Annotated in this window: 40 protein-coding genes and 1 pseudogene (1 of these 41 running past the window's edge); 23 read left to right on the top strand and 18 right to left on the bottom strand. The window is 72.8% G+C overall.

Annotated elements, in window-relative coordinates; translation table 11 throughout:
* From ACIQOE_RS23250 to ACIQOE_RS23225, 6 genes are all read left to right on the top strand, one after another.
* Positions 1-573 (top strand): alpha-glucosidase C-terminal domain-containing protein (locus ACIQOE_RS23250; RefSeq protein ID WP_401413378.1); only part of this gene is annotated, 573 nt, incomplete at its 5' end.
* Between the two features lie 31 nt (positions 574-604).
* Positions 605-1963 carry a maltokinase gene (locus tag ACIQOE_RS23245; RefSeq protein ID WP_401413376.1) on the top strand — a complete coding sequence of 453 codons (1359 nt, stop codon included), beginning with the start codon at positions 605-607 and terminating at the stop codon, positions 1961-1963.
* A 4-nt stretch (positions 1964-1967) separates the two neighbouring features.
* Positions 1968-4181, top strand: coding sequence for a 1,4-alpha-glucan branching enzyme (gene glgB, locus ACIQOE_RS23240; RefSeq protein ID WP_401413374.1), 2214 nt, complete (start codon positions 1968-1970; stop codon positions 4179-4181).
* Between the two features lie 106 nt (positions 4182-4287).
* A complete protein-coding gene (locus ACIQOE_RS23235; RefSeq protein ID WP_362648039.1) occupies positions 4288-5376 on the top strand; it encodes a glutamate--cysteine ligase in 1089 nt (362 codons plus the stop codon).
* Positions 5377-5505: 129 nt separating this feature from the next.
* A complete protein-coding gene (locus ACIQOE_RS23230; protein WP_401413372.1) occupies positions 5506-7410 on the top strand; it encodes an AMP-dependent synthetase/ligase in 1905 nt (634 codons plus the stop codon).
* A 97-nt stretch (positions 7411-7507) separates the two neighbouring features.
* Positions 7508-7942: an ATP-binding protein gene (locus ACIQOE_RS23225; protein ID WP_351324333.1), complete on the top strand. Its 435-nt coding sequence runs from the start codon at positions 7508-7510 to the stop codon at positions 7940-7942.
* Between the two features lie 13 nt (positions 7943-7955).
* Here the strand turns inward: ACIQOE_RS23225 and ACIQOE_RS23220 are convergent, their stop codons facing one another.
* Positions 7956-8765, bottom strand: a complete 810-nt coding sequence (locus tag ACIQOE_RS23220) for a methyltransferase domain-containing protein (RefSeq protein WP_351324331.1) — start codon at positions 8763-8765, stop codon at positions 7956-7958.
* Positions 8766-9011: 246 nt separating this feature from the next.
* Here ACIQOE_RS23220 and ACIQOE_RS23215 point away from each other — a divergent pair, with 246 nt between their 5' ends.
* Together ACIQOE_RS23215 and ACIQOE_RS23210 are read left to right on the top strand one after the other, a co-directional pair.
* Entirely contained in the window at positions 9012-10388 is a 1377-nt protein-coding gene (locus ACIQOE_RS23215) for an NAD(P)/FAD-dependent oxidoreductase (protein WP_351324329.1), read from the top strand.
* Positions 10389-10404: 16 nt separating this feature from the next.
* Positions 10405-12654 carry an FUSC family protein gene (locus ACIQOE_RS23210; RefSeq protein WP_365560197.1) on the top strand — a complete coding sequence of 750 codons (2250 nt, stop codon included), beginning with the start codon at positions 10405-10407 and terminating at the stop codon, positions 12652-12654.
* A gap of 10 nt (positions 12655-12664) precedes the next feature.
* Here the strand turns inward: ACIQOE_RS23210 and ACIQOE_RS23205 are convergent.
* Together ACIQOE_RS23205 and ACIQOE_RS23200 are read right to left on the bottom strand one after the other, a co-directional pair.
* Positions 12665-13521: pseudogene (locus ACIQOE_RS23205) on the bottom strand (SigB/SigF/SigG family RNA polymerase sigma factor).
* Positions 13522-13751: 230 nt separating this feature from the next.
* Positions 13752-14171 carry an ATP-binding protein gene (locus ACIQOE_RS23200; RefSeq protein ID WP_362647898.1) on the bottom strand — a complete coding sequence of 140 codons (420 nt, stop codon included), beginning with the start codon at positions 14169-14171 and terminating at the stop codon, positions 13752-13754.
* Between the two features lie 397 nt (positions 14172-14568).
* Here ACIQOE_RS23200 and ACIQOE_RS23195 point away from each other — a divergent pair, with 397 nt between their 5' ends.
* Positions 14569-15018, top strand: coding sequence for a cyclic nucleotide-binding domain-containing protein (locus ACIQOE_RS23195; RefSeq protein ID WP_351324322.1), 450 nt, complete (start codon positions 14569-14571; stop codon positions 15016-15018).
* A gap of 302 nt (positions 15019-15320) precedes the next feature.
* Here the strand turns inward: ACIQOE_RS23195 and ACIQOE_RS23190 are convergent, their stop codons facing one another.
* Positions 15321-16631, bottom strand: a complete 1311-nt coding sequence (locus tag ACIQOE_RS23190) for an MFS transporter (RefSeq protein ID WP_401413368.1) — start codon at positions 16629-16631, stop codon at positions 15321-15323.
* Positions 16632-16727: 96 nt separating this feature from the next.
* On the bottom strand, positions 16728-17345 hold the full coding sequence (locus ACIQOE_RS23185; RefSeq protein WP_351324318.1) for a LysE/ArgO family amino acid transporter: 618 nt from the start codon (positions 17343-17345) through the stop codon (positions 16728-16730).
* Between the two features lie 85 nt (positions 17346-17430).
* On the opposite strand from ACIQOE_RS23185, the gene ACIQOE_RS23180 reads away from it, so the two are divergent.
* Positions 17431-18315: a LysR family transcriptional regulator ArgP gene (locus ACIQOE_RS23180; RefSeq protein ID WP_399010692.1), complete on the top strand. Its 885-nt coding sequence runs from the start codon at positions 17431-17433 to the stop codon at positions 18313-18315.
* Between the two features lie 7 nt (positions 18316-18322).
* On the opposite strand, the gene ACIQOE_RS23175 is transcribed toward ACIQOE_RS23180, so the two are convergent.
* Positions 18323-19027, bottom strand: coding sequence for a helix-turn-helix domain-containing protein (locus ACIQOE_RS23175; RefSeq protein ID WP_351324315.1), 705 nt, complete (start codon positions 19025-19027; stop codon positions 18323-18325).
* Between the two features lie 139 nt (positions 19028-19166).
* Here ACIQOE_RS23175 and ACIQOE_RS23170 point away from each other — a divergent pair, with 139 nt between their 5' ends.
* Positions 19167-20381, top strand: coding sequence for a saccharopine dehydrogenase C-terminal domain-containing protein (locus ACIQOE_RS23170; RefSeq protein WP_351324313.1), 1215 nt, complete (start codon positions 19167-19169; stop codon positions 20379-20381).
* Positions 20382-20491: 110 nt separating this feature from the next.
* Positions 20492-20746 carry a WhiB family transcriptional regulator gene (locus ACIQOE_RS23165; RefSeq protein ID WP_351324311.1) on the top strand — a complete coding sequence of 85 codons (255 nt, stop codon included), beginning with the start codon at positions 20492-20494 and terminating at the stop codon, positions 20744-20746.
* On the opposite strand, the gene ACIQOE_RS23160 is transcribed toward ACIQOE_RS23165, so the two are convergent.
* The 4 genes from ACIQOE_RS23160 to ACIQOE_RS23145 form a co-directional block, all read right to left on the bottom strand.
* On the bottom strand, positions 20739-22604 hold the full coding sequence (locus ACIQOE_RS23160; protein WP_399010693.1) for a sensor histidine kinase: 1866 nt from the start codon (positions 22602-22604) through the stop codon (positions 20739-20741). The genes ACIQOE_RS23165 and ACIQOE_RS23160 overlap by 8 nt on opposite strands.
* Positions 22601-23299, bottom strand: a complete 699-nt coding sequence (locus ACIQOE_RS23155; protein WP_351324308.1) for a response regulator transcription factor — start codon at positions 23297-23299, stop codon at positions 22601-22603. Before ACIQOE_RS23155 ends, ACIQOE_RS23160 begins: the two co-directional genes overlap by 4 nt.
* Positions 23300-23331: 32 nt before the next feature.
* Complete coding sequence (locus ACIQOE_RS23150) at positions 23332-24072, bottom strand: L,D-transpeptidase family protein (protein ID WP_351324307.1); 741 nt, start codon at positions 24070-24072, stop codon at positions 23332-23334.
* A 95-nt stretch (positions 24073-24167) separates the two neighbouring features.
* Positions 24168-25577 (bottom strand): M1 family metallopeptidase, encoded by a 1410-nt coding sequence (locus ACIQOE_RS23145; RefSeq protein WP_401413364.1) that lies wholly within the window; start codon positions 25575-25577, stop codon positions 24168-24170.
* A gap of 166 nt (positions 25578-25743) precedes the next feature.
* Here ACIQOE_RS23145 and ACIQOE_RS23140 point away from each other — a divergent pair, with 166 nt between their 5' ends.
* Positions 25744-26091 carry a DUF488 domain-containing protein gene (locus ACIQOE_RS23140; RefSeq protein WP_401413362.1) on the top strand — a complete coding sequence of 116 codons (348 nt, stop codon included), beginning with the start codon at positions 25744-25746 and terminating at the stop codon, positions 26089-26091.
* On the opposite strand, the gene ACIQOE_RS23135 is transcribed toward ACIQOE_RS23140, so the two are convergent.
* Positions 26088-27761, bottom strand: coding sequence for an FAD-binding dehydrogenase (locus ACIQOE_RS23135; RefSeq protein ID WP_351324301.1), 1674 nt, complete (start codon positions 27759-27761; stop codon positions 26088-26090). The two genes, ACIQOE_RS23140 and ACIQOE_RS23135, sit on opposite strands and share 4 nt — an antisense overlap.
* Before the next feature lie 30 nt (positions 27762-27791).
* The gene (locus ACIQOE_RS23130; RefSeq protein WP_362647930.1) at positions 27792-28418 is read right to left on the bottom strand and encodes a TetR/AcrR family transcriptional regulator; all 627 of its coding nucleotides are present in this window, start codon (positions 28416-28418) and stop codon (positions 27792-27794) included.
* A gap of 139 nt (positions 28419-28557) precedes the next feature.
* On the opposite strand from ACIQOE_RS23130, the gene ACIQOE_RS23125 reads away from it, so the two are divergent.
* The 3 genes from ACIQOE_RS23125 to ACIQOE_RS23115 all read left to right on the top strand — a co-directional run bounded on the left by ACIQOE_RS23125 (position 28558) and on the right by ACIQOE_RS23115 (position 31266).
* Positions 28558-29184 carry an alpha-ketoglutarate-dependent dioxygenase AlkB gene (locus tag ACIQOE_RS23125; protein ID WP_351324297.1) on the top strand — a complete coding sequence of 209 codons (627 nt, stop codon included), beginning with the start codon at positions 28558-28560 and terminating at the stop codon, positions 29182-29184.
* Positions 29185-29271: 87 nt separating this feature from the next.
* Positions 29272-30021, top strand: a complete 750-nt coding sequence (locus ACIQOE_RS23120) for an MBL fold metallo-hydrolase (RefSeq protein WP_351324296.1) — start codon at positions 29272-29274, stop codon at positions 30019-30021.
* 9 nt (positions 30022-30030) lie between these two features.
* Positions 30031-31266, top strand: coding sequence for a DUF4032 domain-containing protein (locus tag ACIQOE_RS23115; protein WP_362647936.1), 1236 nt, complete (start codon positions 30031-30033; stop codon positions 31264-31266).
* On the opposite strand, the gene ACIQOE_RS23110 is transcribed toward ACIQOE_RS23115, so the two are convergent.
* The gene (locus ACIQOE_RS23110) at positions 31253-32137 is read right to left on the bottom strand and encodes a universal stress protein (protein ID WP_365560167.1); all 885 of its coding nucleotides are present in this window, start codon (positions 32135-32137) and stop codon (positions 31253-31255) included. The genes ACIQOE_RS23115 and ACIQOE_RS23110 overlap by 14 nt on opposite strands.
* A gap of 186 nt (positions 32138-32323) precedes the next feature.
* On the opposite strand from ACIQOE_RS23110, the gene ACIQOE_RS23105 reads away from it, so the two are divergent.
* The 3 genes from ACIQOE_RS23105 to ACIQOE_RS23095 are packed head-to-tail and all read left to right on the top strand — an operon-like array spanning position 32324 to position 35825.
* The gene (locus ACIQOE_RS23105; protein ID WP_365560164.1) at positions 32324-34000 is read left to right on the top strand and encodes an FAD-dependent oxidoreductase; all 1677 of its coding nucleotides are present in this window, start codon (positions 32324-32326) and stop codon (positions 33998-34000) included.
* Entirely contained in the window at positions 33997-35475 is a 1479-nt protein-coding gene (locus ACIQOE_RS23100) for an ATP-binding protein (protein ID WP_351324288.1), read from the top strand. Before ACIQOE_RS23105 ends, ACIQOE_RS23100 begins: the two co-directional genes overlap by 4 nt.
* Positions 35472-35825, top strand: coding sequence for a UBP-type zinc finger domain-containing protein (locus ACIQOE_RS23095; protein WP_365560161.1), 354 nt, complete (start codon positions 35472-35474; stop codon positions 35823-35825). The genes ACIQOE_RS23100 and ACIQOE_RS23095 overlap by 4 nt, the downstream gene beginning before the upstream one ends.
* Before the next feature lie 105 nt (positions 35826-35930).
* Here the strand turns inward: ACIQOE_RS23095 and ACIQOE_RS23090 are convergent, their stop codons facing one another.
* From ACIQOE_RS23090 to ACIQOE_RS23070, 5 genes are all read right to left on the bottom strand, one after another.
* Positions 35931-37142, bottom strand: coding sequence for an SGNH/GDSL hydrolase family protein (locus tag ACIQOE_RS23090; RefSeq protein WP_365575923.1), 1212 nt, complete (start codon positions 37140-37142; stop codon positions 35931-35933).
* Complete coding sequence (locus ACIQOE_RS23085) at positions 37139-39484, bottom strand: glycosyl hydrolase family 95 catalytic domain-containing protein (RefSeq protein WP_401413356.1); 2346 nt, start codon at positions 39482-39484, stop codon at positions 37139-37141. Before ACIQOE_RS23085 ends, ACIQOE_RS23090 begins: the two co-directional genes overlap by 4 nt.
* Before the next feature lie 125 nt (positions 39485-39609).
* Positions 39610-41418, bottom strand: coding sequence for an alpha-galactosidase D (locus ACIQOE_RS23080; RefSeq protein WP_401413354.1), 1809 nt, complete (start codon positions 41416-41418; stop codon positions 39610-39612).
* 31 nt (positions 41419-41449) lie between these two features.
* Positions 41450-42640 (bottom strand): ROK family transcriptional regulator, encoded by a 1191-nt coding sequence (locus ACIQOE_RS23075; RefSeq protein WP_351324282.1) that lies wholly within the window; start codon positions 42638-42640, stop codon positions 41450-41452.
* Between the two features lie 217 nt (positions 42641-42857).
* A complete protein-coding gene (locus ACIQOE_RS23070; protein ID WP_401413351.1) occupies positions 42858-44633 on the bottom strand; it encodes a M4 family metallopeptidase in 1776 nt (591 codons plus the stop codon).
* Between the two features lie 313 nt (positions 44634-44946).
* Here ACIQOE_RS23070 and ACIQOE_RS23065 point away from each other — a divergent pair, with 313 nt between their 5' ends.
* The 4 genes from ACIQOE_RS23065 to ACIQOE_RS23050 all read left to right on the top strand — a co-directional run.
* Positions 44947-46182, top strand: a complete 1236-nt coding sequence (locus ACIQOE_RS23065; protein ID WP_401413349.1) for a serine hydrolase domain-containing protein — start codon at positions 44947-44949, stop codon at positions 46180-46182.
* Positions 46183-46412: 230 nt separating this feature from the next.
* A complete protein-coding gene (locus ACIQOE_RS23060; RefSeq protein WP_401413347.1) occupies positions 46413-47756 on the top strand; it encodes a CAP domain-containing protein in 1344 nt (447 codons plus the stop codon).
* 56 nt (positions 47757-47812) lie between these two features.
* Positions 47813-48490 (top strand): AIM24 family protein, encoded by a 678-nt coding sequence (locus tag ACIQOE_RS23055; RefSeq protein WP_351324276.1) that lies wholly within the window; start codon positions 47813-47815, stop codon positions 48488-48490.
* A gap of 179 nt (positions 48491-48669) precedes the next feature.
* Positions 48670-49428 carry the 5' portion of a tetratricopeptide repeat protein gene (locus tag ACIQOE_RS23050; protein WP_401413345.1) on the top strand. 282 nt of this gene lie beyond the right edge of the window, so 759 of the gene's 1041 nt are visible here — the first part of the coding sequence; it begins with the start codon at positions 48670-48672; its stop codon lies beyond the right edge, outside the window.

The following is a 49428-nucleotide window of genomic DNA, read 5'->3' as shown; positions in this document are numbered from 1 at the left end:
CTGCTGTCCCTGCCCGGCTCGCCGATCCTCTACTACGGCGACGAGATCGGCATGGGCGACAACATCTGGCTCGGCGACCGCGACGCGGTGCGCACGCCCATGCAGTGGACCCCCGACCGCAACGCCGGCTTCTCCACCTGCGACCCCGGACGGCTCTACCTGCCCGCCATCATGGACCCCGTCTACGGCTACCAGGTCACCAACGTCGAGGCGTCCATGTCGTCGCCGTCCTCGCTGCTGCACTGGACGCGCCGGATGATCGAGATCCGCAAGCAGAACCCCGCGTTCGGACTGGGCACCTTCACGGAGCTGCCGTCCTCGAACCCGGCGGTCCTCGCCTTCCTGCGGGAGTACGAGGACGACCTGGTCCTGTGCGTGCACAACTTCTCCCGGTTCGCCCAGCCCACCGAACTCGATCTGCGGGTCTACGACGGCCGGCACCCGGTCGAACTGATCGGCGGGGTCCGGTTCCCGGCCATCGGCGAGCTGCCGTACCTGCTGACCCTGGCCGGACACGGCTTCTACTGGTTCCGGCTCCCCCGAGTCGCCTCCTCCATCGGCCGTCGGCGTTGAGCGTGCGGAGCCGAGGAAAGGACGCGTCACCATGACGAAGACCGCCGCCCTCCCCCGGTCCACGGCGATCACCGGTCTCGACCGGCCGCTCGCCTCGCTCGGCGGGCTGCTGCGCGACTGGCTGCCCCGGCAGCGCTGGTTCGCGGGCAAGGACCGGCCCGTCACGGATCTGTCCGTACTCTCCCTGACCGAACTCTTCCCCGGCTGTCTGCACCTGCTCGTGCACGCCGACCACTCCCCCGGCGGGGACGGCGCCCCTTCCGGCGACTGCTACCAGCTGCTGCTGGGCGTGCGCGAACAGCGCATGCCACGGCTGGAGCGGGCGTACATCGGCCGTGCCGAGGAGGGTCCGCTCGCCGGACTCGCCGTGTACGACGCGCTGCACGACCCGCACGCCGCCGAACTGCTGCTGGAGCGGCTGCGGATGCCCGGCACGGTCGGCCCGCTCCGCTTCGAGACCGCCCCGGGGGCCCGGATACCCGGTGGCCTCACGCCCCGGCTGCTGGCCGCCGAGCAGTCCAACTCCTCACTCGTGTACGGCGATTCCTACATCCTCAAGGTGTTCCGGCGGATCCAGCCCGGTGTCAACCCGGACCTGGAGGTGCCCGAAGCGCTGGCCGCGCAGGGCTGTGCCCGGGTGCCCGCGCCGGTGGCCTGGTTCCGGACCACCGAGCCGAGCCCGGCGACCCTCGGGGTGCTGCAGCCCTTCCTGCCGGACGCCGCCGACGGCTGGACCCTCGCCCTGCGCGCGCTCGCGGCCGGGGAGGACTTCGCCACCGAGGCGCACGAGCTGGGCCGGGCCACCGCGGACGTGCATCTCGCGCTCGCCACCGCCTTCCCGTCCGCCGTCCGCGACGAGCACGGCAGGACCGCACAGGCGATGTCGGTACGGCTGGAGGAGGCCGCGCACGCGGTGCCGGCCCTGCGGCCGTACGTGCCGGGGCTGCGCGGCGCGTTCGACGCGCTCGCCCGCTGCGACGCGGGTCCGCGCGCCCAGCGCATCCACGGCGACCTGCACCTCGGGCAGGTGCTGCGGGCGGACCGCGAGTGGTTCGTCATCGACTTCGAGGGCGAGCCGTCCCGGCCGCTCGCGGAGCGGCGCAGCATCCAGTCGCCGGTGCGGGACGTGGCCGGCATGCTGCGGTCCTTCGACTACGCGGCCCGGCAGCGCCACCCCTGGCGTCCCGAGTGGGCCCTGCGCTGCCGGGAGGCCTACTGCGCGGGTTACGCTGCGCGGGCCGGCTGGGATCCGCGCAAGAAGCACGCACTGCTGCGCGCCCACGAGACGGACCGCGCGGTGTACGAGGTGGTGTACGAAGCCCGGCACCGGCCGGCCTGGCTTCCGGTTCCGATGGCCGCGATCGAGCGGCTCGCCCGCTGGGGAGGCTGACCTCATGGCCCTGCGCGACTCCTTGCTTCCCGAACCCTCGGGACCGTCCCGTCCCACGGCCCCGCCGCTGGACGCCGACGCCCGCGGACGCCTGCTGGCGGGCGCCCACCACGATCCGCACGCGCTGCTGGGCGCCCACCCGGTGGACGGCGGCACCCTGGTCCGCGCGCTGCGCCCGCACGCCCGTGCGGTGAGCGTGCTCGTCGACGGGGAACGGATCCCGCTGACGCCGGAGGGCGACGGGCTCTTCGCGGCCGTGCTCCCGAACGCCGAGGCCCCCGCCTACCGGCTGCTCGTCACGTACGAGGACGGCGACGGCGCCGAGCTGGAGGTGGAGGACCCGTACCGTTTCCCGCCCGCGCTCGGCGAGTTCGACCTGCATCTGATCCGTGAGGGACGGCACGAGCAGCTGTGGAAGGCGCTCGGCGCCGAGCCGATGACCCATGACGGGGTGACCGGCACCCGGTTCACGGTGTGGGCGCCGAACGCCCAGGGCGTGCGGGTGGCCGGGGACTTCACCTGCTGGGACGGCACGCAGTACCCGATGCGCTCGCTGGGCGCGGCCGGGGTGTGGGAGCTGTTCCTGCCGGGCGTCGGCGAGGGCGACCGGTACAAGTTCGAGATCACCTCGCGGTACGGCGGCAGGTTCCTGAAGTCCGATCCGATGGCCCGCCGTACCGAGGTGCCGCCCGCGACCGCGTCGATCGTGGCGGTCTCCCGGCACGAGTGGAGCGACGCGGAGTGGATGGCGCACCGGGGCGACACGCCGGTGCACGAGGCGCCGTTCTCGGTGTACGAGGTGCACCTGCCGTCCTGGCGCCCCGGCCTGACCTACCGCGAACTGGCCGAGCAACTCCCGCGCTACGTCGGCGACCTGGGCTTCACGCACGTCGAGTTCATGCCGGTCGCCGAGCATCCCTTCGGCGGCTCCTGGGGCTACCAGGTCACCGGCTTCTACGCGCCGACGGCCCGGCTCGGCACCCCGGACGACTTCAAGTACCTGATCGACGCGCTGCACCGGGCCGGCATCGGCGTGATCATGGACTGGGTGCCGGCCCACTTCCCCAAGGACGACTGGGCGCTGGCCCGCTTCGACGGCGACCCGCTGTACGAGCCCGGGGACGACCGGCGGGCCGAGCATCCGGACTGGGGGACCTACGAGTTCGACCTGGGCCGGGTGGAGGTGCGCAACTTCCTCGTCGCCAACGCGGTGTACTGGTGCGAGGAGTTCCACATCGACGGGCTGCGGGTGGACGCGGTCGCCTCGATGCTCTACCTCGACTACTCGCGGGACTCCGGGCAGTGGACGCCGAACGTGTTCGGCGGGCGCGAGGACCTGGCCTCGGTGGCGTTCCTCCAGGAGATGAACGCGACCGTGTACCGGCGGGCGCCGGGGGTGGTGACCATCGCCGAGGAGTCCACCGCGTGGGACGGCGTGACCCGGCCGACCGACAGCGGCGGTCTCGGGTTCGGCCTGAAGTGGAACATGGGCTGGATGCACGACTCGCTCGAGTACATCCAGCACAAGCCCGTGCACCGCAAGTACCACCACGACGAGATGACCTTCTCGATGGTCTACGCGTACAGCGAGAACTACGTGCTGCCCATCTCCCACGACGAAGTGGTGCACGGGAAACAGGCCCTGGTGTCCAAGATGCCCGGGGACTGGTGGCAGCAACGCGCCAATCACCGCGCCTATCTGGGCTTCATGTGGGCCCATCCCGGCAAACAACTGCTCTTCATGGGGCAGGAGTTCGCCCAGGGCGGCGAGTGGTCGGAGGCCCACGGCCCCGACTGGTGGCTGCTGGACCCGGCCTACGGCGCCGAAGCCGATCACCGGGGTGTCCGGGATCTGGTCCGCGATCTCAATTCCGTGTACCGCACACGCCCCGCGCTGTGGCAGCGGGACACCGATCCGGCGGGGTTCCAGTGGGTCGTGGGCGACGCGGCCGAGGACAACGTCTTCGCCTTCCTGAGGTTCGATGCCGAGGCCCGGCCCCTGCTGGCGGTCTCCAACCTCTCCCCCGTGGTCCGTCCCGACTACCGGCTGAGCGTGCCCGGCCGGGCCGTCGTGTGGCGCGAGATCCTGAACACCGACAGCGCGCGGTACGGCGGCGGGGACGTCGTCAGCCGCGGGCCGCTGCTGGCCGACGAGGGCGCCGTACGGCTGACGCTGCCGCCGCTCGGCACGGTGTGGCTGGAGCCCGTCGTCCCGTAGGCCGCCGGAAGGGCCGGCACGTGTCCGGGCGGCCGGGCCTGGGCAGTTCGGGGTGAAAGACCCCGCCGCGCCCGGTCGCGGCCCGGCCGGAGGGCGGTCCTCGGTGCTGCGTACCGTCGGAGTGGAGGAAGAACTTCTGCTGGTGCACCCGGACAGCGGGGAGCCGATGTCCCGGTCGGCGGCCCTCCTGGACCGGGCCGCGCTGGACGATCCCGGGCAGGCCGTGTTCCAGAAGGAACTGTTCGGGCAGATGCTGGAGCTGGCCACCAGCCCGCAGCGGCACATGGCGGACCTCGGCGCGGAGATCGCCCGCTGCCGCAAGGAGGCGGCCCGGCTCGCCGGGGAGATCGGCTGCGCGGTGGCGGCGCTCGCCACCTGCCCGCTGCCGGTCACGCCCGCGCTCAGCGCGCACGAGCGGTACCGGTGGATGGCCGGGCGGTTCGGCAGCGCCACGCTGGACCAGTTCGTGTGCGGCTGCCACGTCCACGTGTCGGTGGAGTCCGACGAGGAGGGCGTCGCGGTCCTCGACCGGCTGCGGCCGTGGCTTCCGGTGCTGCGCGCGCTGAGCGCCAACTCGCCGTTCTGGCAGGGCCGGGACACCGGTTACGCCAGCTTCCGCAGCCGGCTGTGGTCGCGCGGCCCGTCGGCCGGCCCCACCGAGCTGTTCGGTTCGGCGGCGGCCTACCGGCGCCGGGTCGCGGACATGGTGGCCAGCGAAGTCATCCTCGACGCGGGGATGGTCTACTTCGACGCCCGGCTGGCCGTGCACTACCCGACGGTGGAGATCCGGGTGTCCGACGTCTGCCTGCGGGCCGACACCACCGTCCTGATCGCCACCCTCGCGCGGGCCCTGGTGGAGACGGCCGCCCGCGACTGGCGGGCGGGCCGGCCGCCGCCGGACCACAGTGTGAGCATGCTGCGGCTGGCCTCCTGGCAGGCCGCCCGCTCCGGGCTGGAGCAGGAACTGCTCGATCCGGTGGCCATGCGGCCCCGGCCGGCCGCCGAGGTGGTGGACGCGCTGCTGGCGTACACCGCGGACGCGCTCGCCGGCAGCGGCGACACCAGCGGGGTGGAGGAGGCCGTCGCACAGCTGCTGTCCAGGGGAACCGGAGCCGGTGAGCAGCGCGCGCTGCTGGAGCGCACGGGCAGTCTGCGGGAGGTCGTCCTCGACTGCGTCCGCCGCACGCAGGGGTGACCACTGGTCACTGCGAGGAACCGAGTTGACCGTTCCTGACACGGACCGCGTTCTGCTGGGCTAGATTCGACCAGCGTCGACAACAGTACCGATCGGGAGGGTCACCCTCCGTACAACCTGGAGCAGCGCATGCGCGACTACGCCCTCGCTCCGACTACCGCTTCGACCCTGACCGGCGGGCTCGCCGACAGCATCTTCGAGACGGCGGACCGGAACCCCACCCTGCCGGTGCTGGCGCGCCGGCCCGACACCGCCGCCGCGGGCTGGGAGGAGATCACCGCGGTCGAACTGCGCGACGAAGTGGTCGATCTGGCCAAGGGTCTGATCGCGTCGGGTATCTCGCCCGGTCACCGGGTCGCCATGATGGCGCGGACCCGGTACGAGTGGACGGTGTTCTGCCTGGCGCTGTGGTCGGTGGGCGCCGAGGTGGTGCCGATCCATCCGACCGCCGCCCGGGACCAGGTGGAGTGGATCCTGCGGGACGCCCGCTGCGTGGCCGTGGTCGTCGAGGACGAGCCGGCGGTGATGACCGTCGGTACGGTCTGCCAGGGGCTGCCGGGCCTCAAGCACGTCTGGCAGCTGGACGCGGGAGCGGTGCCCGCGCTGGTGCAGCAGGGCGCCCTCGTCCCGCTGACCACGGTGGAGTCGCTGCGGCGGATCGTGATGCCGGACTCGACGGCGGCCATCACCTACACCTCCGGCACCTCGGGCCGTCCGCTGGGCTGCGCGCTGAGCCACCGCGGCCTGGCGTACCCGTGCGACACCCTGCTGGCGGGCTGGGGGCACACCGCCGCGCTCCCCGGCGAACAGGCCTCCGTCCTCGCGTACCTGCCGTTCTCGCACGTGTACGGCCTGATGGTGATGGTGATCTGCCTGCGCGGCGGGATCCTGATGGGCCACGAGCCGGAGATGACGGAGAACGCGCTGGCGTCGGCGCTGCGCAGCTTCCGGCCGACCTACCTGTACGCCGTGCCCTCGGTGCTGGAGAAGCTCTACAAGACGTTCCTGCGCACCGCGCACCAGCACGGCCGGGGCGCCCTGTTCGAGCGGGCCGTGGACACCGCGCGGGAATTCGCCTCCGCCCAGGAACGGCAGCGGCTGGGCACCGGCGCCGGGCCGGGTCTCGAACTGCGGCTCCAGCACGCCCTGTACGAGCGGACGGTGTACCGCAAGTTGCGGTCCGTGCTCGGCGGGCGGGTGCTGCGGGCCACGTCCGGCGGGTCCTCGCTCAGCCGCGAACTCACCCTGTTCTTCGAGGGCATCGGCATTCTCGTGCACGACGGCTACGGACTGACCGAGTCCAGCGGCGGGATCACCATGCAGCCGCTGGGCCGCGAGAAGTCCGGGACGGTCGGCCGGGCCCTGCCCGGCATCCAGATCCAGGTCGCCGACGACGGCGAGATCCTGGTGCGCGGACCGTCCGTGTTCCAGGGGTACGTCGGTGACAACTACGCGACCCGTGCCGCGCTGCGCGGCGGCTGGCTGGCCACCGGGGACATCGGACGGCTCGACCCCGAGGGCTATCTGACCATCACGGGCCGCAAGAAGGACGTCATCATCACCAGCAGCGGCAAGAGCGTGGCGCCGGCCCCGCTGGAGCAGCGGCTGCGGATGCATCCGCTGGTGCACCAGGCGGTGGTGGTCGGCGACGACCGGCCCTGCGTGGGCGCGCTGCTCACCCTGGACCCGGACTTCCTCGCGCACTGGCGCGGCGCCCTGTCGCTGCCGGGCGACGCGCCGGGCCGGGAGGCGCGTGAGGAGAACGCGCTGCGGGAGGAGATCGCGCGGGCCATCGCGTCCGCCAACAGCACGGTCTCCCGTTCCGAGTCGATCCGGGTCTACCGGGTGCTCCAGGAGCCGTTCGCCCCGGACAACGGCATGCTCACACCGTCGATGAAGCTGCGCCGGGACGCGATAGCGCGGCACTACGCGGCCGAGATCGACGCCATGTACCAGGCCCGTTCACGGGCCGCCCACCGGCCGGGCGCGGCGGAGCCGGCGGACTGGGACGAGGCGGACGACGTGTTCCGCTGAACCCCGCACGCGTATCCGGGGCGGCAGGGGGAACTCGCCGCGAGGGGAGTTCCGACACAGATGACGGCCCTGATCCCCGAGGGCCGGGAGAGACGACATGGCGACCGGGCCACGGCGCGACCCCAGATCCTCCCCGGAGGAGACCCTCGAACGGACGGTCTCCTTCCCCGGGGAGCTGCGCAACGTCACCGGTGCCCGGCTGGCCGCGGACGGCTATCTGGCCGACCTGTGCCGGACCTCGCCGCCGACCGCCCCGGAGTGCTGGGACGACATCCTGCTGGTGGTGACGGAACTGGCCGCGAACGTCGTCCAGTACGCGCCGGGCCCCTTCGAACTGCGGATGCGGCGCACGTACGACGGGGTCCACTTCACCATGCACGACACCAGCCAGGTGCAGCCCGAGCCGCGGCCCTTCCATCCGCGGCACGGCGGCGGCGGTGTCGGCTGGCACCTGCTGCACACCCTGTGCGACCAGGTCAGCGTGGTCGTCACCGACACCGGCAAGGACATCCACGTCTTCCTGCCCTGGTGAGCCGCGGGCGCGGTCACCCGGGGCGGTGGGCGACCACCCCGAACATCGTCACGGACATGTGCAGCGCTCCGCGCTCGCCGGCCTCCGCGAGGTCGGCGTACAGGGTGTCGCGCTGCTGCTCGGTGAGGGCTCCGGTGCGCACGGCGGACTCGCCGAGCATCCGGATCAGCGGCCAGGCGACCGTGCGGTGGTCCTGCAGCAGCGCCTGCGAGCCGCGGTCGTCCACCACGAACCCGGCCGCGCTGAGCTGGCCGACCAGGCGGCGCCCGGAGTAGGGGTTGGCGCCCTGCAGGGCGGCGCCGGTCAGGGCGTGCACGACCGCCGGGTCGCCGGGGTGCAGCACCGTGGTCCCCCAGTCGGTGTCCAGCAACGCCACCCGGCCGCCCGGCCGCAGGACCCGCGCCATCTCGGCGACGGCCAGGTCGGGGTCGGCCAGGTGCTGGAGGACCCGTTCGCACCACACCAGGTCCATCGAGGCGTCGGGCACCGGCAGCGCGGCCGCCTCGCCGTGCACGAAACGGACCCGGCTGCCCGGTGAGCGCTCCTCGGCGACCGCCCGCAGGCTCGGGTTCGGCTCGACGCCGATCGCGACGCCTTCCGGGCCGAGCGCCGCGGCCAGCGTCCGGGTCTGCGAGCCGGTGCCGGAACCGACGTCGAGCAGGCGCTCACCGAGCCGTACCGCCAGCGCCTCCTCGGCCCAGGCGCGCAGCCGCCGTACGCCCGGGTTGGCGTCCTGGGAGTCCAGGGCGCCGACCAGCGGGGCCACGCGGTCGGGGTCGATGTGCCGCTGCTGGAAGCCCGTTCCGGGCTGGGTCTGCGCCATGGCGGGCACTCTACTGGCGTACGTGATCGCCGCGGGCGGCCTTGGACCGGACAGAAGTCCGGCGCATATCCGTGCGACAGCCGGTTACTCCTCTTGATCGAGGGGCATGCTGGAGCCCATGCGTTCGTCTGCCTGCGCCGCCCGGCTGGCGGAACGGCGCCGGGCACGGTGGGATCGGACTGGTGCGAGGCAAGCGTTCCAGGGCATGCGAACGGCGTGACCCGGCCCCTGGAGCAACGGAAAGGGATGGACACCGTGACACGACCCAGGATCCTGGTGGTGGGAGCCGGCTTCGCCGGAGTGGGCTGCGTCCGCCGCCTCGAACGCAAACTCGCCCCCGACGAGGCCGACGTCACCCTGGTGTCGCCGACCTCCTACCAGCTGTATCTGCCCCTGCTGCCGCAGGTCGCCTCGGGCGTGCTGACGCCCCAGTCGATCGCCGTGTCGCTGCGCCGCAGCAAGCGGTACCGCACCCGGATCCTGCCGGGCGGCGCCATCGGCGTGGACCTCAAGTCCAAGGTGTGCGTGGTGCGCACCATCACCGACCAGGTGGTGAACGAGCGGTACGACTACATCGTGCTGGCGCCGGGCAGCGTCACCCGGACCTTCGACATCCCGGGTCTGACCGAGCACGCCTTCGGCATGAAGACGCTGGCCGAGGCCGCCTACGTCCGTGACCACGTCATCTCCCAGCTCGACCTGGCGGACGCCAGCGACGACCCGGCCGAGCGGGCCGCGCGGCTCCAGTTCGTGGTGGTGGGCGGCGGCTACGCGGGCACCGAGACCGCGGCCTGCCTGCAGCGGCTCACGCACGCCGCGCTGCACCGCTACCCGAACCTCGACCCGAAGCTGATCAAGTGGCATCTGATCGACATCGCGCCGAAGCTGATGCCGGAGCTGGGCGACAAGCTCGGCCGCAGCGCCCAGGAGATCCTGAGCCGCCGGGGCATCGAGATCTCCCTCGGGGTGTCCATCGCGAAGGCGGGCGCCGAGGAGGTCACCTTCACCGACGGCCGGGTGGTGCCCACCCACACGCTGATCTGGACGGCCGGCGTGGTGGCCAGCCCGCTGATCGCCACCCTGGGCGCCGAGACGGTCCGGGGCCGGCTCGCCGTCGACGCCGAGATGACCCTGCCGGGCCACGACGGGGTGTTCGCGCTCGGTGACGCGGCCGCCGTCCCGGACAAGGCCAAGCACGAGCCCGGCGCGGTCTGCCCGCCGACCGCGCAGCACGCCATGCGGCAGGGCAAGGTGGTCGCCGACAACGTCATCGCGACCCTGCGCAACAAGCCGCTCCAGCCGTACGTGCACAAGGACCTGGGGCTCGTGGTGGACCTCGGCGGCAAGGACGCGGTCTCCAAGCCGCTGGGCATCGAACTGCGCGGCCTGCCCGCCCAGGCGGTGGCCCGCGGCTACCACTGGTCGGCGCTGCGCACCAACGTGGCCAAGACCCGGGTGGCGACCAACTGGCTGCTGAACGCGCTGGCCGGCGACGACTTCGTCCGTACCGGCTTCCAGTCCCGCACGCCGGCCCGGCTCAAGGACTTCGAGTACACCAACACCTATCTCACCCCGGAGCAGGTCAGGGCCCGTGTCGAGGGCTCCGGCGACACGACGGTCTGACGCGGGGAGCGGCCCGGTGAGCACGACGGGGCGGTCGGTGCGGGCGGAGGTCCGTGGGCGGCTCGCGGCGGCCGACCCCGGCCTGCTCCGGTTCACCGCCGGGCTGCGCACGGTCCTCGCCATCGCGGCCACCCTCGCCGTGCTGGCCGCCCTGCGGTTCGACGTGTCCCATCTGGTGGCGGGCGCCATCGCGGCGATGGTCGCCACCTTCGCGATCCGGGAGAAGGGGCGGTCCCAGCAGGCCGTCACGCTCGCCCTGGGCCTGCCGGTGGCGCTGGTCTCGATGTCCCTGGGCGCGCTGCTCAACCAGCGGGTCGTCGTCGGCGACCTGTTCTTCGTGGCGCTCATCTACTGCGCCGTCTACAGCCGCCGGTTCGGCGACCGGGGCACGGCGCTGGGGCTGATCGGCTTCCAGATCTACTTCGCGTCGCTGTTCGTGCACGCGACCGCGCCCGCGCTGCCCGGCCTGTACGTGGTGATCGCGGTCGCCTTCGGCAGCGCGGCGCTGGCCCGGTTCGTGCTGGTGCCGCAGACGCCCGCGGGCATCCTGGACCGGCTGCGGCGGGCCTTCCGCGGGCGGTTCGCGCAGTTGGTCGCGGCGCAGGCGGAGTTGCTCGACGCCGGACCCGACGAGCTGGACAAGGTGGTGGAGGAGGTCCGGGTCAGGACGGCCCGGCTGCACGAGACGGCCCTGCTGATCCAGGGCCGGCTGCCGGACGGCACCGACGACGAGGCGGTGGCCCGGCTGCTGCAGCGCCGGATCGCGGACGCCGAGATCGCCGCCGAACGGCTCGGGCTGATGCTGCTCACCGCGCGCAGCGCCCGCCGGGCGGACACCCTCACCCTGCATCTGCCCGGTGTCCACCTGGCCTCCCCGCCTCCGCTGCCCGCCCGGGACGAGGCGCTGGACCGGCTGCGCCTGGATCTGGAGGCGCTGCGGCTGCTGGTGCTGCGGCCGGTGGGCCCGCGGCCGGGGGCCGCGCTGTCCGTGCTGCGCAACCGGCTGCTCGGCTACCGCGAGGAGGAGAACCTACCGGCCGCCGATCCCGCCGTGCAGGACGTCTTCCGGGGCGTCGGCGAGGCCGCGCGGGCGGTCCTCGGGCTGCGGATCGCGCTGGACGGGCCGCAGGACGAGTCCGACGACACCCCGGCCACGTCCCGGTCGCGCGAGGAACTGGACGCCGAGGACGCGGCCATCGAGGTGGCCGAGGAGAAGGAGACGGGAACCGAGGAGCCCACCGGGCTGCGCCGGCCCACCACGCGGGCCGCGGTGCAGGTGGCCGTCGGGTCGTCGCTGGCCATCGTGGGCGGCGAGTTCCTGTCCGCGCAGCGCTGGTACTGGGCGGTGCTGACCTGCTGGATCGTGTTCCTCAACACCGCGTCCACCGGCGAGATCCTGGTGAAGGGCTACCGGCGGCTGCTGGGCACGGTCCTCGGCGTGGTGGCCGGCATCGGGCTGGCGGGACTGGTCGGGCACCACACCTGGACGGCCTTCGGGCTGGTCCTGCTGTTCGTCTTCGCGATGTTCTACTCGGCGCCGCTGTCGTACACCCTGATGTCGTTCTTCGTGACGGCGATGCTGGGCCTGCTGTACACGCTGCTCAACACGTACAGCCTGGACGTCCTGGTGCTGCGGATCGGGGAGACGGCGCTGGGCGCGGTGTGCGGGGTGATCGCGGCGGCCGTGGTGCTGCCGGTGCACACCGACCGCCGTACCGACGAGCTGCTGGTGACCACGCTGGACCGGCTGGCCGACGTGACCCGCGCCGCCACCGACCAGTTGAGCGGGGCGCCGCCGGCCGACCTGGTGGAGAAGGCCCGTGACCTCGACCAGGCGCTGGCCGACCTGCGGGCGGCGGTGCAGCCGCTGACGCATCCGATCACCCCGTTGCGGTCCCGCCGGGACACCGCGCGGTACCTGGTGGCGCTCCTGGAGACGTGCGCCTATCACGCGCGGTCCCTGGCGGCCACGGCCGAGCTGCTGCCGACGCATCCGGCGATCGCGGCGGATCCGCGGCTGCGCGGGGCCGGGCGGCGGATCGTGCACAACATCGAGGCGATCGCCGCCCAGGTCGACGGCGGGCGGCCCGCCGCCGAGATCGAGACGGGCCCCAGCATCGCGGCGATGCTGGAGCCGGGTACGCTGCGCGCGCCGCGCTACGGCCGGGTGACCGACCGGGTGCTGCGGCACCTGCAGCGCCTCGACGAGGCGGTGGCGGGCCTGGGCCGGCCCCTGAAGGTGCCGGTGCGGACGCCCGCCGCCTGACGGCGGGCGGTCACGGCCGGCCGAGGGCCTCGGCGCGGACCCGGGCGCAGCTGCGGGTGATGAGGCGGGAGACGTGCATCTGGGAGATGCCGAGGCTCTCCGCGATGCTGCTCTGGGTCATGTCCTCGAAGAAGCGCATGTATGGGTCATGTCCTCGAAGAAGCGCATGTAGAGGATGGCGCGTTCCCGTTCGGGCAGCCGGCGCAGGCCTTCCCTGGCCGCCTCCCGGTCCACGACGGTGTCGTAGGACCCGTCGGAGTCCCCGAGGGTGTCGGCGAGGCTGTATCCGTCCTCGCCGGCGGCGAGTTCGGCGTCCAGGGACAGCGTGCTGAAGCTCTCCAGCGCCTCCATCCCCGCGTTGACCTCGTCCTCGGTCAGGCCGGTGTGGGCGGCGACGTCGGCGACGGAGGGTTCGGGGCTGCCGGGGTTCTCGGTGAGTTCGCGGCGGGCGACCCGGACCCGGTTGCGCAGTTCCTGGACCCGGCGGGGGACCCGAAGCGCCCACATGCGGTCGCGGAAGTGCCGCTTGACCTCGCCGGTGATGGTGGGCACCGCGTAGCTCTCGAAGGCGCCGCGGGAGGGGTCGTAGCGGTCGACGGCCTTGACCAGGCCGAGCGCGGCGACCTGGCGCAGGTCCTCGATGTTCTCGCCGCGGTCGCGGAAGCGCCCGGCGATGCGGTGCGCCATCGGCAGCCAGGCGGCGACCAGTTCGTCGCGCAGGGCGTCCCGTTCGGGGCCGTCGCCGAGGTCGGCGAGCCGGGCGAAGGGGGCGGCGGTGTCGGGGGCGTCGTCGTGGGAGTGGCGGGACGGGGTGTGCGTGCTGCGGCCGGGCGTGCGGGGGCGGCTGTTCGACAAGTCGGTGAGCATGCGGAATCGCTCCTGAACTGTGGGTTCCAGGGCATCACCGGAACGTGGTTCCGGGACTCGACCCGAACTGCTGTGTCAGAGTCGCCGCGGGAACTCCGCCCGGACCACGTCGCGGGCCCGGGGCGGTCGGTCCGCTCCCACTGGCGCGCGCCTCCGGTCCGAAGCACGACAGTCCGCCTGCCCCTGGTCTCCCGGCGCAAACACCGCCGGGAGAAATCCGGTCCGCCGGTTCAACTCAGCGACAGGACCGCCGTGATGCGCTTGCCGCCGCGGGGCAGCCCGGCGACCTCCACGTCCCGGGCCAGCCGGCAGACGATGGGCCAGCCCCGGCCGCCGGGCCGGTCGTCGTCTGCTTCGCCGGGAATCCGCTCGGTCACCGGCATGGCGTCACTGCGGTCGCTGACCGAGACGCGCAGCGCGCATCCCTCGACGTCCACGTCGAAGCCGGTGATCCCGCCGCCGTGCACGATGGCGTTGGTGGTCAGTTCCGAGGTGACGAGCAGGGCGTCGTCCAGGGCCGTGGCGGCGCACGGCGGGGCCTGCCGGGCGAGCGCGCCGCGGACCGCTCTGCGGGCGTCGGAGGGCCGTAGTGACGGCCGGTGGGGGTCGGTGGGTATCACCACTGATTCGGTCCGGAACTTCTTGCGCATCCCTTCGCTCCCTGCGTGGTGGACCGGTTGGATGGAAGGGCCCGTCCGCACGGGTCTCTCCTCTTCGCCTCACCCGTCGAGGCGGCGGCCAAACACATTCGCGGGGCACGAGGGCTTCCCCGAGTGAAACAGGTCACGTAGCCTGTTCCCAGGTACCCGAGATCGCCCCCGATGGTTTAGCGTTCATCCATCAGTGGCGGAGGAGTCGACGTCAGGTCCTCCCCGCGCCACCGCTTGACGGCCCTGGCTGGCCTCCCCCGTCCAGCCAGGGCTTTTTAACGTCCGGACGGCGCCCTGAGGCGATTCTCATGCCCTCCGAGGTGCCCGGCGCGGCGGCGGCGGCTCAAATGGGTGTAGGGAATGCCCCCGTACCCTCGCCGGCGAGGAGCCCCGCGCCATGACCAAAGCCATCAAACTCCTGACCGCGCTGCCGCAGGCACAGCGCGAGCGCCTCATGGAACTGGCCGAGGAGGTCTCCTTCGCCGAGGACACCCGCATCTTCGAGGCCGGCGGCACCGCGGACCGCTTCTGGGTGATCCGCTCGGGAGCGGTCAACCTGGACCAGGAGGTGACGTCCCGCAAGCGGGTCACCGTCGCCACCCTGGGCGCCGGCGACCTGCTCGGCTGGTCATGGCTGTTCCCGCCGTACGCCTGGGACTTCGGGGCGATGGCCTTCAGCCAGGTGCGGGCCTACGAGTACGACGCCGCGGCCGTGCTCGCGCTGTGCGTGGAGGATCCGCTGCTGGGACTCTCCCTGGTGCGGACCGTCGCCGAGATCCTCGCCAGCCGCCTGGAGGTCACCCGCGGCAAGCTGCTGGACGCGTACGTGGGGCGCCGGCCCGCCTAGGGCCTGTCTGACAATTCCCGTCTGCCACGCGACGCCATGCACGCTCCCCCACTGCCTGAAGGGCGTGGGAGGTGCCCCCACTCGCCGCACCGGGCGCAGACCCGAGTACGTCCAGTACGAGGGTCCACGCCCGGCACTCCCCCAGCCTTCGGCCGGGGGACCCCCAGAGCACGCACCTGACGCCGCGCGGCCGCCCTCCGGGCGACGACGGGAATTGTCAGACAGGCCCTAGGACGCGGGGCGAACGTCCCACCCGCCGCGCTCCGGGCGGACGACGGGACGTGCGCGACCCGCCCCGGGGGTCAGATGCGGTAGCGGCGCAGGGCGGGCACCGCGGCGGCCAGGAACAGCATCACCGCCACGACCAGCAGTCCGCCGCCCGCGACGGCGGCACGCGGCCCGAACACGGACCCCATGGTGCCGTGCAGCACGTCGGCGAGGCGCGGGCCGCCCGCGACCACCACCGTGAACACGCCCTGCATCCGGCCGCGCATCTCGTCGGTCGCGGCGGACAGCAGGATCGCGCCCCGGAAGACCATCGAGACCATGTCGGCGACCCCCGCGGCGGCCAGGAACGCGACCGCCACCCAGAGATTGCGGCTCAGCCCGAACCCGGCGACCGCCGCTCCCCAGCCGACCACCGCGCCGATCACCATCCAGCCGTGCCTGCGGGCCCGCGAGAACGTGCCGGAGAAGAGCCCGCCGAGCACCGCGCCGACCGGGATCGCCGCGAACAGCAGGCCGAGCGCCAGCCCTTCGCCCCAGGAGCCGTAGGTCTCGGCGGCCAGCTGCGGGAACAGGGCGCGGGGCATGCCGAAGACCATGGCGATGATGTCGGCCACGAACGACAGCAGCAGCACCTTGTGCATCGAGATGTACCGGAACCCCGCGACGATCTCCCGCACGCCGGCCCTCCGCGCCGCCGCACCGGCCAGCGGCGGCAGGGCGGGCAGCCGGTAGACCGCCCACACCGTGACGCACAGCGCCAGCGCGTCGATCAGGTACAGCTCGGGCAGGCCGATGACCGGGATCAGGGCACCGGCCAGCAGCGGCCCGATCACCTGCCCGGTCTGCATGACCGTCGAGCCGAGGGCGTTGGCCGCGGGCAGCTGCCCCTCGGGGACCAGGCGCGCTATGGAGGCCGTCCGGGCCGGCGCGTTCAGCCCCCAGAACGCCTGCTGCATGGCCAGCAGGACCATGAGGGCGGCCACCGACTCCAGGCCGGTGACGGCCTGGAGCCAGAACAGCAGCGAGGTGACGGCGATGCCGCAGTTGGTGATCAGCAGCAGCTTGCGGCGGTCCATCGCGTCGGCGACCGCGCCGCCCCACAGGGCGAAGACGATGAGCGGCAGCAGGCCGGCGAGGCTCGCGGCGCCGACCCAGGCCGAGGACCCGGTGATGTCGTAGATCTGCTTGGGCACGGCCACCGCGGTGAGCTGGCTGCCGACCGAGGTGACGATCGTCGAGGTCCACAGCCGCCGGTAGGCCGGGATGGCCAGGGGGCGGGTGTCCATCGCCCAGCGCCGCCAGCCCCGCCGCGGCGGAGGCGGGGACGCCGCGGTGTCCTCGGGGGGCTGTATGCCGGACTGGGTGCCGCTCTCGCTGGTGTCCACGGAGTTCCTGGTGTCCTGGTCCTCTTGGTGCTCACTACATCTTTCGACTGCGGGATCACTATCCCAGGAACTCCGACGACCGCCGAACCCGCTGTCTCAGGATCCGGCCAGCAGCATCAGGCCGAGCCCGGTCATGGTCGCGGCCACCAGCCCGTCCAGCACCCGCCAGGCGGCCGGTCCCGCGAGGTACCGGCCGAGCAGCCGGGCGCCGAATCCGAGTGCGGCGAACCAGCACAGGCTGGCCAGCGCCGCCCCCAGGCCGAAGGTCCAGCGCAGGTCGCCGTGGCCGGCGGCGAGCGAGCCGAGCAGGAACACCGTGTCCAGGTAGACGTGCGGGTTCAGCCAGGTCATGGCGAGGCAGGTGAGCACCGCCCGGCGCCGGGAACCGGCCGCCTCGCCCTCGGCACGCAGGCCGCCGCCGCCCGGACGCAGCACCCGGCGGGCGGCCAGGACGCCGTAGCAGAGCAGGAAGACACCGCCGACCACGCCGACCGCCCGCACCGCGCCCGGCCAGGCCGCCACCAGCGCGCCCACCCCGCCGACGCCGAGTGCGATGAGGGCTGCGTCGGACAGGGCGCAGATGCCGACGACCGCGAGGACGGCGTCCCGGCGGACGCCCTGGCGCAGGACGAAGGCGTTCTGGGCGCCGATGGCGACGATGAGCGAGAGGCCGCTGCCGAACCCGGCGGCAGCGGCGGCGAGAGTGCTGGACATGTCCTTGACGGTAAGGAAGCGATCTCCGTACGTACAGCTAAAGATTCTTACGTACCCTTAGCACAACTGCAGACGGGAGCGGACCGTGGACCTTCCTCTCGACCAGGTGCGGACGCTGCTGGCGGTGGTGGACGAGGGCACCTTCGAGGCGGCGGCCGCTGCCCTGCACGTGACGCCGTCGGCGGTCAGCCAGCGGGTCAAGGCGCTGGAGCAGCGGACGGGCCGGGTGCTGCTGCGGCGCACCAAGCCGGTGCGGCCCACCGAGTCGGGCGAGGTGCTGGTGCGGTTCGGCCGCCAACTGGCCCGGCTGGAACGCGACGCGCGCCACGAGCTGGGCATGAGCGGTGCCGGGGAGCCGACCCGGGTGTCGGTCGCGGTCAACGCCGACTCGCTGGCGACCTGGTTCCTGCCGGCGCTCGCCGGGCTCCCGCACGTCTTCGTCGAACTGCGCCGCGAGGACGAGGAGCACACCGCCACACTGCTGCGGGAGGGGCTGGTGATGGCGGCGGTGACCTCGTCGCCGGACGCGGTGCCGGGCTGCTCCGTGCGCGCGCTCGGCCGGATGCGGTATCTGCCGGTGGCCGCGCCCGGGTTCGCGGCGGCCCACGTGGCCGGGCCGCTCGCGGCGGCGCTGGGCGACGCGCCGGTGATCGTGTTCGACCGGGTGGACGACTTCCAGGACGGGTTCGTACGACGGCTGGGCGGCGCGGGCGCGGCCTCGCTGCGGCACTACGTGCCGACGTCGGAGGGGTTCCTCGACTCGGTGACGGCGGGCCTGGGCTGGGGCATGGTGCCGGAGGTGCAGGCCGGGCCGCGGCTGCGGGACGGCCGGCTGGTGCGGCTCGGAGGACCGGAGCTGTGGGTGGACACGCCCCTGTACTGGCAGCAGTGGAAGCTGGATTCGCCGGCGCTCGGGGCACTGGCGGACGCGGTGGTGCGCACGGCGGAGGGCGCGCTGCGCCGGCCGTAGGCTCCGGTCACGCAGGCGCGTGCGGGTGGCGTCCGGCACTCTCCAGGAGCATCTCGAGCGCCGTCGGATAGGCGCTGGTCACCATGCGTCTCGCCAGCAGCGGGGCCGCCTCCGCGATGCGGGGATGGGTCGCGGGCGACAGCCGGGCGTACGTCGAGTGCCACTTGGCCTCGTCCGCGCGCAGCGCGTCCCGCGGCAGCGCGAGCGACGCCGCGTCCAGGGCCGCGAAGGCCAGGGTCTGGTCGATGAAGGCGTGGTAGACGCGGACCGTCTCCGCCAGCGGGAAGCCCGCCGTGCGCAGGACGTCCAGGATCGCCTCGTCCGCCGCCAGTTCCTGCGCCCGGCCCGTCACCCGGCTCGCCGTCAGCAGCGCCGCCTGCGGGTGGGAGACGTACTCGGCGTGGATGCGCAGGCCGATCGTGCGCAGGTCGGCCCGCCACTCCCCCGTCGGCGCCCAGCCGGCCAGCGCCTGGCCGATCAGCGCGTCGCCGATCGCCAGGGTCAGCTCGTCCATGCCCCGGAAGTACCGGTACAGGGTGCTGGGATCGCAGTCCAGGGCCAGGCCGAGGCGGCGGGCGGTGAGGCCGGCGCTGCCGTGCTCGCGCAGCAGCCGCAGGGCGGTCGTCACGATGAGCCGCTCGGAGAGCACCGTGCCGCCGCGGGTGGGCCGGCGCCGGCGGCGCTTCTCCTCCGGTACCACCGGTTTGGGCATCGGGCGCTCTCCCTGGGGCTCGGGTGGCGAGGACGTTCTTATGCCAACGCCATTGACCTTATGCCAGGGTCCGTCGTTTGATTCCGGCCGGGCGCCCCCGTACTCGACCTCGCACACTGTTCGAGAAGGAGAATCCGCCATGCGCGTACTGCTCGTGGGAGCCGGTGGTGTGGGCACCGCCGTCACCCGGATCGCGGCCCGTCGCCCGTTCTTCGAGGCGATGGTGGTCGCCGACTACGACCCGGCCCGCGCCGAGGCGGCCGTGGCCGCCGTCGGCGACGACCGCTTCCTCGCGGAGCGGGTCGACGCCGGCGACGAGACGGCCGTCGCCGCGCTGCTCACCCGGCACGGCTGCGACGTGCTGCTCAACGCCACCGACCCGCGCTTCGTGATGCCGCTGTTCCGGGCCGCCCGCGCGGCCGGCACCGGCTATCTCGACATGGCGATGTCGCTGTCCCGGCCGCACGCCGAGCGGCCGTACGAGGAGTGCGGCGTGAAACTCGGCGACGAGCAGTTCGCGCGGGCCGGGGAGTGGGAGAAGGACGGCGCGCTGGCGCTCGTCGGGATGGGCGTGGAGCCGGGGCTGTCGGACGTGTTCGCGCGCTACGCGGCCGACGAACTCTTCGACGAGATCGAGGAGATCGGCATCCGCGACGGCGCCGACCTGACCGTCGACGGCTACGACTTCGCGCCCTCGTTCAGCATCTGGACCACGATCGAGGAGTGCCTGAACCCGCCGGTCGTGTACGAGAAGGACCGCGGCTGGTTCACCACCGCGCCCTTCAGCGAGCCGGAGGTGTTCGACTTCCCGGAGGGGATCGGACCCGTCGAGTGCGTCAACGTCGAGCACGAGGAGGTGCTGCTCGTGCCCCGCTGGGTGGACGCGCGGCGGGTCACCTTCAAGTACGGGCTCGGCGGCGAGTTCATCGACACGCTGAAGACGCTGCACCTGCTCGGCCTGGACAGCACCACGCCGGTGACCGTGCCCGGCCCCGACGGCCCGGTCGCGGTCTCGCCGCGGGACGTGGTCGCCGCTTCACTGCCCGACCCGGCGACCTTGGGCGACCGGATGCGCGGCAAGACCTGCGCGGGCACCTGGGTGCGCGGCGTCAAGGACGGGCGGCCGCGCGAGGTGTATCTCTACCACGTCGTCGACAACGAGTGGTCGATGGCGGAGTACGGTAGTCAGGCCGTGGTGTGGCAGACGGCCCTCAACCCGGTCGTCGCCCTCGAACTCCTGGCCACCGGCGCGTGGTCGGGCTCGGGCGTGCTCGGCCCGGAGGCGTTCCCGGCCCGCCCGTTCCTCGACCTGCTGACCGAGTACGGCTCGCCCTGGGGTCTGCGCGAACAGTGACCGCCCGCGAATTTCCTGGGACTTGGCCGTTTCGGAGGCGCCCGCTCCGGTGACCCGGAACCGAGTACGCGCCGAAACGGCAGAGTCGACATGGATCGCAGGTGAATTCGATGGAGGACTGGCGAGACCACGCCGAGTGCCGCGAGGAGGACCCCGACCTCTTCTTCCCGATCGGCACCACCGGGCCTTCGCTGCACCAGACGCGGCGCGCGAAGGCCGTGTGCGAGCGCTGCCCGGTCCAGGACCCGTGCCTGGACTGGGCGATGGACACCGGACAGACCGTCGGCATCTGGGGCGGTACGACGGAGGCGGACCGCCGGCTGCTGGCCCGGCGCCGCCAGCGGGCCTCGCGCCGGATCAGCTGACGTCGGCCGGCGCCTCGCCGGCCGGCAGCCGCAGGGTGAACTCGGCGCCGCTGCCCGGTTCGCTCGCCGCCTCGACGCTCCCGTCGTGGGCGGCGACCAGGTGGCGCACGATCGGCAGACCGAGCCCGCTGCCTCCGGTGCGGCGGCTGCGGGACTTCTCCGCCCGCCAGAACCGCTCGAAGACGTGCGGCAGGTCGTCGGGCGCGATGCCCTTGCCGGTGTCGGCGACGGTGAGCCGGATGCCGTCGCCGTCCCGGCGGGCCGCCAGGGTCACCGTGCCGTCGGCCGGGGTGTGCCGGATCGCGTTGGAGACCAGGTTGCCCAGCGCCTGACGCATCCGCACCGGGTCGGCGTCGAGCCAGACCGTGCCGTCGGCGTCGGTCACCAGGGTCACCCCGGCCGCGTCGGCGGCCACCCGGTGGGCGGCGGCGACCTGCTCGAACAGGTCGGCGGCGCGCACCGGTTCGCGGTGCATGCGCAGGGTGCCGGCGTCGGCGGCCGCCAGGTCCTGGAGGTCGTCGATGATCCGCTGGAGCAGCAGCGCCTCCTCGTGGAGCGATGCCAGCAGCGCCGGGTCGGGGTCGACCACGCCGTCCCGGGTGACCTCCAGCCAGCCGCGGATGTTGGTGAGCGGGCTGCGCAGTTCGTGGGCGATGTCGCTGACCATCGCCTTGCGCTGCTCCTCCAGGCGTTCCCGGCGCTCGGTGAGGTCGTTGAACGCCTCGGCCAGCAGCCCGGTCTCGTCCCGGGTGCGCACCGGTGCCCGCGCGTGCAGTTCGGGCGGCTGGCGCACGGCGAGGGTCAGCGCGCGCAGCGGCCGCACCAGCCGGGTGGCGACCACGGCGGTGACGGCGACCGTGAAGGCGAGGACCAGTCCGGCCGCGCCGACGATCTTCGCCTTGTTGGCCCGGGACATGTCGAACCGGGGCGCCGTCTGGTCGCCCAGGCCGAGGAAGAGTTCGGCGGCCGGGGCGGCGTACGGTTCGAGCTGGGTGCGGCGGGCGCCGGTGACGCAGCCCTTCGCGAGCTGGTCCGTCTGCGCCTGGTCGCGCCTGGCCTGCTTGGTGGTGAGCAGGAAGCTGCCGGTGACCGGGTTTCGTCCGGTCTGGTCGAAGGTGAGGTACAGCTGTCCGGCGAGGTCGAGGTCCTTGCTCTGCAGACAGGGGCGGACCAGGTCGGTCAGCGTGGCGAGGGCCTTCGCCTCGGTGCGGGTGGCACCGAGGAACCCTTTCTTCATCGCCATGAGCGGGTCGTCCAGGCCGCCGCAGCCGATCGAGCGGAACGCCGAGGTGTCGGTGCCGTCGTCGTCGACGAGGTACGGCCGCCCGCTCGGGGTGTGGGCGACGGTGGTCCTGATCCCGTAGGAGTCGTAGCAGTAGCGCTCCTTCTCCGCGACCGCGTCCAGTTCCCCGCGCTCCTCGGCCGACAGCCGGTAGGGGCCGACCACGCGCGGGTCGATGCCGCTGAGCTGGGCGCCGGACTCGGTGTAGGTGTCGGTGTGCAGCGGGTCGATGGCCGCGGCCGGGCGGGGCGGGAGCGCGGTGCCGCGGACCGCCGAGTCGGCGATCAGGGTGCGGTCGGCGGTGGTCAGCGCGATCCTGCGGCCGGTCTGCGCCGCCAGCGCGCGGACCGTGTGCCGCACCCCGCTCCAGTCGGGGTGGTCCGCGGCGTATCCGCTGAGCTGGGCGAGGATCTTGTTGTCGGCGGCGAGGTCCTGGCCCTGCTCCTCCTCCAGGGCGCTGGTGGTGGTCGTCACCGCGAGCCAGGCGGTGGCGGCGACCGAGCACGCGGCGATCAGCACCGAGGCGAACAGCAGCCGGACCAGGAGCCGTTTGCGCCAGGGTATCCGGGTCCTCACGGCCGGCCGCCGCTCAGCTTGTAGCCGACGCCGAACACGGTCTGCAGCCGTTTCGGCCGCCGGGGGTCGGTCTCGATCTTCCGGCGCAGGTTCATCACGTGGACGTCGACGGCCCGTTCGGTGGAGGCCCGGTCGAAGCCGCGGGTGCACTGGAGCAGCTGGCGCCGGGTGAAGACCCGGTCGGGCTCCCCGGCCATGGCGAGCAGGATCTGGAACTCGGCCGGGGTCACCTCCACCGGCACTCCGTCGCAGCGCACCTCGTGCCGTACCGGATCCACGCTGATCCCGGCGGCGGTCACGGCCGGCTCCTCCCGTACCGCGGCACCGCGCCCGCTGCGCCGCAGCACCGTCCGGATCCGGGCCATCAGCTCCCGGGGACTGTACGGCTTGGTCATGTAGTCGTCGGCGCCCAGCTCCAGGCCGAGCAGCACGTCGTCCTCCTCGGACCGGGCCGTGAGCATCAGCACCGGGATCTCCGGGTCGCCGCCGCGCAGCACCCGGCAGACGCCGAAGCCGTCGATCACCGGGAGCATCAGGTCAAGGACGACCAGGTCGGGCCCGAGCCGCCGGGCCGCGTCCAGCGCGGCGGCGCCGTCGTGGACCACGGTCGCGGTATGGCCCTCGGCCAGCAGGCTCCGCCGGATCAGCTCGGCCTGCATCTCGTCGTCCTCGGCGACCAGCACATGTGCGCACACAGGTTCGGATCCTAGACGCAGCGTCCGGCGGCCTACTGGGCGAGCCAGTCGGCGTACCCCATGACGACGACCGGATGCCGGGCCGGGTCCAGGGTGCGCAGCAGCTGCTTCATGTGCGCCTTGGCGACGCTGACGCAGGCGTGCGTCGGACCGCCGTGGTCGACGTGCAGCCAGACGCCGCCGCCGCGCCCCGCGCCCATCGGGCGGGTCCAGTCGAGGGGCGAGGTGCCGGGCTTGCGGTTGTAGTTGATGGCGACGACGTAGTCGAAGGAGCCTTCCAGCGGCTCGCCCTCGAAGCCGGTGCCGGGCGAACGGAAGCCGTACCCGTGGTCGTAGGGCAGCCTGCTGCCGGGGTCGGGGAGCAGGCCGCCGGCGTCGGTGAGGCCGTACACGCCGACGGGCGATCGCAGGTCTCCGGCCATGTGGTGCTCGCTCCAGCCGTCCCTGCCGTTGTGCGCGGGCCAGTTCGCGCCGGCCTGCCAGTCGCCGCCGTCGCGCTCGTACAGGGCGACGCTGGAGACGGGCGAGTTCCGGCCCCGGCCGCGGGCGACGACGACCTGCTCGGCGTGGCCGGGTATGGCGGCCGCGGTCCGCGGTCCCAGGCCCGGTATGCCGGTGGGCCGCGGGGTGTTGCTCTCGGCTGTGGGGGCGGCCGTCGTCGGCGCCGGCCGGTCGTCGTCCGACCGGCTCGGCGCCGCCTCGGCACCGCCCCCGCAGCCCGAGAGCAGGAGCGGGGAGGCGACTAGGGCGACAGCGGTTCTGCGATGGATCATGAGATCGACTCTGGCCGACGAATGTAAGAAACTCGTCAGCTTTCAGAGCTCCTTCGCGGGTCGCGGGCAACCCCCCTCGGCCCGCGCCCGGACCGCTACGGCTTGCCCTTCTTGTACAACCACGTCTGGAACAGGGACGTGAGATCCTTGCCCGACTGCCCTTGGGCGAGCTTCACAAACTCCGCGGTGGTGCCGTGCCCGTACCGGTGTTCGCCGGCCCAGACCCGCAGGATCCGGAAGAACACCGTGTCCCCGACGGCCTTGCGCAGTTCGTGCAGGGCCATCGCGCCGCGCGCGTACACCGGCGTGCCGAAGATGTTCGCGCCGCTGCCCGGGTCGGCCGGCGGATACGCCCACAGGTCGTTGCTCGCGGGCTTGGCGTACAGCGCGTCGAAGGTCTTCTGCGCGCTGTCGCCTCCGTGCTGCTCCTCGTAGAGCCACTCCGCGTAGGTGGCGAAGCCCTCGTTGAGCCAGATGTCCTTCCACGCGGTCAGGGAGACCGAGTCGCCGAACCACTGGTGGGCGTTCTCGTGCACCAGGGTGTCGAGGTCGGGCGCGGAGTCGTAGATCGGCCGGCCCTGGGTCTCCAGGGCGTAGCCGACGTTCGGCGCGTGGTCGACGATCGCCCCGGCCGAGCGGAACGGGTACGGCCCGAACAGCTTGCTCTCCCACTCCAGGACCGACGGCAGCTTCTTCAGGACGGCCGCCGACCCGCTCGCCTCGCGCGGGTCCACCGCGTTGTACACCTTGATCCCGTCGCGGGTGGTGTACTGCTGCACCTTGAACGTGCCGACGGTGGCGGTGGCGAGGTAGGCGGCCATCGGCTCGCTCTGCCGCCAGCGGAAGGTGGTGCGGGCGCCGGAGGTGTGCTGCCCGAGGAGGACGCCGTTGGCGACGGCGGTGCGTCCCTTGGGGACGGTGATGGTGAAGTCGTACGACGACTTGTCCTTGGGGTGGCTGTTCGCCGGGAACCAGGTCATCGCGCCCTGCGGCTCGCCGGCGACGAACGCGCCGTCGTCGGTGCGGATCCAGCCGTCGGGCGAGCCGTCGGGGTCGGTGACCTGCTTCGGGGTGCCGCCGTAGGTGACGGTGACCTGGAACGGGCGTCCCTTGGCGAGCGCGCGGGACGGCGTGACGGCGAGTTCCTGTCCGCTGCGGGTGAAGCGGGCGGTGCGTCCGTCGACGGTGACCCGGGTGACCTTGAGGCCGCTGAGGTCGAGGTCGAAGCGGGTGAGCTTCTGGGTGGCGCGGGCGGTCAGGACCGCCTTCCCGTCGAGGTGGTGCGAGGAGGTGTCGTAGCGCAGCGTCAGGTCGTAGTGGCCGACGTGGTAGCCGCCGTTGCCGCTGAGGGGGAAGTAGGGGTCGCCCGCGCCCGCCGCGCCGATCGTGCCCGCGGAGGCCGTTCCGGCGGCGGCGAGCAGGGCCGCCACGGCGACCGGGACGGTGGCGAGGACGGCCTCGCGGCGGAGGACTGCGGTACGTCTGCTTGCACCCTGCACCTGCACGAGCGCTCCTTCGAGGGGGTGGCCGGTGATCACTGGCCCACAGACTAGGCGCGCGGGCGTCCGCGTTTCCCCCTCATTCTGGTCAAGCCGCGCCGCGTCCGCAGCCGGTGGCGCGGCCCCGCCGCGTACCCTCGCGGCACCGCCGCCGAGCCGAGAGGACCCGACCGTGAGCGTGCGCGTGCGCAGGATCTACGAGATGCCCGAGCCGGAGGACGGGGTGCGGGTGCTGGTGGACCGGCTGTGGCCGCGCGGGGTGTCGAAGGAGGACGCGCACGTGGACGAGTGGCCGAAGGGCCTGACGCCGTCGAACGAGCTGCGCCGGTGGTTCCACGACGGCGGCTCGTTCGAGGAGTTCACCAGCCGCTACGAGGCGGAGCTGGCCGCTCCCGGGGCCGCCGCGCTCCTGGACGGCCTGCGGAGGACGGCCCGCACCGGCCGCGTCACCCTGCTCACCTCGTCCAGGAACCCGGACGGGAGCCACGCCTCGGTGCTGGCGCGGCTCCTCGCCTCCTAGGCGGTCTGCCGGGCCGCGGCGCGGCCGGCCGCGCGGCCCGAGAAGAGGCAGCCGCCGAGGAAGGTGCCCTCCAGGGCGTTGTAGCCGTGCACACCGCCGCCGCCGAAGCCGGCCACCTCGCCGGCCGCGTACAGGCCCTCGATCGGGCGTCCGTCGGCGGCCAGGGCGCGGGAGTCCAGGTCGGTCTGGATGCCGCCGAGGGTCTTGCGGGTCAGGACGTGCAGCTTGACGCCGATCAGCGGCCCGGCGGCCGGGTCGAGGATGCGGTGCGGGGAGGCGACCCGGCCGAGGCGGTCGCCGATGTAGCGGCGGGCGTTGTGGATGCCCTGGACCTGGGAGTCCTTGCTGTAGGAGTTGCCGATCTGCAGGTCGCGGGCGACGATCTGGCGGCGCACCGCGGCCGGGTCCAGGAGCGCCTTGCCGGTGAGCGCGTTCATCTTCTCGACCAGCTGGTCCAGCGAGTTCGCGGTCACGAAGTCCGCGCCGTTGTCGACGAAGGCCTGCACCGGTGCCGGCGCGCCCTTGCCGAGCAGCCGGTCGCGGAGCACGGCCTTGCGGTCCTTGGCGGTGATGTCCGGGTTCTGCTCGGAGCCGGAGAGCGCGAACTCCTTCTCGATGATCTTCCGGGTGAGGACGAACCAGGAGTGGTCGTGGTCGGCGATGTCCTCGGTGGTGCGTAGGTACTTGAGGGTGCTGAGGGTGTCGTAGCCGGGCAGGCAGGGGTCGGGAAGCCGGCGGCCGAGGGCGTCCAGCCAGATCGAGGACGGGCCGGGCAGGATGCGGATGCCGTGGCCGGGCCAGACCGGGTTCCAGTTCTGGATGCCCTCGGTGTAGTGCCACATGCGGTCGCGGTTGACCAGGCGGACGCCGGCCCCGGCGCTGATGTCGAGCATGCGGCCGTCCACGTAGGCGGGGACGCCGGTGACCATCTCCCTGGGAGGTGTGCCGAGGCGTTCGGGCCAGTAGCGGCGGACGATGTCGTGGTCGGCGCCGATGCCTCCGGAGGTGACGACGACCGCCTGGGCGGTGAGTTCGAAGTCGCCGGCGCGGTCGCGGTTGGAGGCGACGCCGCGCGCCGAGTCGTCGGGGGCGAGGACGGTGCCGCGCACGCCGCGGGCCGCGCCGTCCTCGATGACGAGTTCGTCGACCCGGTGGCGGTGGAGGAAGGTGAGCAGCCCGTCGCGGGCGGCCTGCCGTGCGTAGCGGACGAAGGGCTCGACGACGCCGGTCCCGGTGCCCCAGGCGATGTGGAAGCGGGGTACGGAGTTGCCGTGGCCGGTCGCGCGCAGGTCGCCGCGCTCGGCCCAGCCGACGGTCGGCAGCAGGCTGATGCCGTGGCTCTGCAGCCAGGGGCGCTTCTCACCGGCCGCGAACTCGACGTAGGCGCGCGCCCAGCGCACCGCCCAGGAGTCCTCGTCGTCCTCGCGGTCGAACTGGGCGCTGCCGCGCCAGTCGTTCCAGGCCAGGTCCAGGGAGTCCTTGATGCCGAGGCGGCGCTGTTCGGGCGAGTCGACCAGGAAGAGCCCGCCGAAGGACCAGAACGCCTGGCCGCCGAGGTTGGCGGCGTTCTCCTGGTCGACCAGGGCGACCCGGCGGCCCTTGCTCGTGAGTTCGTGCGCCGCGACCAGGCCGGCGAGGCCCGCTCCGACGACGATGACGTCCGCGTCCATGGCGACCGTTGCCTCTCTTGTCCGAAGGACTTATCCGAAGGGGGTGCTGCCGTCGGTCAGCAGCGCGGTGAGCAGTTGCTTGAGCCAGGCGCGGGCCCGGTCCACGTCCCGGTCGAGGAGCAGTTGGGTGGTAACGCCGTCGTACGCGGCGACCACCGCGTGGGCGGCGCCGTCCGCGCCGCCGAGCACGGCCGGGACCGGCGCGTGGCCGTGGGCCCGGAAGAGCCGGTCGGCGATGGCCTGCCGGAGCCGGGCCCGGTGGTCGAGGAGGGCCTCGGCGACGGCCGGGTCCCGGGCCGCGTGCACCAGGAAGTCGGTCTTCACCAGCAGCCAGTCCACGTCGAGGAGCAGGACGTCGGTGACCCGGTCCACGGAGGCCGCCACGTCCAGGTCCGGGCGGTCCGGGGCGAGGGCGTCGGCGACCTGCCGGGCGATGAGGTCGGCGCGGTCCCGGTAGAGGGCGAAGAACAGTTCGTCGAGGGTGGCGAAGTTGGAGTAGAAGGCGCCGCGGCTGAATCCGGCGGCCTCGCAGACCTCCTCGATGGAGACGCGTCCGAAGCCCTTGGCGGCGAACACGGTGAACGCGGCGTCGAGCAGCCGGGCCCGGGTCCGCCCCCGGCGCCGGGTCACCCGCGGGGGCGCGCCGTCCACTGTCATGTCCCGACCTCCGTTCGATACACGAACGTATCCGATACATGAACGTATCGAAAGACCCCGGACCGGGACCGCCACCGCGCCCGCCGCTCCGCCAAGATCGAATGGGAACAGATTTTCGATTAAGGAGTACGCTGGCTCCATGGCCACGCACCTCCAGGGCTCCCTGTTCGACCAGACCGACGAGCTGCGGCTCGGCGCTCTCCGCGGCGCCGGCCGGACCGAGCTGGGCTCCGGCGCCTGGATCGACGTGCTGCCCGGCTGGCTGAGCGGCGCGGACCTCCTGTTCGAACGGCTGGCCGCGGACGTCCCCTGGCACGCCGAGCGCCGCACGATGTACGACAGCGTCGTGGACGTCCCCCGGCTGCTCGCCTTCTACGGCGCCGGCGACCCGCTCCCCGACCCCGTCCTCACCGAGGCCCGCGACGCGCTCACCCGGCACTACGCCGGAGAACTGGGCGAGCCGTTCACCACGGCGGGGCTCTGCTACTACCGCGACGGACGCGACAGCGTCGCCTGGCACGGCGACCGGATCGGCCGCGGCTCACGGGAGGACACCATGGTCGCGATCCTCTCCGTGGGCGCACCCCGCGACCTGCTGCTGCGTCCGCTGCACGGCGGCCCGTCCGTCCGGCGCCCGCTGGGCCACGGCGACCTGATCGTGATGGGCGGCTCCTGCCAGCGGACCTGGGAGCACTGCGTGCCGAAGACCGCGCGGGCCGCCGGGCCGCGCATCAGCGTCCAGTTCCGGCCGCACGGGGTGCGCTGACCCGGATCCCCCTCAACGGACACCCCGGCCCGTCTGGTTGGCTGTCCTCCGGTTCGGACAGGACGCAGCGGGAACGTCGGAGAGATCATGCGCGCAGAGGTACACGAAGTCGGCAAGGGCATCTACCTGGTGCACGGCCACCACACCAACTGGGTGATCCTCAAGGACGGCGACGCCGTCACGCTGGTGGACACCGGCTACCCCGGCGACCGGCCGGGGCTGCTCGGCTCGCTGGCGGAGGTGGGCAGTTCGCCCGAGGCGGTCACCGCCGTCCTCATCACGCACGCGCACAACGACCACCTCGGCTCCGCCGAGTACCTGCGCGACGCCCACGGCATCCCGGTCTACCTGCACGAGGCCGAAGTGCCGCACGCACGGCGGGACTTCCTCCAGCAGGTCGCCGTCGGGGCGGTACTGAAGAACGCCTGGCGGCCGGGGGTCGTGCCGTGGCTGGTGCACGTCCTGCGGGTCGGCGGCACCGAGCAGCATCCGGTCGCGTCGCCCGAGGCGTTCCCGGTCGCCGACGGGCCCCTCGACCTGCCCGGCCGCCCCGTCCCGGTGCACACGCCCGGCCACACCGACGGGCACGCCGTCTACCACCTGCCGGACGCCGGGATCGTGATCTCCGGCGACGCCCTGGTCAGCGGCCACCCCACCTCGCGCCTGGCCGGACCGCAGCTGCTGCCCGACATGTTCCACCACGAGCGCGCCCGCGCGGTGGAGTCGCTCGGCGTGATCGAGGCACTCGACGCCGACGTGCTGCTGCCCGGACACGGCCCCGTGCACCAGGGATCCGTGCGGGCCGCCGCCCGGCTCGCCCGCGAACGCGCCGTCTAGGGCCGGGCCATGGCATTGCAGATCAGCGCCACCAACCCGGAGCACCCCGCGCTCCTGCTCGAACTCCCCTGGGACGTACCGCTGGAGGAGTGGCCCGCGGAGTACCTCGTGCCGCTCCCCCGCGGCATCTCCCGGCACGTGGTGCGCTACGCCCGCGCCGGCGACGAGGTCATCGCGGTGAAGGAGCTGGCGGAGCGCCCCGCGCTGCGCGAGTACGAACTGCTGCGCGACCTGGACCGGCTCTCCATCCCCGCGGTGGACCCGCTCGCGGTGATCACCGGCCGCACCGACCCGGCGGGCGAACCGCTGGAGCCGGTGCTGGTCACCCGGCACCTGGGCGGCTCCATGCCGTACCGCTCCATGTTCGAGACGACCATGCGTCCCGCCACCATGCACCGCCTCATGGACGCCCTCGCGGTGCTGCTGGTCCGCCTGCACCTGGCCGGGTTCGCCTGGGGCGACTGCTCGCTGTCCAACACGCTGTTCCGGCGGGACGCGGGCGCCTACGCGGCCTACCTGGTGGACGCCGAGACCGGTGACCTGCATCCGCAGCTCAGCAACGGGCAGCGGGACTACGACCTGGACCTGGCCCGGGTCAACATCAGCGGCGAACTGCTCGACCTGGAGGCGTCCGGGGCGCTGCACCCGTCGCTGGACCCGATCGAGTTCGGTTTCGAGATCTGCACCCGCTACGGCGAGCTGTGGCAGGAGCTGACCCGTACCTCGGTGTACCCGGCGGGCAAGTACCACTACATCGACCGCCGGATCCGGCGGCTCAACGAGCTGGGCTTCGACGTCGCCGAGATGCAGATCGAGCACTCCTCCAACGGCGACAGCGTCACCTTCGTCCCGAAGGTCGTCGACGCCGGGCACCACCAGCGCCAGCTGCTCCGGCTGACCGGCCTGGACGCCGAGGAGAACCAGGCCCGGCGGCTGCTGAACGACCTGGAGAGCTGGATGGCCACCCAGGACGACTACGCGCCGGGCGACCCCCTCGCCGCCCGCCCCGAGGTGCTGGCCCACCGGTGGGTGCGGGACGTCTTCCGCCCGACCGTGCGGGCGGTGCCGCTGGAGCTGCGCGGCTCCATGGACCCCGCCGAGATCTACCACGAGCTGCTCGAACACCGCTGGTACCTGTCCGAGCGGGCCCAGCACGACATAGGCCTGGACAGCGCGGTCCAGGACTACATCGCGAACGTGCTGCCCAAGGCCCGCGAGACCCTGGAGCCGGTCACTCCGGAGTGACCGGCGCGTGCGGCACCACGGCCACCGGGCAGCCGGCGTGGTGCAGCACGCCGTGCGCAACCGAGCCGATGCGCGCACCCACCGCGGTGCGGTGCGCGCGCCGGCCGACGACCATCAGCTGCGCCCGGCCGGCCACCGACAGGAGGACCTGTCCGGCGCTGCCCATCTCCACGTGCTCGGCGACCGGCACGTCCGGGAACCGCTCCCGCAGCGGCCGTACCGCCTCGGCCAGGGCCTTCTTCTCGTAGGGCTCCAGGCCGCCGGACTCGTCCAGCAGCCTCAGCGAACCCGGGCTGTAGGCGAAGACCGGCGGCAGCGTCCAGGCCCTGACCACCCGGACCGTCGCGCCACGGGCCGCCGCCGTCTCGAACGCGAACTCCAGCGCGGCGGTGCTGTCCCGCGGGCCGCCCTGCTGGCCCACGACGACCTCGCGGCCGGCGGCCTCGGCGGCCGGTTCGTCCTCGGCCCTGACCAGGACGACGGGCCGGGCGGCGCCGGCGATCACCTGCTGTCCGACGGAGCCGAGCAGGAAGCCGACGACCGGCCCGTGCCCGCGCGAGCCCAGCGCCAGCAGCTCGGCCCCGGCGGCCGCGCCGACCAGGACATCGGCCGGGTCGCCCGGCACGACGTCGACGGTCGCCGAGAGCCCGGGATACCGTCCGGTGACGGCACGCACCGACTCGCTCACCCCGTCCGACACCCAGCCGCGCTGCGTCTCCGGGTCGCCGCCGAGCCCCTCGTGCTCCTCGTAGCGCCAGGCGTGCACCACCCGCAGCGGCAGACCGCGCCGCACCGCCTCGCGGGCCGCCCAGTCAAGAGCCGCCAGGCTCTCCTCCGTACCGTCGACCCCTGCCGTGATCGGGCGTGTCATGCACCGGCCTCCTCGTCGGTTCCGCGTGAGCGTGATCAGTCTTCCGCACTCCCGGGTGCCCGCTGTGCACCCGCGTACAAGAGCGGCGGCGGCCGATCGAACATACGATGGGCGAGTGCGGTGGCCGCGCTCCTCGCCAGAGGGCCCCGCCGCACCGACGAACCAACGGCTCGGGGTGGGAGACGTATGGCACAGGCTGCCGACGCAGCACGGACCGTCATCATGACCGTGGACGACGACCCGGGGGTCTCCCGTGCCGTCGCCCGCGATCTGCGGCGGCGCTACGGCGCGTCGTACCGGATCGTGCGCGCGGAGTCCGGCGACTCGGCGCTGGAGGCGCTGCGGGAACTGAAACTCCGCGGCGACCTGGTGGCGGTGATCCTGGCCGACTACCGGATGCCGCAGATGAACGGCATCGAGTTCCTGGAACAGGCCCTGGACGTGTACCCGGGCGCCCGCCGCGTCCTGCTGACCGCGTACGCGGACACCAACGCGGCGATCGACGCGATCAACGTCGTCGATCTGGACCACTACCTGCTCAAGCCGTGGGACCCGCCCGAGGAGAAGCTGTACCCGGTCCTGGACGACCTGCTGGAGGCGTGGCGGTGCAGCGCCTACAAGCCGGTGCCGGCCACCAAGGTCGTCGGGCACCGCTGGTCGGCCCGCTCCTCGGACGTGCGGGAGTTCCTGGCCCGCAACCAGGTGCCCTACCGCTGGTACTCGGTCGAGGAGCCGGAGGGCCGCCGCCTGCTGGCCGCCGCCGGCGCCGACGGACAGCGGCTGCCCCTGGTGATCACGCCGGACGGCACGCCCCTGATCGAGCCGGAGGCGCCCGAACTGGCGGCGCGGGTGGGGCTCGCGACCACGCCCACGGCGGACTTCTACGACCTGATCGTCATCGGCGGCGGCCCGGCCGGGCTCGGCTCGGCGGTGTACGGGGCGTCGGAGGGGCTGCGGACCGTGCTCGTGGAACGCGCGGCGACCGGCGGGCAGGCCGGGCAGAGTTCCCGCATCGAGAACTACCTGGGCTTCCCGGACGGGGTGTCCGGGGCGCAGCTCACCGACCGGGCCCGGCGGCAGGCCGCCAAGTTCGGCGCGGAGGTGCTGACGGCCCGCGAGGTCACCGCGCTGGAGGTCAACGGGGCGGCGCGGGTGGTGCGGTTCGCCGACGGCTCGACGATCGCCGCGCACAGCGTGATCCTGGCGACCGGCGTGCAGTACCGGCAGCTGGAGGCCGAGGGCTGCCTGAACCTGACCGGCTGCGGGGTGTACTACGGCTCGGCGCTGACCGAGGCCGCCTCCTGCCAGGGTCAGGACGTGTACATCGTCGGCGGCGCCAACTCCGCGGGCCAGGCGGCGATGTACCTGTCCCGGTTCGCCAAGTCCGTGACGCTGCTGGTGCGCGGCGCCGACCTGTCGGCCTCGATGTCGTACTACCTGATCCAGCAGATCAACGAGGCGCCGAACATCTCGGTGCGCGGCCACACGCTGGTGGACTCCGCGCACGGGACCGACCGGCTGGAGCGGCTGACGCTCCGTCACTCGGTGAGCGGGGAGACCGAGTCGGTCGACGCGCAGTGGATGTTCGTGTTCATCGGCGCGGCCCCGCTGACCGACTGGCTCGGCGACACCGTGCTGCGTGACGGACGCGGGTTCATCCTGGCCGGACCCGACCTGTCCGTCGACGGGCAGCCGCCGACGGACTGGGATCTGGACCGGCCGCCGTACCACCTGGAGACCAGCGTGCCCGGAGTGTTCGTGGCGGGCGACGCACGCGCCGAGTCCGCCAAGCGGGTCGCGTCCGCCGTCGGAGAAGGAGCCATGGCCGTGATGCTCGTCCACCGTTACCTGGAGCAGTCGTGAGCGGGCAGCTGATGCCGTGCAGCCCGCAGGAGGTCGGCGCGCTGTTCCTCTTCGAGAAGCTGGAGCCGGAGCAGCTGGGCCGGCTGTGCGCGGCGGGCCGGGTCGAGCTGTTCCAGCCGGGACCGGTCTACGCCGAGGGCGATCCGGCCACCTGCTTCTACGTGATGATCGAGGGCACCGTGGTGCTCTCCCGGCAGGTCGGCGGGGACGACGTCGAGGTCACCAGGACCTCGCAGAGCGGGGTGTACGCGGGTGCGATGCAGGCGTACCTCGGTGAGCGGGTGCGGCAGGCGTACAACAACTCGATGCGGGTGACCGAGCCCACGCGGTTCTTCGTGCTCCCGGCGGACACGTTCGCGGAGATCATGCAGGACTGGTTCCCGATGGCCGTGCACCTGCTGGAGGGCCTGTTCTTCGGCTCGAAAAACACCCAGGCGGCGATCGGGCAGCGCGAACGGCTGCTGGCGCTCGGCTCGTTGTCGGCCGGGCTCACCCACGAGCTGAACAACCCGGCCGCTGCGGCGGTCCGCGCGACGTCGTCGCTGCGCGAACGGGTGGCGAAGATGCGGCACAAGCTCGCGATCATCGCGGAGAGCCCGTTCTCCCGGGAGCAGCTGGCCGGTCTGATCGAGATCCAGGAGCGCACCGCCGAGCGGGTCGCCAAGGCCCCGTCGCTCAGTCCGCTGGAGGCCTCCGACCGCGAGGACACGCTCACGGACTGGCTGGAGGACCACGGCTGCGACAACGGCTGGCAGCTCGCACCGACCTTCGTGCAGGCCGGTCTTGACGTCGACTGGCTGGACCAGGTCGCGGCGGCCGTGGACGAGGAGATCCTGCCGAACTCGATCGGGTGGCTCAACTACACCATCGAGACCGAGCTGTTGATGAACGAGATCGAGGACTCGACGACCCGGATCTCCCACCTCGTCGACGCCGCCAAGCAGTACAGCCAGCTGGACCGGGCACCGTACCGGGTCGTCGACGTGCACGAACTCCTCGACAGCACGCTGCTGATGCTGTCCGGCAAGATCGGTCAGGACATCCGGGTGGTCAAGGAGTACGACCGGACGCTGCCGCCGGTCCCCGCCTACCCCGCCGAGCTGAACCAGGTGTGGACGAACCTGATCGACAACGCGGTGTGCGCGATGAAGGGCGACGACGGCGTCGGGCAGGGCACGCTGACCGTGCGGACCGCGCTCGACCACGAGCAGTTGCTGGTCGAGTTCGGGGACACCGGGACCGGGATCGCGCCGGAGATCAAGGACCGGATCTTCGACCCCTTCTTCACGACGAAGCCCGTGGGGCAGGGCACGGGTCTCGGCCTGGACATCTCGTGGCGGATCGTCGTCAACAAGCACCACGGCACCATGCGGGTGGAGTCGGTGCCCGGCGACACCCGTTTCCAGGTCCTGCTCCCGCTGACCGCCGAGACGCCCGAGGCGGACACCCCCCGATCATCCAAGGAGACGGTATGAGTGGCGACACCGCGATCGATCCGAGCGTTCCGCCGAGCGGTGCCGGGTGCGTGGAGTGCGACAAGGCGGGCGGCTGGTGGTTCCACCTGCGGCGGTGCGCGCAGTGCGGGCACATCGGGTGCTGCGACGACTCGCCCTCCAAGCACGCGACGGCGCACTTCAAGGACACCGGACACCCGATCATACGGAGCTACGAGCCGGGCGAGGGCTGGTTCTGGAACTACGAGACGGACGAGGTGTTCGAGGCCGGGCCGCAGCTGGCGCCGCCGGACTGCCATCCCGCGGACCAGTCCGTGCCGGGTCCCGCGGAGCGGGTGCCGGAGAACTGGGCGCAGGTCCTGCGGGGCTGAGACGGAGCGGGGCGCGGCCCGTCCGGGCGGTGTCCGCCGCCGTCCGCGGTGAGACACGGGTCAGCCCCGGGCCGGTGGCCCGGGGCTGACCCGTGGACCGCTGGTTCAGCGGTCGCAGTCGAGGCTCGCGAGAGCGACGGAGTCGGCCATGGCCTGCATCCCCTTGTCGTTGGGGTGGATGTGGTCGCCGCCGTCGAGGAAGGGCAGCATCCGCGCCTGGTCGTAGGGGCTGCGCAGGATCCGGTCGAAGTCGGCGGTCGCGTCGAACTCGCCGCTGGTGCGGATGTACTGGTTGACCTCCTGGCGTACGGCCTCGCCCGCGGCGTCCCACTCCGGCCAGCCCTCGAACGGCCCGACGGTCGAGGCGACCACGCACTTCCCTGCGGCGTGCGCCCGCCGGACGACCTCGCGGTACCCGGCGATCAGGCCGGCCGCGGTGACCCCGGTGTGGGCCTTGATGTCGTTGACGCCCTCGAAGAGGAAGACGGTCCGCACGCCGGGCTGGCTGAGCACGTCGCGGTCCAGGCGGTTGAGGGCGGCCTGGCCGGCGCCGTCCGCGAGCACCTGGTTGCCGGAGATGCCCTCGTTGGCGACGCCCTTGACCGCGGTGTCCGCCTTCTGGAGCCGCCGGGCGAGGTAGTCCGGCCAGCGGCGGTCGAGGTCGGAGGTGGACGCCCAGCCGTCGGTGATGGAGTCGCCGAGCGTGACCACGGCTCCGGTCGCCGGGCCGGGCGGCCGTACGGAGACCGAGTCCAGGTACCACCAGGAGCCGGTGGTCCCGGTCCAGTCGGCGGCGCCCTCCTCGGCGGTGTGGTCGCCCTGGGCCACGTACGAGGTCTGCATCGCCATGCCGTGGCCGGTGGCCGGTCCGGCCGCGTCGGGGCTGTGCAGGCTGACGACCAGGTCGCTGCCGGCGGGCAGGCTGCCGGGCAGCGGATCGCTCCAGGCGGTGGCGCCCGCGGGCACGGTGACCGTGCGGGCGCCGTCGAAGGTGAGCCGCCGGTTGCTGCCCGGCCGCAAGGCGGCGCCCTGACTCCGCAGGCCGGCGTAGACGCTGTCCAGGGTCAGCGGCCGGTCGCCGAAGGCGTTCGACAGCCGTACCCGAGCGCCGCTGCCTGCGGCGCTGGTGCGCACGACCAGCCGGTAGCTGCGGTCGGCGGTGCCCTCCCCCAGCCGGTCGGCGCTCGCCGCCCAGGTGACGACGTCGTGCCGGGAGGCGGTCCGCGCCGGGAACGCGTGGGCGGGCCCGGTCTGGCAGGCGACCGTCGCCAGCAGGAGCGTCGCGAGGGCGGCGAGGCGCGGGATGCGGCCGGTCACCGCGGGAAGTCCTTCAGCGTGACGGAGCCGCCCGGCTTCAGGGTGACCGTCCGGGTCGTCCCGCCGTACGCGACCGTCGTCGTCCGGCCGCCGACGCTGCGGATCCGGGCCTCGGTGGGCCTGCCGTCGCGCCAGCTCAGGTCGACGACGAAGCCGCCGCGCGCGCCTGCGCCGGTGATCCGGCCGGCGGCGGCCCAGGCGTCGGGCAGGGCGGGCAGGAGTTCCAGGTGGCCGGGGCGGGAGTAGAGCAGCATCTCCGCGATCGCGGCCGGGGTACCGAAGTTGGCCTCGATCTGGAAGATGCCCCGGCCCTGTTCGACCTCGTAGATGTCGAACAGGTTGGGCGAGGTGCCGTTGCTGCCGTTGCTGGAGGGGCGCAGGTTCCTGACGACGAGCTGGTAGGCCTTGTCGGCGTCCTTGAGCCGTGCCCAGCACAGCGAGCGCCAGGCGTTGGCCCAGCCGAAGCTGTCCATGCCGCGTGCGGTGAGCAGCGCGGTGGCGCCCTTGACGATGTCGGCGGGCGTGGAGCCGTCGGGGCGGATCCGGTCGCCGGGGAAGAGGTTGATCAGCGGCGAGAGGTGGCGGTGGGTGGTCTCGCCGAGGTTGTCCGGGGACATCCACTCCTCCAGCCAGCCGGTCTTCGGGCTCACCACCGGCAGGTAGAGGCGATCGCGGAGCTTTCCGATGGTGTCCGCGTATCCAGCATCCCTCTTGAGGGCGGCAGCCGCAGTACGGAAGTTGCCGAACAGCGTCCACACCTGTTCCTGGGAATAGGTGTTTCCCTTGCCGTCCTGCGGGCCGTGCTCCGGCGACCAGTCGCTGTCGTCGATCAGCACCTGCTTCCCGTCGTCCAGGGTGGTGGTGATCAGCCGCGCCTCCCAGAACTCGCAGGCGCCCTTGAGCAGCGGGTAGATCTTCTCCAGGTGGGAGCGGGAGAGGGTGAACTCGTAGTGCTCCCAGAGGCTGTTGCACAGCCAGGCGTTGCCCGCCGGGTGCCACCACCAGCCGAGTCCGCCGTAGGGGTTGGTGGAGAAGGCCACGGTCCAGCCGGCGACCTTGCCGGTGGAGTTGCGGTAGCGGTTGCGGGAGTCCTGGTACAGCCGCCGGGTGAGGTCCGTCCAGGAGGAGAGCTGGTCGGCGCAGTAGTCGGTGAAGGCGTCGAAGCACTGCGACAGACCGAGCCGGTCGGACATCCAGTAGTTCATCTGGATGTTGATGTCGGTGTGGTAGTCGCCCATCCAGTCAGGGTCGTTGCCGTCCAGCCAGACGCTCTGCAGGCCCATGGGCAGGCCGTCACGGGACCCGGCGATCATCAGGTAGCGGCCGAACTGGGCGTAGGCGGCCTCCAGTTCCGGGTCGGGGTCGCCGGTGTCGGTGCGGGCCTGCAGGCGTGCCCAGGTGTCGAGTTCGCGCTGGCCGGCCGTCGAGGTGCCGAGCGAGAGGTCGAACTGCCCGAAGAGGGCGCGGTGGTCGGCGGCGTGGGTGCGCAGCAGCGAGTCCACCGAGTGCCCGGCCGCCGTCCGGACCTTGGTGCGGGCGAGCGCCGCCGGGTCGAGGCGCCGGTCGCGGAAGCCGGTGGCCGCGTCCGGCGCGTAGTCGGTACCGCCGCCGAGGACGACGGTCAGGGCCCGGCAGTCGGCGAAGTCGATGCGCGAACCGTTCACCCGTACCCGGCCGCCGTCGCTCACGGCGTGTACGGCGGAGGCGTACTTGAGTCCGTTGGCGAAGGTCCCGGCGAACGACTCGGCGGTGCCGCCGGTCTCGCCGTGGGTGCCTTCCAGGGTGATGGTGCCGGTGTAGCGGCCGCCGCCGTCCTGGCCGAAGTGGAGCACGACGACGTCGTCGGGGCGGCTGGCGAACAGCTGCCGGCGGTAGGTCACGCCGGAGCGGACGTACGACGCGGAGACCACGCCGTTGTCGAGGTCGAGGTCGCGGCGGTAGCCGGAGACGGCGCCGAGGTCGTGGTCGGGGATCTCCACGGTGAGCCTGGCGAGCAGGGTGAGCGAGCCGAAGTCGGCGCGCCCGTAGGGGAACTGGCCGTCGGAGTCGAGGGTGTCGTTGAGTCCGCCGGTCCACAGGGTGGCGTCGGTGATCAGGAGGAGTTCACGGCCCGGGTCGTTGCTCGCGAGGGCGCCGAGCCGGCCGTTGCCGACGGGCAGGCCCTGCTCGATCATCGACCCGTCCCCGGCGGGCGCCTGCCACCAGAGCCGGTGGCGGGCCGCGGCGAGCGGTGCGGAGGACCGCTGCGGGGCGGCGGAGGCGGTGAAGGCGGGAAGTCCGGCGAGGGCGCCCGTGGCGGCGGCGAGGGCGAGGAAGCCACGCCTGCTGGGGTGGTTGTCCATGGGGTTCCAATCCAACGTCCGTGAGGGGGGCACCCCGCCAGGGGTGCCCCGTGAGGGGCGCGGGGAACTGCGCGACCGGCCCCCCACCGGCCCGCAGTTCCCGAACGACGCACGTGCCGAGGCGGCTACCTGGGCGACTTGGGAACGTCGATCCGGTCCACGTCCGGCGCGTACCCCGATCCGCTGTCGAAGCTGATCGTGTTGGCACCGGCCTTCAGGGTCACCGGAACGCTCACCGTCGAAACCGTCCCCCAGTCCCCGGTCGAGGGGAACTTGTGGCTGGTCCCGGACCCGGAGCCGGCCGCCACCGTGGCCGACCGGGAGTCGCCGCTGACGTAGGCGACCTTCACCAGGTAGGTGCCCGCCTTGGCGACGACCACGTCGTTGAAGGTGAGCTTGCCGCCCTGGTACAGGTTGCCGACCTTCTTCTGCCCGGAGCAGGCGTCGCAGCCGGCCACGGAGGCGTTGCCGCTCAGCGTGTTGCCGCTCGCCTCCGCCTCGTAGCCGGTGAAGGCGAGCGCGCCGCCCTTCGGGGTCACGGTGAACAGCCGGGAGCCGTGCGCGGGCAGCGCCTCGGTGATCTTGCTGGTGTAGGAGCCGAGGTTCTCGCGGTTCCACACGTCCCGCACCGACGCCTTGCCGGTGAAGCCGAGCGACGTCCAGTCGGCGGTGACCGCCGCGGGCGAGTCGGCGAGGTTGAAGAGGGCCACCGTGTAGGTGCCGTCGGCGTTCTTCGCGGCCCACACCTGCTGCGGGTCGGACGGGGTGACGGGCCGGGCCGGCGGGTTCGTGCTCTGGTCGATCGCGATGACGTCGCGGTTGGTCAGCAGCGAGACGCCGTAGTCGTCGAGCTTGGTGAGGTCGTCACCGGTGAACAGCGGCGACTTGGCGATGGCCCACAGGGTGGCGTAGCTCTGCCGTTCGGCCTTGGTGAGGCCGTCCATCGCGCCGTTGCCGACGTCGAGGGAGTCGAGGTCGTTCCAGCCGCCGGGGCCCGCCTTGCCGGTCCAGGCCGGGGTGTCGTCCCAGCGGTCGTCGACGGAGTTCTCCCAGCTGACCAGGGTGTTGCAGTAGCACTCGACGTCGGTGTCGATGCGCCAGCCGTTGGTGTACTGCTGCCAGTCGGCGGCGTGCCCGTAGTCCAGGGACCAGGAGGCCTCCAGGTGGATCGGGCGGCCGGTGGCGGCGATCGCCTGGTGCCAGGCGGCCACGTCGGCGACGTTGTCGTACTGGTCGCCGCTCTTGCCGGAGCCGGGGCCGACGCCGTCGAGCTTGAGGAAGTCGTAGCCCCAGCCGGCGATCAACTGGGCCTGGGAGTCTATGTACTTCTGCGCGCAGGGCTTACTGAAGTCGATCTTGTACGAGCTGTCCCAGCCGTTGGTGGTGCGCAGGTCGTCGTAGACGATGTCGGCGGTGGTGCAGCCCGCGGCGTTCCAGACGGGCGTCTTGCCGTCGCCGTAGGCGCCCTTCTCCAGACCGGCCGGGAGGTAGATGCCGGCCTTGAGGCCCTTGGCGTGGATGTGGTCGGCTACGGCCTTCATCCCGCTGGGGAAGCGGGCCGCGTCGGCCTTCTGGCGGCCGTACTGGTCGTATCCCTGCTTCCAGTTCCAGTCCATCCACCAGCCGGCGTCGATGTTGACGTGGTCGTAGCCGTACTTCTTGAGCTTGCCCGCCAGGGCGTCGGTCTGCTTGAGGACGTTCGCCTCGGTGAGGTAGCTGTAGTCGCCCTTGTCGTTGAGACCGGGGTACTTGGACGACTGCATGCTCCAACTCGACCAGCCCATGTAGGGCTTGGCGGCGATCGGCGGTGTGGTCCGGTCGGGGGTCTGGGCCTGGGCGGCCGGCACGGATGCCGCGAAGGCGGCGGTGAGTGCCAGCACCAGGACCGCTCTCGGCCCGCGTGCGGGCAGGACGGAGTACGAAGGTGACCGCATGGGCCCTCCTGGGTTCGGGGTCTCGGGCGGCTCAGCCCTTGCCCGTTGGGGTGGGAGACGAGGTGATGAAGGACTGGATCGCGGTGGCCGCGGCCCCGCGCGCCCACTCCTCGAAGGGGAGCGGGCGGGTCTGTACGTCGCACTGCGCGGCGGAGCCGAAGGCGGCCGCGGCGAACGAGTCGAGGATCTGCTCGGCGAAGAGGTCGTAGGCGGCGAGGCCCTCGCCGGAGATGATCACGCGTTCGGGTCCGAAGAGGTTGGCCACGGTGGCGATGCCCCGGCCGATGGCCTCGCCGGCGCTCGCGTACACCTCCCGCGCTCCAAGGACCCCTTCGTGGGCGAGGGCCACCGCCTGGGCGGCGTCGGTCACCTGGCGGCCGGTCACCTCACGCATGCGGGTGACGATGGCGGCGTCCCCGGCGATCGCCTCCACGCAGCCCCGGTTGCCGCAGTGGCACAGGGGTCCGGCCGGGTCGATGGCCACGTGCCCGATCTCCCCCGCCACGCCGTGCGCGCCCGCGACCAGCCGGCCGTGGATCACCAGCCCGCAGCCGATGCCGGCGCCGACGGTGACCACGGCGAAGTCGGAGAGCCCGACACCGGCGCCGAACCACTGCTCGGCGACGGTCAGGGCACGGACGTCGTTGTCGACGACGACCGGCAGACCCGTCGTCATGGCGGCGAGTTCGGCGAGGGCCACGTCGCGCCAGTCGAGGAAGGGCGAGTAGCGCACGGTCCCCTGGGCGCGGTCCACGTCGCCGGAGACGGCGATGCCGAGGCCGAGCACCGGCGCGCCGAAGTCCTCGGCCTCGGCGCGCAGTTCGTGGGTCAGGTCGGCGACGGAGGTCAGGACGGCCTTGGCGCCCCGGTCGGTGACCGGCAGCCTGCGGGCCAGCCGGATCCGGCAGCACAGGTCGGTGAGGACCGCGATGACCTCGTCGCCGGTCACCTTGACCCCGATGAACAGCGCCCGCCCGCCGTCGACCCGCACCAGGTTGGCGGGGCGGCCGAGGGCCGGCCGGGCGTCGCCGTCGGCGTCCTCCGCGAGGTATCCGGCCGCGAGCAGCGGCCGGACGGCCTTGGTCACGGCCGCCGCCGACAGGCCGGCCCGGCGGGCCGCCTCCAGCCGGGTGAGCGGGCCGTGGGACAGGACCGTGGTGAAGATCTGCGAGGCGGCCGGCGTGTGGGCCGGGAACGTCTCGGCTCGGGAGGTGGAGCGCATGGCCGGGAACTTAGGTGGCTTATTTTCCGCTGTCAATAAAAGAAACAGGAATCACCTGAAGGTTGACTGTGAGCCTGCCGTGGCCTTCAAATGGCGGGTGGCGTGGGGGCGTTGACCCCGCGTTCCGGCAGCGGTCCGGACGTCGTGCGCCCGGTGAACTCGATCCGGGTGCCCGGCCCCCCGGCGGGGCACCCGGATCGGCGGCGGGGCGTGCCCGTCAGTGGCGTGCCGCCGTCGTGTCGGCCTCGGTGACGTTGACCGCCGCCCAGGCCCGGTCGACCGTGCGGTACTCGACGCCGCTCGCGCCGTACAGGTCCTTGGCGGCCTGGAGCGTCGCGGTCCGCGCGTCGTGGAAGTCGGTCGAGGAGACCATGTAGCGGGTCAGGGCGCGGTAGAAGATCGCCGTGGCCTTCGTGCGGCCGATGCCCTTGACGGTGGAGCCGTCGTAGGTCGGCGAGTCGTAGGTGGTGGCGCCGATCTTCTTGCGGCCGCTGCCCTCGGCGAGCAGGTAGTAGGCGTGCGAGGAGACTCCGGAGCCGGCGTGCACCTCGGCGTCCGCCACCTGGGGCGACCAGTAGTCGACGGTGCCTTCGAGGCGGTCCAGGGAGGGGTGGTCGAGGCGGCGCAGGAACTTCTGCGCCAGGCCGAGCTTCTCGCCGAGCAGGTAGTTCGGCGGGTTCTTCGGGTTGTTCGCGGAGAACTCGACGTTCGAGCCGAAGATGTCGGCCAGCGACTCGTTGAGGGCGCCGGGCTCGCCGTACTGGTTGCCGTCGGCGTCGACGCGGGTCGGTTCGAGCTTGGCGGTCGCGTCCACCACGCCGTGGGTCAGCTCGTGGCCGGTGACGTCGAGGACGACCAGCGGCTTCTTGATCTCCTGGCCGTCGCCGTCGCCGTACAGCATGCAGCCGCAGTCGGAGTCCCAGAAGGCGTTGCCGACCTTCTTGCCCCAGTGGACCATGGCGCGGGCGGGCTTGGAGTTGCCGGCTATGCCCTTGCGGCCGAAGGTCTTCTTGTAGAAGTCCAGGGTCTGGGTGATGCCGTACTGGGCGTCGGCGGCGGCGCTGCCCCGGCTGCTGGTGGCGCCGTTGCCCCAGCTGTCGTTGGTGCTGGTGAACTTGGTGCCCTGGGCGAAGCTCTCGGTCTCCTTGCCCTTGGCGTCCCGGGTCTCGGTGCCGTACCGGGTCGGGTCCTTGAGCAGGAAGCTCTTGCGGGCGGTCTGCGTGGTGGTGAGCGGGACCTTGCCGACGAAGAGCGACCTGCCGAAGCCGTGCGCGGTCGCCGGGTAGCGGGCGGCGGCGGAGACGGACGCCCCGGTGAGGGCCTGGGCGGCGATGCCGGTGGCCGGGTCGAGGGTCTCGCCACGCCGGTGCAGGGCCTGCAGCACCTTGGGCGAGAGGAACTCGTCGTTGTCCGGAGTGTTGCTCCGTACGGCTCCGGTGGTGGCGTCCACGACGACCGTCCGGGAGCCGTCCGCGCCGTCGACCGACACCTGGTAGGCGAGGGCGGCGGCGCCGTCGCGGGCGTCCACCACGAGTGCGGCGGTGCCGGCCTCGCCGTCGGCGGCGGTGGCGGCCTTCAGCTCGGCCTGGCGGGCCGTCAGCTTCGCCTCGGTGGTCGCGGGCCGGACGGTGCGGTCGGCCGCCCGGGTGACACCGGTGTAGGCCAACCGGCTCGAAAGATGGACGACGAGATCGCCGCCGAGCACCGGCATGCCGCGGTGGGTGCGGACGAAGCGGACGTGCCGCGCCCCTTCGGGGTCGATCATCACGTCCTGTGCCCGGAGTTCGTCGCCGGTGCCGACACCGGTCGCCGACGCGTGGGCGAAGGCCGCGGTCCGTGCCGCGGTCACCACCTGGGCGGCCGTCGTCGCGGCGGCCGCGGCCTGCTGCTCCACCCCCGTGGCGGGAGCGGCGAAGGCCGTACCGGCCAGGCCCGAGGCGGCCGTCGTCACGGCGACGGCGATCGCCACGCTGCGTATGTGCGCGCTACGCACTGATCAGGGTTCCTCACGTTCGAAGCCGGCCGGGATCCCTCACCGGCCGCCTTGCGGTACGGCGCCGTGGAGGCGCCAAAGGGGCTGGTCGGGCCCCGGCCGCAACCCTTCCGGACCAGTCATGTCCATGTAAAGCGCACTTCATCGCTTTTCTTGCTTTTCGTGGCAATACTTTGCGAACCGGCGCCGCACGGTGATCACGGGGTGACCAACTGTGCGTCGACCGGGGAGATGTGACGGGATGCGAGCGGGTTCCCCGAACCGTGTGTGACCCATCTCGCATCGAAGACGGACAGAGAGGAGCGGGGTCCGGATGGTCTCGGCGAAGGTGAGCAGCAGCGCGGTGCTCGCGGCGGTGGCGCTGTCGCTGCTCGCGGTACCGGCCCAGGCGGCGCCCACGGAGGCGGGAGCGGAGACCCGGACGGCCGCCGCGGCCCTGCCGGCGCCCGACACCGCGGGCATGGCCGCGGTGCTGGACTCGGTGGTGGCCAAGGGCGCGCCCGGCGCGCTGGCGCGGATCGACGACGGCACGAGGGTCTACCGGACGACGCACGGCGTCGCCGACCGGAGCACCGGGCGGGCCATCACCACCGGCGACCGGTTCCGGGTCGGCAGCGTCACCAAGACGTTCTCGGCGGTGGTCCTGCTGCAACTGGCGGACGAGGGCAGGCTCGCCCTGGACGCGCCGGTCAACCGCTACCTGCCGGGGCTGCTGCCCGACGACCGCATCACCGTGCGGCACGTACTCGGCCACCGCAGCGGCCTGTACGACTACACCGACGACATGTTCGCCAACAGCGTGTCCGGCTTCGAATCGGTGCGGAACAAGGTCTTCACCTACCGCCAGTTGGTGGACCTGTCCCTCCAGAAGCCGCGCACCAACGCGCCGGGCGCCGCCTACTCGTACTCGAACACCAACTTCGTGGTCGCCGGGATGCTGATCGAGAAGATCACCGGGCACGGCGTGCGGGCCGAGTACGAGGACCGGATCTTCAAGCCGCTGGGCCTGCGCGACACCTTCTACCTCCACCCCGACACGAAGATCCCCGGGCAGCACGCCCACGGCTACCTCACCGCGGACGAGGCGGGTGCCCGGCCGGTCGACGCGACGGACCAGACGGTGTCCTGGGCACAGAGCGCGGGCGCGATCATCTCCACCGCCCGGGACCTGGACACCTTCTACTCGGCGCTGCTCCGGGGCCGGCTGACGTCGGCGTCCGGCCTCGCGGAGATGGAGCGCTTCACCCGGGTCAACGCCACCACCTCCTACGGCCTGGGACTGCGCCGCCGCGAGCTGTCCTGCGGCATCTCGGTGTACGGCCACACGGGCGCCGTACAGGGCTACTACACGTACGCGTTCACCACCGCAGACGGCAGGCGCAGCCTGACCGCGCTGGCCAACGCCTCCAACAACTCGGCCGTGCTCAACACGCTGGCGGAGACCCTGGAACCGGCGTTCTGCGGCAAGCGGACGGCGCCGGCGGCCGCGCGCACCGGGACCTCGGTCGAGCGGGAGGACATCGCGCCGGCCGCGCCGCGCGAGCAGTAGCCGCGCGTCCCGCCGCCGCGGCAGCGGCGGGGCCGTCCGCCACGGGCGCCGGACCGCAACCGGCCCGTCTCGACGGTCAGCGGGGGGACGGCACGGCGCCTCGCTCGGCGGGGCGCGCGGGGTCGCCCCTCCCGTCGTGCCGTGGGAACCCCGCGCGCGGGCCGGACGTTCTACCGGCGACTTCCCCGCCGGGCGCCCCGTCCGGCCCCTGATCCCGCGGAGGCGGCGCGATGAGCGAGCTGGTCCCCGGGGGCAATCTCCCCCTTCCGGACGGCGCGCTGACGCTCCGGGTGCCCGGTCCCTTCGACGTCTCCGCGCTGATCACCGGCGAGAGCGGCAGGGTCGGCACCGACGCCGACTTCGTCTTCTACAACCAGCCGGACGCGCCCGGCGTCCGGCTGCGCGGCGACACGCTGACCGTCGAGACGGCCCGGCTGCGGTCCGGCGCCCAGCGCGTGACCCTGACGGTCACCGGCGCCGAGCCGGGCACCCCGCTCGGCCGGCTGCCCGCGGCCACGCTGCACGTCACCGACCGGCTCGGCCGGACCGTGGCCCGCTTCGCCCCGCCGCGCCCGCAGACGGAGACCCTGCTGCTGCTCGCCGAGATCTACCGCCGGGGCACGGGCTGGAAGCTGCGCGCGGTCGGACAGGGCTACGCCGACGGACTGGCGGGCCTGGCCCGGGACTTCGGCGTGGACGTCGTCGAGGAGCAGCGGCCCGCCCCGGCCCCGCGGCCCGCGATCCCCGCCCAGCGCACCGCCGGCGTCCCTCCCCGGCCGCCGGTGGCCGCACCCGCCGCTCCGGACGGCCTGCTGGAGCTGGTCAACTCCGCCCGCGGCCGCGCCGGGCGGCCGCCGGTGGCCGCGGACCACCGGCTCGCCTCCGCCGCCCGCGCCCACGCCGTCGCGATGGCCGACGCGGGTCGCCTGGCCGGCGAGGGTCCCGACGGCGTCTCGCTGCACCAGCGGATCGACCGCACCGGATTCGCCTACGTCACCGTCGGCGAGCACCTCGTCTCCGGCCCGCGGACCCCGGCCGAGTTCGTCGACTACTGCCTGCGCACGGACAGCGCCCGCCGCACCCTGCTCGACCCGGCCTTCACGCACGCGGGCCTCGCCCACGTCCGGGGCCCGCGGGACGGGGACACCTACTGGACCGCGGTGTGGGCCAGACCCCTCACCCCGACCGAACTGGCCCGTACCCGCACCGAGGTCGTGGACCTCACCAACCGCGAACGCACCCGCGCCGGGCTGCGGCCGCTCGCGGTCGATCCCCACCTGGCCACGGCCGCGCAGGACTACAGCACCGACATGGCGGTCCGCGACTTCTACGCGCACACCTCGCCCGAGGGGACCCAGCCCTGGGACCGGGCGGCGGCCGCGGGCTCGCGGCGGCGCACCATCGGCGAGAACATCGCGTGCGGGCAGCGCTCGGCGGCCGAGGTGGTGGACGGCTGGATGAACAGTCCGGGCCACCGGGCCAACATCCTCAAACCGGACTTCACCCACATAGGCACCGGCTTCGCGGGCGGCGGCCGGGCCGGCACGTACTGGACCCAGTTGTTCGGTGCCTGAACCGACACGTTCCGTGATCTTGGCGGAACGGGTCCGTCCGGGCCACCATGCCCGGCATGAAGGGTGATCTCTTTTCCAGTCAGCACGTGGTGGAGCCGGCCGTCGAGCCGGGCATGACGATCGAGAACGCGAAGTGCGTCCGGTATGCCGTGAACGGCGAGATGTACGCCCGCCAGGGCGCCATGATCGCGCACCGCGGCACGTTGAGGTTCGAGCGCAAGGGCCAGGGCGTGGGCGGCATGCTCAAGCGCGCGGTCACCGGCGAGGGGCTGCCCCTGATGTCCGTACAGGGCCAGGGCGAGGCGTGGTTCGCGCACGAGGCGCAGAACTGCTTCATCGTCGAGGTCGAGTCCGGCGACCAGTTCACGGTCAACGGCCGCAACGTACTGTGCTTCGACGCGTCGCTGTCGTACGAGATAAAGACCGTGAAGGGCTCCGGCATCGCCGGCGGCGGCCTGTTCAACAGCGTGTTCACCGGTCACGGCAGGCTCGGGCTGGTCTGTGACGGCAACCCGCTGGTCATCCCGGTCTCGCCGCAGGCTCCGGTGTACGTCGACACGGACGCGGTGGTGGGCTGGACGGCCCGGCTGCAGACCTCGCTGCACCGCTCGCAGTCCATCGGCTCGATGCTGCGCGGCGGTTCGGGCGAAGCGGTCCAGCTGATGCTCCAGGGCGAGGGGTACGTGGTGGTGCGGCCGAGCGAGGTGACTCCGCAGAAGGCCCAGCAGCACTGACGTCCTCGCGTGGTGATCCGCGCCACGCAGGCAACCCCGGCGGCCGTGCCGACGTCTTGATTCACATCAGCGAAGCCCTGGCCCTCGCGGCCAGGGCATAAATCGGGCGCACTATGTACTCTATGTATACATGATGTGTATACATAGAGTGCATAGTCGCCTCGCGTAGAGAGGCACCCATGTACGGCAAGGCATTCGCCCCGGAGTACCAGGGCGCGTTGACCTCCCTGTCCGTGAACTCGTCCCTGGTCGACGTGCTGGCCGAGGGCATCGAGCGGCTGCGGGAGGCCGAGCGGTCCGGCCGGCTCGACGAGGTGGCCCGCTGCGGGCTGGCCGTCGCGGAGGCGCACCGGCGCCTCGGCCAGGTGACGGACGCCGACCGGGCCTGGAAGGCGAGTTACCGTGCCGCCCGCGGGGCCCGGGACACGGCGGCCATGGCGTGGGCGCTGTGGAGCGGCGGCACCCTGGCCCGGCAGCGCGGCGCGTTCCCGCTGGCCAGGCGGCTGCTGGGGCTGGCCGCCGACCTCGGCGAGCGGGGCGGGGACGTCGTCGTGCGCGGCTACTCGCTGGCCGGGCTCGCCGAGACCGGCCGTATCCAGGGCGACTACGCGGCCGTGGGGCGGCTGCACGAGCAACTGCTCGCCGAGGCACGGCGGCGCGGCGAGGCACGGCACACCGTGTGGGCGCTGGAGGGCATCGCGCAGATGCACCGCAACACCGGGGCCTACGACCGGGCGTACGCGCTCTTCGAGGAGGCGGCGGCGATAGCGGCCGGGGCGGAGGACCGGCGCGGGCACGCCTGGGCGCTGCGCGGCCTCGCGGACATCGTGTCGGTACGGGACGGCGACAGCGAACGGGCGCTCGCGCTGCTCTCCGAGGCGGAGCTGTCCTGCCGGGCGATGGACCTGTCCGGCGCGCTGGCCTACAACCACAAGATG

Origin of the sequence: Streptomyces sp. NPDC091282, from assembly GCF_044757385.1 — a bacterium.
GTDB classification, from domain to species: Bacteria; Actinomycetota; Actinomycetes; order Streptomycetales; family Streptomycetaceae; genus Streptomyces; species Streptomyces gramineus.
This window is presented reverse-complemented; position numbering and strand designations above follow the sequence as displayed.

Coding starts and splice junctions, on each gene's coding strand:
- ACIQOE_RS23150 (WP_351324307.1), bottom strand. CDS start 24,072: ATGATCCATCGCAGAACCGCTGTCGCCCTAGTCGCCTCCCCGCTCCTG.
- ACIQOE_RS23055 (WP_351324276.1), top strand. CDS start 47,813: ATGAAGGGTGATCTCTTTTCCAGTCAGCACGTGGTGGAGCCGGCCGTC.
- ACIQOE_RS23135 (WP_351324301.1), bottom strand. CDS start 27,761: ATGGACGCGGACGTCATCGTCGTCGGAGCGGGCCTCGCCGGCCTGGTC.
- ACIQOE_RS23230 (WP_401413372.1), top strand. CDS start 5,506: ATGCGCGACTACGCCCTCGCTCCGACTACCGCTTCGACCCTGACCGGC.
- ACIQOE_RS23245 (WP_401413376.1), top strand. CDS start 605: ATGACGAAGACCGCCGCCCTCCCCCGGTCCACGGCGATCACCGGTCTC.
- ACIQOE_RS23215 (WP_351324329.1), top strand. CDS start 9,012: ATGGACACCGTGACACGACCCAGGATCCTGGTGGTGGGAGCCGGCTTC.
- ACIQOE_RS23165 (WP_351324311.1), top strand. CDS start 20,492: ATGGAGGACTGGCGAGACCACGCCGAGTGCCGCGAGGAGGACCCCGAC.
- ACIQOE_RS23080 (WP_401413354.1), bottom strand. CDS start 41,418: ATGCGGTCACCTTCGTACTCCGTCCTGCCCGCACGCGGGCCGAGAGCG.
- ACIQOE_RS23075 (WP_351324282.1), bottom strand. CDS start 42,640: ATGCGCTCCACCTCCCGAGCCGAGACGTTCCCGGCCCACACGCCGGCC.
- ACIQOE_RS23200 (WP_362647898.1), bottom strand. CDS start 14,171: ATGCGCAAGAAGTTCCGGACCGAATCAGTGGTGATACCCACCGACCCC.
- ACIQOE_RS23175 (WP_351324315.1), bottom strand. CDS start 19,027: ATGCCCAAACCGGTGGTACCGGAGGAGAAGCGCCGCCGGCGCCGGCCC.
- ACIQOE_RS23125 (WP_351324297.1), top strand. CDS start 28,558: ATGGCCACGCACCTCCAGGGCTCCCTGTTCGACCAGACCGACGAGCTG.
- ACIQOE_RS23085 (WP_401413356.1), bottom strand. CDS start 39,484: ATGGACAACCACCCCAGCAGGCGTGGCTTCCTCGCCCTCGCCGCCGCC.
- ACIQOE_RS23060 (WP_401413347.1), top strand. CDS start 46,413: ATGAGCGAGCTGGTCCCCGGGGGCAATCTCCCCCTTCCGGACGGCGCG.
- ACIQOE_RS23185 (WP_351324318.1), bottom strand. CDS start 17,345: ATGTCCAGCACTCTCGCCGCCGCTGCCGCCGGGTTCGGCAGCGGCCTC.
- ACIQOE_RS23095 (WP_365560161.1), top strand. CDS start 35,472: ATGAGTGGCGACACCGCGATCGATCCGAGCGTTCCGCCGAGCGGTGCC.
- ACIQOE_RS23115 (WP_362647936.1), top strand. CDS start 30,031: ATGGCATTGCAGATCAGCGCCACCAACCCGGAGCACCCCGCGCTCCTG.
- ACIQOE_RS23065 (WP_401413349.1), top strand. CDS start 44,947: ATGGTCTCGGCGAAGGTGAGCAGCAGCGCGGTGCTCGCGGCGGTGGCG.
- ACIQOE_RS23220 (WP_351324331.1), bottom strand. CDS start 8,765: ATGGCGCAGACCCAGCCCGGAACGGGCTTCCAGCAGCGGCACATCGAC.
- ACIQOE_RS23110 (WP_365560167.1), bottom strand. CDS start 32,137: ATGACACGCCCGATCACGGCAGGGGTCGACGGTACGGAGGAGAGCCTG.
- ACIQOE_RS23120 (WP_351324296.1), top strand. CDS start 29,272: ATGCGCGCAGAGGTACACGAAGTCGGCAAGGGCATCTACCTGGTGCAC.
- ACIQOE_RS23195 (WP_351324322.1), top strand. CDS start 14,569: ATGACCAAAGCCATCAAACTCCTGACCGCGCTGCCGCAGGCACAGCGC.
- ACIQOE_RS23105 (WP_365560164.1), top strand. CDS start 32,324: ATGGCACAGGCTGCCGACGCAGCACGGACCGTCATCATGACCGTGGAC.
- glgB (WP_401413374.1), top strand. CDS start 1,968: ATGGCCCTGCGCGACTCCTTGCTTCCCGAACCCTCGGGACCGTCCCGT.
- ACIQOE_RS23130 (WP_362647930.1), bottom strand. CDS start 28,418: ATGACAGTGGACGGCGCGCCCCCGCGGGTGACCCGGCGCCGGGGGCGG.
- ACIQOE_RS23170 (WP_351324313.1), top strand. CDS start 19,167: ATGCGCGTACTGCTCGTGGGAGCCGGTGGTGTGGGCACCGCCGTCACC.
- ACIQOE_RS23225 (WP_351324333.1), top strand. CDS start 7,508: ATGGCGACCGGGCCACGGCGCGACCCCAGATCCTCCCCGGAGGAGACC.